This is a genomic window from Streptomyces sp. NPDC043870, from assembly GCF_056435785.1.
In genome coordinates, this window is the sequence record NZ_JBWKDT010000029.1 from 3,250 (window position 1) to 57,836 (window position 54,587).

At 71.3% G+C, this 54,587-nt stretch carries 51 protein-coding genes and 8 pseudogenes (1 of these 59 running past the window's edge); 29 read left to right on the plus strand and 30 right to left on the minus strand.

Translation table 11 applies throughout. The features are described from left to right. Positions 1 to 410 (plus strand): annotated as a pseudogene (locus tag AC0699_RS28335) (serine/threonine-protein kinase); the annotation flags it as partial. Between the two features lie 35 nt (positions 411 to 445). Here AC0699_RS28335 and AC0699_RS28340 read toward each other — a convergent pair. Further along, positions 446 to 1,045: a hypothetical protein gene (locus AC0699_RS28340; RefSeq protein WP_478665649.1), complete on the minus strand. Its 600-nt coding sequence runs from the start codon at positions 1,043 to 1,045 to the stop codon at positions 446 to 448. Between the two features lie 326 nt (positions 1,046 to 1,371). Further along, positions 1,372 to 2,361: a LacI family DNA-binding transcriptional regulator gene (locus AC0699_RS28345; RefSeq protein WP_478665859.1), complete on the minus strand. Its 990-nt coding sequence runs from the start codon at positions 2,359 to 2,361 to the stop codon at positions 1,372 to 1,374. 259 nt (positions 2,362 to 2,620) lie between these two features. Here AC0699_RS28345 and AC0699_RS28350 point away from each other — a divergent pair, with 259 nt between their 5' ends. Further along, complete coding sequence (locus AC0699_RS28350; RefSeq protein ID WP_478665650.1) at positions 2,621 to 3,580, plus strand: ROK family protein; 960 nt, start codon at positions 2,621 to 2,623, stop codon at positions 3,578 to 3,580. A 133-nt stretch (positions 3,581 to 3,713) separates the two neighbouring features. Here the strand turns inward: AC0699_RS28350 and AC0699_RS28355 are convergent, their stop codons facing one another. Together AC0699_RS28355 and AC0699_RS28360 are read right to left on the minus strand one after the other, a co-directional pair. Next, on the minus strand, positions 3,714 to 4,580 hold the full coding sequence (locus tag AC0699_RS28355; protein ID WP_478665652.1) for a DUF4394 domain-containing protein: 867 nt from the start codon (positions 4,578 to 4,580) through the stop codon (positions 3,714 to 3,716). 163 nt (positions 4,581 to 4,743) lie between these two features. Continuing rightward, a pseudogene (locus AC0699_RS28360) lies at positions 4,744 to 5,550 on the minus strand (NPCBM/NEW2 domain-containing protein); the annotation flags it as partial. Between the two features lie 439 nt (positions 5,551 to 5,989). Between AC0699_RS28360 and AC0699_RS28365 the strand changes: the two are divergent. The 4 genes from AC0699_RS28365 to AC0699_RS28380 all read left to right on the plus strand — a co-directional run bounded on the left by AC0699_RS28365 (position 5,990) and on the right by AC0699_RS28380 (position 9,635). Then, positions 5,990 to 7,282 carry an ABC transporter substrate-binding protein gene (locus AC0699_RS28365; RefSeq protein ID WP_478665655.1) on the plus strand — a complete coding sequence of 431 codons (1,293 nt, stop codon included), beginning with the start codon at positions 5,990 to 5,992 and terminating at the stop codon, positions 7,280 to 7,282. Between the two features lie 38 nt (positions 7,283 to 7,320). Then, complete coding sequence (locus AC0699_RS28370) at positions 7,321 to 8,235, plus strand: carbohydrate ABC transporter permease (RefSeq protein ID WP_478665658.1); 915 nt, start codon at positions 7,321 to 7,323, stop codon at positions 8,233 to 8,235. Further along, positions 8,232 to 9,182, plus strand: coding sequence for a carbohydrate ABC transporter permease (locus tag AC0699_RS28375; RefSeq protein WP_478665661.1), 951 nt, complete (start codon positions 8,232 to 8,234; stop codon positions 9,180 to 9,182). Before AC0699_RS28370 ends, AC0699_RS28375 begins: the two co-directional genes overlap by 4 nt. Before the next feature lie 228 nt (positions 9,183 to 9,410). Next, positions 9,411 to 9,635: a hypothetical protein gene (locus AC0699_RS28380; protein WP_478665663.1), complete on the plus strand. Its 225-nt coding sequence runs from the start codon at positions 9,411 to 9,413 to the stop codon at positions 9,633 to 9,635. Positions 9,636 to 9,999: 364 nt separating this feature from the next. Here the strand turns inward: AC0699_RS28380 and AC0699_RS28385 are convergent, their stop codons facing one another. After that, positions 10,000 to 10,620 carry an endonuclease VII domain-containing protein gene (locus AC0699_RS28385; RefSeq protein WP_478665666.1) on the minus strand — a complete coding sequence of 207 codons (621 nt, stop codon included), beginning with the start codon at positions 10,618 to 10,620 and terminating at the stop codon, positions 10,000 to 10,002. Positions 10,621 to 10,739: 119 nt separating this feature from the next. On the opposite strand from AC0699_RS28385, the gene AC0699_RS28390 reads away from it, so the two are divergent. Further along, on the plus strand, positions 10,740 to 11,675 hold the full coding sequence (locus tag AC0699_RS28390) for a peptidoglycan recognition protein family protein (protein ID WP_478665670.1): 936 nt from the start codon (positions 10,740 to 10,742) through the stop codon (positions 11,673 to 11,675). Positions 11,676 to 11,682: 7 nt separating this feature from the next. Here AC0699_RS28390 and AC0699_RS28395 read toward each other — a convergent pair whose 3' ends face one another. Further along, a complete protein-coding gene (locus AC0699_RS28395; RefSeq protein WP_453665834.1) occupies positions 11,683 to 11,856 on the minus strand; it encodes a hypothetical protein in 174 nt (57 codons plus the stop codon). Between the two features lie 148 nt (positions 11,857 to 12,004). Between AC0699_RS28395 and AC0699_RS28400 the strand changes: the two genes are divergently transcribed. Further along, positions 12,005 to 13,042, plus strand: coding sequence for an NUDIX hydrolase (locus tag AC0699_RS28400; RefSeq protein WP_478665675.1), 1,038 nt, complete (start codon positions 12,005 to 12,007; stop codon positions 13,040 to 13,042). A gap of 31 nt (positions 13,043 to 13,073) precedes the next feature. Here AC0699_RS28400 and AC0699_RS28405 read toward each other — a convergent pair whose 3' ends face one another. After that, positions 13,074 to 13,772, minus strand: coding sequence for an MBL fold metallo-hydrolase (locus tag AC0699_RS28405; RefSeq protein WP_478665677.1), 699 nt, complete (start codon positions 13,770 to 13,772; stop codon positions 13,074 to 13,076). Positions 13,773 to 13,850: 78 nt separating this feature from the next. Next, a complete protein-coding gene (locus AC0699_RS28410; RefSeq protein WP_478665680.1) occupies positions 13,851 to 15,215 on the minus strand; it encodes a M20/M25/M40 family metallo-hydrolase in 1,365 nt (454 codons plus the stop codon). Between the two features lie 139 nt (positions 15,216 to 15,354). Between AC0699_RS28410 and AC0699_RS28415 the strand changes: the two genes are divergently transcribed. Beyond that, positions 15,355 to 16,659, plus strand: coding sequence for a geranylgeranyl reductase family protein (locus tag AC0699_RS28415; RefSeq protein WP_478665684.1), 1,305 nt, complete (start codon positions 15,355 to 15,357; stop codon positions 16,657 to 16,659). 51 nt (positions 16,660 to 16,710) lie between these two features. On the opposite strand, the gene AC0699_RS28420 is transcribed toward AC0699_RS28415, so the two are convergent. Further along, positions 16,711 to 17,163, minus strand: a complete 453-nt coding sequence (locus AC0699_RS28420; RefSeq protein WP_478665686.1) for a nitroreductase family deazaflavin-dependent oxidoreductase — start codon at positions 17,161 to 17,163, stop codon at positions 16,711 to 16,713. Between the two features lie 133 nt (positions 17,164 to 17,296). Between AC0699_RS28420 and AC0699_RS28425 the strand changes: the two genes are divergently transcribed. The 3 genes and pseudogenes from AC0699_RS28425 to AC0699_RS28435 all read left to right on the plus strand — a co-directional run. Then, complete coding sequence (locus tag AC0699_RS28425; protein WP_478665690.1) at positions 17,297 to 18,067, plus strand: TetR/AcrR family transcriptional regulator; 771 nt, start codon at positions 17,297 to 17,299, stop codon at positions 18,065 to 18,067. Between the two features lie 173 nt (positions 18,068 to 18,240). After that, entirely contained in the window at positions 18,241 to 19,488 is a 1,248-nt protein-coding gene (locus tag AC0699_RS28430; RefSeq protein ID WP_478665694.1) for a sensor histidine kinase, read from the plus strand. Further along, positions 19,485 to 20,036: pseudogene (locus AC0699_RS28435) on the plus strand (response regulator); the annotation flags it as partial. The gene AC0699_RS28430 and the pseudogene AC0699_RS28435, both read left to right, overlap by 4 nt. Here AC0699_RS28435 and AC0699_RS28440 read toward each other — a convergent pair. Beyond that, positions 20,033 to 20,374, minus strand: a pseudogene (locus AC0699_RS28440) (MFS transporter); the annotation flags it as partial. The pseudogenes AC0699_RS28435 and AC0699_RS28440 overlap by 4 nt on opposite strands. An 87-nt stretch (positions 20,375 to 20,461) precedes the next feature. Here AC0699_RS28440 and AC0699_RS28445 point away from each other — a divergent pair. After that, on the plus strand, positions 20,462 to 20,863 hold the full coding sequence (locus AC0699_RS28445) for a MarR family winged helix-turn-helix transcriptional regulator (protein ID WP_478665697.1): 402 nt from the start codon (positions 20,462 to 20,464) through the stop codon (positions 20,861 to 20,863). Between the two features lie 25 nt (positions 20,864 to 20,888). Here AC0699_RS28445 and AC0699_RS28450 read toward each other — a convergent pair whose 3' ends face one another. From AC0699_RS28450 to AC0699_RS28460, 3 genes and pseudogenes are all read right to left on the minus strand, one after another. Next, positions 20,889 to 21,629 (minus strand): maleylpyruvate isomerase family mycothiol-dependent enzyme, encoded by a 741-nt coding sequence (locus AC0699_RS28450; RefSeq protein ID WP_478665699.1) that lies wholly within the window; start codon positions 21,627 to 21,629, stop codon positions 20,889 to 20,891. A gap of 61 nt (positions 21,630 to 21,690) precedes the next feature. Then, positions 21,691 to 21,822, minus strand: a pseudogene (locus AC0699_RS28455) (SCO4225 family membrane protein); the annotation flags it as partial. A gap of 12 nt (positions 21,823 to 21,834) precedes the next feature. Then, positions 21,835 to 23,079 carry an MFS transporter gene (locus AC0699_RS28460; protein ID WP_478665702.1) on the minus strand — a complete coding sequence of 415 codons (1,245 nt, stop codon included), beginning with the start codon at positions 23,077 to 23,079 and terminating at the stop codon, positions 21,835 to 21,837. Positions 23,080 to 23,282: 203 nt separating this feature from the next. Between AC0699_RS28460 and AC0699_RS28465 the strand changes: the two genes are divergently transcribed. Both AC0699_RS28465 and AC0699_RS28470 read left to right on the plus strand, forming a co-directional pair. Further along, entirely contained in the window at positions 23,283 to 24,509 is a 1,227-nt protein-coding gene (locus tag AC0699_RS28465) for an ROK family protein (protein WP_478665704.1), read from the plus strand. A gap of 279 nt (positions 24,510 to 24,788) precedes the next feature. Then, positions 24,789 to 25,571: an SAM-dependent methyltransferase gene (locus tag AC0699_RS28470; RefSeq protein ID WP_478665706.1), complete on the plus strand. Its 783-nt coding sequence runs from the start codon at positions 24,789 to 24,791 to the stop codon at positions 25,569 to 25,571. On the opposite strand, the gene AC0699_RS28475 is transcribed toward AC0699_RS28470, so the two are convergent. From AC0699_RS28475 to AC0699_RS28490, 4 genes and pseudogenes are all read right to left on the minus strand, one after another. Continuing rightward, on the minus strand, positions 25,549 to 25,842 hold the full coding sequence (locus AC0699_RS28475; protein WP_478665874.1) for a hypothetical protein: 294 nt from the start codon (positions 25,840 to 25,842) through the stop codon (positions 25,549 to 25,551). The two genes, AC0699_RS28470 and AC0699_RS28475, sit on opposite strands and share 23 nt — an antisense overlap. A gap of 8 nt (positions 25,843 to 25,850) precedes the next feature. Further along, positions 25,851 to 26,009: pseudogene (locus AC0699_RS28480) on the minus strand (phosphotriesterase family protein); the annotation flags it as partial. After that, entirely contained in the window at positions 26,003 to 26,584 is a 582-nt protein-coding gene (locus AC0699_RS28485) for a DUF4865 family protein (protein ID WP_478665708.1), read from the minus strand. The gene AC0699_RS28485 and the pseudogene AC0699_RS28480, both read right to left, overlap by 7 nt. A 13-nt stretch (positions 26,585 to 26,597) precedes the next feature. Beyond that, a pseudogene (locus tag AC0699_RS28490) lies at positions 26,598 to 26,990 on the minus strand (TetR family transcriptional regulator C-terminal domain-containing protein); the annotation flags it as partial. Between the two features lie 133 nt (positions 26,991 to 27,123). Here AC0699_RS28490 and AC0699_RS28495 point away from each other — a divergent pair. Together AC0699_RS28495 and AC0699_RS28500 are read left to right on the plus strand one after the other, a co-directional pair. Next, complete coding sequence (locus AC0699_RS28495; RefSeq protein WP_478665711.1) at positions 27,124 to 27,402, plus strand: SHOCT domain-containing protein; 279 nt, start codon at positions 27,124 to 27,126, stop codon at positions 27,400 to 27,402. Further along, positions 27,399 to 27,542: a hypothetical protein gene (locus AC0699_RS28500; protein WP_478665713.1), complete on the plus strand. Its 144-nt coding sequence runs from the start codon at positions 27,399 to 27,401 to the stop codon at positions 27,540 to 27,542. Before AC0699_RS28495 ends, AC0699_RS28500 begins: the two co-directional genes overlap by 4 nt. Before the next feature lie 21 nt (positions 27,543 to 27,563). Here the strand turns inward: AC0699_RS28500 and AC0699_RS28505 are convergent, their stop codons facing one another. Next, the gene (locus tag AC0699_RS28505) at positions 27,564 to 28,367 is read right to left on the minus strand and encodes an SDR family NAD(P)-dependent oxidoreductase (protein WP_478665714.1); all 804 of its coding nucleotides are present in this window, start codon (positions 28,365 to 28,367) and stop codon (positions 27,564 to 27,566) included. Between the two features lie 83 nt (positions 28,368 to 28,450). On the opposite strand from AC0699_RS28505, the gene AC0699_RS28510 reads away from it, so the two are divergent. Next, positions 28,451 to 29,035 carry a TetR/AcrR family transcriptional regulator gene (locus AC0699_RS28510; RefSeq protein ID WP_478665717.1) on the plus strand — a complete coding sequence of 195 codons (585 nt, stop codon included), beginning with the start codon at positions 28,451 to 28,453 and terminating at the stop codon, positions 29,033 to 29,035. A gap of 191 nt (positions 29,036 to 29,226) precedes the next feature. Here the strand turns inward: AC0699_RS28510 and AC0699_RS28515 are convergent, their stop codons facing one another. Together AC0699_RS28515 and AC0699_RS28520 are read right to left on the minus strand one after the other, a co-directional pair. Further along, complete coding sequence (locus tag AC0699_RS28515; RefSeq protein ID WP_478665719.1) at positions 29,227 to 29,751, minus strand: ATP-binding protein; 525 nt, start codon at positions 29,749 to 29,751, stop codon at positions 29,227 to 29,229. Positions 29,752 to 29,936: 185 nt separating this feature from the next. Beyond that, the gene (locus AC0699_RS28520) at positions 29,937 to 30,254 is read right to left on the minus strand and encodes a hypothetical protein (RefSeq protein ID WP_478665722.1); all 318 of its coding nucleotides are present in this window, start codon (positions 30,252 to 30,254) and stop codon (positions 29,937 to 29,939) included. Between the two features lie 185 nt (positions 30,255 to 30,439). Between AC0699_RS28520 and cds1 the strand changes: the two genes are divergently transcribed. Beyond that, on the plus strand, positions 30,440 to 31,555 hold the full coding sequence (gene cds1 / locus AC0699_RS28525) for an L-cysteine desulfhydrase Cds1 (protein WP_478665724.1): 1,116 nt from the start codon (positions 30,440 to 30,442) through the stop codon (positions 31,553 to 31,555). Between the two features lie 48 nt (positions 31,556 to 31,603). On the opposite strand, the gene AC0699_RS28530 is transcribed toward cds1, so the two are convergent. The 3 genes from AC0699_RS28530 to AC0699_RS28540 form a co-directional block, all read right to left on the minus strand. Further along, positions 31,604 to 32,098 carry an SRPBCC family protein gene (locus AC0699_RS28530; protein ID WP_478665726.1) on the minus strand — a complete coding sequence of 165 codons (495 nt, stop codon included), beginning with the start codon at positions 32,096 to 32,098 and terminating at the stop codon, positions 31,604 to 31,606. A 67-nt stretch (positions 32,099 to 32,165) separates the two neighbouring features. Further along, positions 32,166 to 32,618, minus strand: a complete 453-nt coding sequence (locus AC0699_RS28535) for an SRPBCC family protein (RefSeq protein ID WP_478665729.1) — start codon at positions 32,616 to 32,618, stop codon at positions 32,166 to 32,168. Beyond that, positions 32,615 to 33,451: a DeoR/GlpR family DNA-binding transcription regulator gene (locus AC0699_RS28540; RefSeq protein ID WP_478665731.1), complete on the minus strand. Its 837-nt coding sequence runs from the start codon at positions 33,449 to 33,451 to the stop codon at positions 32,615 to 32,617. Before AC0699_RS28540 ends, AC0699_RS28535 begins: the two co-directional genes overlap by 4 nt. A 181-nt stretch (positions 33,452 to 33,632) precedes the next feature. Between AC0699_RS28540 and AC0699_RS28545 the strand changes: the two genes are divergently transcribed. Further along, positions 33,633 to 36,014 (plus strand): hypothetical protein, encoded by a 2,382-nt coding sequence (locus AC0699_RS28545; protein WP_478665734.1) that lies wholly within the window; start codon positions 33,633 to 33,635, stop codon positions 36,012 to 36,014. Here AC0699_RS28545 and AC0699_RS28550 read toward each other — a convergent pair. From AC0699_RS28550 to AC0699_RS28565, 4 genes are all read right to left on the minus strand, one after another. Next, positions 35,984 to 38,389, minus strand: a complete 2,406-nt coding sequence (locus AC0699_RS28550) for a right-handed parallel beta-helix repeat-containing protein (protein ID WP_478665736.1) — start codon at positions 38,387 to 38,389, stop codon at positions 35,984 to 35,986. The genes AC0699_RS28545 and AC0699_RS28550 overlap by 31 nt on opposite strands. 159 nt (positions 38,390 to 38,548) lie before the next feature. Then, positions 38,549 to 39,148 carry an Rv1733c family protein gene (locus tag AC0699_RS28555; protein ID WP_478665739.1) on the minus strand — a complete coding sequence of 200 codons (600 nt, stop codon included), beginning with the start codon at positions 39,146 to 39,148 and terminating at the stop codon, positions 38,549 to 38,551. 162 nt (positions 39,149 to 39,310) lie between these two features. Then, on the minus strand, positions 39,311 to 40,135 hold the full coding sequence (locus tag AC0699_RS28560; protein WP_478665742.1) for an MOSC domain-containing protein: 825 nt from the start codon (positions 40,133 to 40,135) through the stop codon (positions 39,311 to 39,313). A gap of 83 nt (positions 40,136 to 40,218) precedes the next feature. Beyond that, the gene (locus AC0699_RS28565; RefSeq protein ID WP_478665744.1) at positions 40,219 to 40,668 is read right to left on the minus strand and encodes a DUF6643 family protein; all 450 of its coding nucleotides are present in this window, start codon (positions 40,666 to 40,668) and stop codon (positions 40,219 to 40,221) included. Positions 40,669 to 40,919: 251 nt separating this feature from the next. On the opposite strand from AC0699_RS28565, the gene AC0699_RS28570 reads away from it, so the two are divergent. Then, positions 40,920 to 42,212: a TerD family protein gene (locus tag AC0699_RS28570; protein ID WP_478665746.1), complete on the plus strand. Its 1,293-nt coding sequence runs from the start codon at positions 40,920 to 40,922 to the stop codon at positions 42,210 to 42,212. Between the two features lie 13 nt (positions 42,213 to 42,225). Here the strand turns inward: AC0699_RS28570 and AC0699_RS28575 are convergent, their stop codons facing one another. Then, positions 42,226 to 43,410 carry a glycosyltransferase gene (locus tag AC0699_RS28575; protein ID WP_478665749.1) on the minus strand — a complete coding sequence of 395 codons (1,185 nt, stop codon included), beginning with the start codon at positions 43,408 to 43,410 and terminating at the stop codon, positions 42,226 to 42,228. Between the two features lie 58 nt (positions 43,411 to 43,468). Here AC0699_RS28575 and AC0699_RS28580 point away from each other — a divergent pair, with 58 nt between their 5' ends. Beyond that, positions 43,469 to 44,272: a glutamate racemase gene (locus AC0699_RS28580; protein ID WP_478665751.1), complete on the plus strand. Its 804-nt coding sequence runs from the start codon at positions 43,469 to 43,471 to the stop codon at positions 44,270 to 44,272. Positions 44,273 to 44,407: 135 nt separating this feature from the next. Further along, entirely contained in the window at positions 44,408 to 44,974 is a 567-nt protein-coding gene (locus tag AC0699_RS28585; RefSeq protein ID WP_478665752.1) for a hypothetical protein, read from the plus strand. A gap of 76 nt (positions 44,975 to 45,050) precedes the next feature. Here the strand turns inward: AC0699_RS28585 and AC0699_RS28590 are convergent, their stop codons facing one another. Next, on the minus strand, positions 45,051 to 46,145 hold the full coding sequence (locus tag AC0699_RS28590; RefSeq protein WP_478665755.1) for an O-antigen ligase family protein: 1,095 nt from the start codon (positions 46,143 to 46,145) through the stop codon (positions 45,051 to 45,053). A gap of 422 nt (positions 46,146 to 46,567) precedes the next feature. Here AC0699_RS28590 and lnt point away from each other — a divergent pair, with 422 nt between their 5' ends. The 4 genes from lnt to AC0699_RS28610 all read left to right on the plus strand — a co-directional run bounded on the left by lnt (position 46,568) and on the right by AC0699_RS28610 (position 51,561). Further along, positions 46,568 to 48,172 carry an apolipoprotein N-acyltransferase gene (gene lnt, locus AC0699_RS28595; RefSeq protein WP_478665758.1) on the plus strand — a complete coding sequence of 535 codons (1,605 nt, stop codon included), beginning with the start codon at positions 46,568 to 46,570 and terminating at the stop codon, positions 48,170 to 48,172. A gap of 9 nt (positions 48,173 to 48,181) precedes the next feature. Further along, positions 48,182 to 48,664 carry an NUDIX hydrolase gene (locus AC0699_RS28600; RefSeq protein WP_478665760.1) on the plus strand — a complete coding sequence of 161 codons (483 nt, stop codon included), beginning with the start codon at positions 48,182 to 48,184 and terminating at the stop codon, positions 48,662 to 48,664. A gap of 55 nt (positions 48,665 to 48,719) precedes the next feature. Continuing rightward, a complete protein-coding gene (locus tag AC0699_RS28605) occupies positions 48,720 to 49,547 on the plus strand; it encodes a 3-hydroxybutyrate dehydrogenase (protein WP_478665763.1) in 828 nt (275 codons plus the stop codon). 118 nt (positions 49,548 to 49,665) lie between these two features. After that, a complete protein-coding gene (locus AC0699_RS28610) occupies positions 49,666 to 51,561 on the plus strand; it encodes a helix-turn-helix domain-containing protein (RefSeq protein ID WP_478665765.1) in 1,896 nt (631 codons plus the stop codon). A gap of 226 nt (positions 51,562 to 51,787) precedes the next feature. Here the strand turns inward: AC0699_RS28610 and AC0699_RS28615 are convergent, their stop codons facing one another. Continuing rightward, entirely contained in the window at positions 51,788 to 53,179 is a 1,392-nt protein-coding gene (locus tag AC0699_RS28615; RefSeq protein WP_478665768.1) for an MFS transporter, read from the minus strand. A 309-nt stretch (positions 53,180 to 53,488) separates the two neighbouring features. Between AC0699_RS28615 and AC0699_RS28620 the strand changes: the two are divergent. Together AC0699_RS28620 and AC0699_RS28625 are read left to right on the plus strand one after the other, a co-directional pair. Next, positions 53,489 to 53,988 (plus strand): annotated as a pseudogene (locus tag AC0699_RS28620) (DNA/RNA non-specific endonuclease). After that, positions 53,982 to 54,587, plus strand: the 5' portion of a protein-coding gene (locus AC0699_RS28625; protein WP_478665770.1) for a hypothetical protein. The gene runs 399 nt beyond the window's last position; 606 of the gene's 1,005 nt are visible here — the first part of the coding sequence; its start codon is at positions 53,982 to 53,984; its stop codon lies off the right edge, out of view. The pseudogene AC0699_RS28620 and the gene AC0699_RS28625 overlap by 7 nt, the downstream one beginning before the upstream one ends.

A 54,587-nucleotide genomic window follows, 5' to 3' on the forward strand; every position in this document is an offset into this window, starting at 1 on the left:
CGGGGGGGGGGGGGGGTGCGGGGGGGGGGGGAACGCCAACAACAACGGGAGGAAAAAAAACGAGGGGGGAAAGAAGAACAGGGGGGGCCGCCCCCGCCGTGGGGGGCGGCGGCGCCCCTGCCCCCGCACCGGTGTGCCACTCCACCGGCGGCGGCAAGTACAACTGCGAGGTCTGGCGCACCGCGAAGTCCTACAGCCGTTCCGGCAGCGAGATGGGCGTGCTCAACGCGGGCACCAACTACTTCTACTGCCAGGCCGACTTGGGCCGTCGTGAGACGTACGGCCAGTGGACGAACGTCTGGTGGGCCCGGACCGACGACGACAGCGGCAACACCGATGTCTACGTCAGCGTCGTCTACGTCAAGGGCGGCGACAACGACCAGCCCGTCCCGGGCCTGCCCGTCTGCTGACGGCGCGCGGCGGACAGGGCCCGGCGAGGTCCGGGTCAGCGGAGCCGGACGCTGGTGAGCATCTGCTGATGCATCTGGTCCACGGCCTGCTGGTCCGTGGCAGAACCCATGGTCATGAGCTGAACGGCGTGGGTGCCGGCGTCGATGATGCGAATGGACTCAACTGTTCCGCTGTTCTTGAAGACGAGATGCGCGTCGATGGCGGGGTGGCCGTCGACTGTGGTCTTCTGAGTGCTGGTGCTGGTGACAGTCTCGCCGGATTTCTCGCCGGCGGACTCGATGTAGACCTGAAGCGACTCATCGAGATTTATTCCGGTCTCGGGCAAATCGGCGATGGTGAAGCCAAGGGACAGGCCAGTGGTGTCCACGGAGTAAAAGCGACCGGGGAAGTCAGTGGGGGATTCAGTGATCTTCTCGACCGTGGCCTTCCCGGGAAGCTTGACTGTGATGCCACTGGGGGAATCTGTGGTGTCCACCCACTCCAAGCCGGCGAGGGCGGTGGCGTGCTGCCCGACACCGTAACTGTCGTGCGCGGCCGTCACGGTGCCGGCATGCGGCATCGTCGGGGCGGCGAACGCACTGGTGGGCAGCAGGACGCCGCCCGCGGCCAGGGCGGTCGAAGCGGCAAACGTCACAACGCGCTGCGTCCGGGAACGGCGAGACATAGAAATCACTTCCAGGGGAAAGCCGCGAGGGCTGTCGAACGGTCCGGTCAATTCACGGTCGCCCGGACTGTTCCGGGCGATACGGGTGGGCCACCTGATCTGCGTGAACCCATGCCTCCATTAGGCCCGGCAGATCGAATCGCGTCATGCCCCTGAATTGCGTGACGCGGGAACTCGTGACTTGACCGATAGCGGTGGACCTGATATTTGCCGGCCGTCATTCCGTAAAGACCGGGGCCGCGAGCCGCCGCGTCACCTTTCGCCGGGTCCACACCCGGCTACCGCTCCAAGGGGCCCTAAGGCCTGTCCGCCGGCGGTGGCACCTCGCCCGAGCCCCGCGCTATGAGCGTGGTCGTCAGCTCGACCCGGGCCGGCGCCTCGGCCACCCCGTCGAGCCGGCGGAACAGCCGCTCGGCCGCCGTCCGGCCGAGCGCGGCCGCGTCCTGGGCGATGACGGTGATGCCGAGCAGATCGGCGAGCTCGATGTCGTCGAAGCCGACCAGCGCGACCGGCGTCTCGCGACCGGCCAGGAACCGTACCGCCGTCACGGTCACCCGGTTGTTGCCCGCGAACACCGCGGTGACCGGGCCCGGGCCGGAGAGCATCGCCTCCGCGGCCGCCGTGACCCGCTCCGGGTCGGTGGAGCCGAGGGACACCCAGCGTTCGTCCACCGGCAGCCCGGCGTCCTCCATGGCCGCCCGGTAGCCGCGCAGCCGCTCCGTCGCGGTGTGGATGCTCGGCTGGTCGCCGATGAACCCGATCCGCCGGTGGCCGTGCGCGATCAGATGCGCGACGCCGTCCCGGGCGCCGCCGAAGCTGTCCGACAGCACCACGTCCGCGTCGATCCGCCCCGCGGGCCGGTCCACGAACACGGTCGAGATGCCCGCCCTGATCTCCGGTTCCAGATAGCGGTGGTCGTGTCCGGCCGGAATGACGATCAGCCCGTCCACCCGGCGGGCGCAGAGCGCGAGCACCAACTCCTGCTCGCGGTCCGGGTCCTCCGCGCTGGATCCGTTGATGAGCAGCGCCCCGTGCGCACGGGCGACCTCCTCCACGGCGCGGCTCAGCGGGCCGTAGAAGGGGTCCGCGAGATCCTCGAGGACCAGCCCGATCGAGGCCGTGCGGCCCTTGCGCAGCACCCGCGCGCTGTCGTTGCGGCGAAAGCCCAGCGCCTCGATGGCCTCCTGCACACGTCGCTCGGTGTCGGGGGTGACGCCCGGCTCGCCGTTGACCACCCGGGAGACCGTCTTGAGGCCGACTCCGGCGCGCGAGGCCACGTCCTTCATGGTGGGCCGGATGCCGTAGCGGTTCTCGGGGCGGCGGGCGAACTCGGCCACGGTGCGCTGTCCTGTCGTCGTCGGGTGGCCCGTGAGGGCACATTGCCATGGTCCTGCGGGCACTTGCTGTGCTGTGCAAGGCTGTGGCGTCGAGCATAGGCCCTGGACAACGTTGTCAGGGGAATGGAGACTGGTCACCGAAGCCGCAGGTCCTCCCCCTGCGCCCGGAGCGTGGGGGGACCCCCAGCCCCCGGGAGATCGCACACCAATGCATAACGACCTCGTCGCCGCGCTCGACATCGGCGGCACCAAGATCGCCGGCGCGTTGGTGGACGGCAGCGGCAGGATTCTCGTACGGGCCCAGCGGCCGACTCCGGCGCGCGAGGACGGCGAGACGGTCATGCGTGCCGTCGCAGCGGTGCTCGGTGAGCTGGCCTCCTCGCCGCTGTGGCTGCATGTCACGGCTGTCGGCATCGGCAGCGCGGGGCCGGTGGACGCGTCCGCCGGTACGGTCAGCCCGGTCAATGTGCCGGGATGGCGCGGATTTCCCCTGGTGGACCGGGTACGGGTGGCCACCGGCGGGCTCCCTGTCGAGCTGGTCGGAGACGGCGTCGCGATGACCGCGGCCGAGCACTGGCAGGGCGCTGCGCGGGGGTACGACAACGCCTTGTGCATGGTCGTCTCCACAGGCGTCGGCGGCGGGCTCGTCCTCGGCGGCAAGCTGTATCCCGGTCCGACCGGGAACGCCGGCCACATCGGCCACATCAGCGTGGACCTCGACGGCGACCTCTGCCCGTGCGGCGCGCGCGGCTGTGTGGAGCGGATCGCCAGCGGCCCCAACATCGCGCGCCGGGCGATCGAGGGCGGCTGGCGGCCCGGCCCGGACGGCGACACCTCGGCCGCCGCCGTGGCTTCCGCCGCGGCCGCCGGTGACCCGGTGGCGATCGCCTCCTTCGAGCGGGCCGCCCAGGCACTGGCGGCCGGTATCGCCGCGACCGCCACGCTCGTGGAGATCCGTATCGCCGTCATCGGCGGGGGAGTCGCCGGCGCCGGCGAGGTGCTCTTCGCACCTCTGCGCCGCGCCCTGCGCGACTACGCCACGCTCTCCTTCGTCCAGGGACTGGTCGTCGCCCCGGCCCGCACCGGCACGGACGCGGGCCTGCTGGGCGCGGCCGCCGCCGCCTCCCCCGGCCTGCGCGGCGAGACGGCGGCGAGCCTCAACGGCTGAACGCCTGCAGCCCCTGACCCGTGTCCGGCGGTCGCTCGGCCCTGTCCGGCGGCGTTGTCACGCGGACCTGCTGTGCCGGAGTGAGCACTCCGGCAGAGCGGTCGAGCCACCCAGAGGGGCGGGATCGCCTGGGTCAGCTCTGGCTCAGGGGCACGGCGATGTCGACGACCTGGTGGGTGGAACGGAAGGTTCCCGCGCTCGTGGCCGCCCCGGTCAGCAGGTCGACCTTGTAGAAGCCGGTGGAGCCGTTGGTCTGCAGGACGGCGAAGCCCTGGTTGATGCCGGACTTGGGCGAGTAGTGGATGTCGAATCCCGCCGAGGGGCCCGCGTTGACGCCCAGACTGCCGGTGGGGGCCAAGGTGCCCGCGTTCGCCGGGGACTGAATCGCGACCCGGTCGTTGGAGGTGTCGATGACGAACAGGGTTGTCGCCGTGGGCGCCTTGAGGTCGTTGTTGGTGTAGGCCGCGCCGGTCACCCCGAGGGCCGCCGAGGGCGGCGGCCCCAGGTGGGTCAGCGGGCTGTCGGCGGTGGTGGTCAGCGGCGCCGACGGATCGTCGATGTTGTGGCGGAGGTTCTGCCCGGTGTCGCTGACGACCCGCAGCCGGTTGGCCGCTGGGTTGAAGTCCACCCCGAACTGCGTCCCGGACAGGGCGATCGTGAGCTGGTGGACCTTCGTCGCCTGCGCGGTGTTCGTGTCCAGGGTGTAGATGCCGCCCTGGTTGCCGACGCCGTACAGCTTGCCGTTCTGTACCCGGTAGTCGATGCCCACCAGCGTGGTGTCCCCTATCAGCCCGCTCACCGTGCCGATCGAACGGACGTCGCCGGGGCGATTGTCGCGGAACTGCACCAGCCGTTGGTCACTGGTCAGGCCCGTGATCTTCAGCCGACCCTTGTTCTGATCGGCTCCTTTCTCCGCCGCGCCGGCTGCGTCGACGGCACCCGCCGACGTGGCCGTGGACACCGCGGCCGCAAGGACGAGAGCGATTACTGCTGCACGCATGTGATCTCCGAGATCGCTTCGGACGCCTTCATCCGATGAGGCGTCAACGCGCCGACCATAAGCATGCAGAACTCCGTATAGCGCGATGAAGCGATCCACAAGGTCTCGATCCGTGGGCCGATCGAGGGACCAGGGACACCACTCGCGCGGCCGTGGACCCGAGGACCCCGAGAGCGACCGTCCCGCGGGTGCCCTTCTCGTCGTCCAGGCCCACCTGCGCCGTCACCGCGCCGCACCGGCCTCCCGTGTAGTACTCGACCGTGCTCGCGGCATGCACGCCGAGGCCCTTGGCGAAGATCTGGCCGCCGATGGTGATAGGCCGTCCGTCGCCGGCCGCGCTCTCGCCGTTGCTCCGGTCCTTCTCGACCGGGCCCCAGCCGCCGGCCGCGCTCAGCCAGCCGAGATCGCTCAGGTACGAGGCCCCGGCGGGCGGCGGCACCACCACATGCACGCTCGCGGGTACGGCGGCGGTGAGCCGCTTCCCGGTCGGCGAGAGGTAGTTCGTCGTGAGCGTCAGTCCGTACGCACCCGGCGCGGTACCCGTCGGCACGCCGATCCGCCAGCCGGTGCTCAGCTTCTCGCCGCTGGGGAGTACCGGCGTCCGGGCCCGGGACGTGGCCTGGACCGTCCAGCCCTCGGGCCCGGTCAGCGCCACCGACACGTCCAGCGCGGGGGTACGGCCCAGATCGGTGACCGTCGTCGTCATCTCCGCGCTCGTGCCCGCCTCGGCCATCAGTCCCTCGTCGGCGGTGAGGTCGACGGCCGGCGGCAGCAGGGCCCATGCGCGGTCCGCCGACACCCGCACCAGTACGGTGCCGTGGGCGGGGACCGTCGCCGACGAGACCGTGCCCGCGGTGTTGTGGCTCGTGTGCGCCCACAGGTCGCGCAGCCGGTAGCCCGCGGCGTCCGGCAGCCCCACCGCCCGCGCGGTGGTCGAGATGCGCTGCGGGCGGCTGCTCTCGTTGAAGAGAGTCCGTCGTCAACCCTGGGGGCGACGGGGGTGACGAGTGCGGCGGGCGCGTCGGCTGCGGCGGGTGTTCCTGCGACCGCCACGGGGGTGAGCCCCGCCGTACACAGCAGGGCGGCGGTCACTGCTCCGACCACTCTTCGCCGTTTTGTGCGGATGGGAAGGTGACGCATCGTTACGTTCCTCCGTACTCACGCAGGGGCGGGTGACGTCGTGCACGTGTCGGATGGCGCGCGTTTACGGTAGGGCTTGTTGGAGTCTGTTGGAAGAGATGCGGTAACGGTTGTCCGTTCTTGCGTCAAAACCCTTGACGACACCCCTTCTTGAGGGTGAGATCCAATCCTCGCGTTGGGTTGTGTTTGGTTGCACCCCCGGAGGAGGGGACATGGCGCAGTCATCGTTCAACGGTTCAGCCACGCCAGGAGGCGTGGCTGGACATCGGATGTCCCGTCGGAATGTGCTGCGTGGAGCGGCTCTGGGTGCGGGCGCGATCACGCTGCCGTCCCTGCTCACCGCCTGTGGCGGTGGACCCGGCGGCGACGGCAGGACCGTCACCATGGGGTCCAACGCCTCGGACCCGGTGCCGCGGAAGGCGTTCGCCGAGGCGTTCGAGGCCTACGAGAAGCAGTCGAAGGAAGGCCGCAAGGTCAAGGTCAACACCGTCGACCACAACACGTTCCAGGAGAACATCAACCGCTATCTGCAGGGCAAGCCGGACGACGTGTTCATGTGGTTCGCCGGCTATCGCATGCAGTTCTTCGCCAAGAAGGGTCTGCTGCACGACATATCCGATGTCTGGGCGGACTACAAGGGCTTCACGCCGGCGCTCAAGGACCAGTCGACGGGAGAGGACGGCAAGCAGTACCTCACGCCGTACTACTACTATCCGTGGGCCGTCTTCCACCGGAAAAGCCTCTTCCAGGAGCGCGGCTACCAGGCACCGAAGACGCTCGACGAGTACATCGCGCTGGCCAAGCAGATGCAGAAGGACAAGATCGTACCGATCGCCTTCTGCGACAAGGACGGCTGGCCCGCCATGGGCACCTTCGACTACATCAACATGCGCACGAACGGCTACGAGTTCCACAAGAATCTGATGGCCGGAAAGGAAGCCTGGAACAGCAAGCAGGTCAAGGAGGTCTTCGACACCTGGCGCAGAATTCTCCCGTACTGCCAGCAGGGCGCGAACGGCCGGACCTGGCAGGAAGCCGCCACCAGCCTCCAGAAGCGCGAGGCCGGCATGGTGGTCCTCGGGCTCCCGCACCCCGGCCAGCAGTTCCCGGAAAGCGACCAGACGGACCTCGACTTCTTCCCGTTCCCGGTCATCAACCCGGAGCACGGACAGGACGCGGTCGAGGCCCCGATCGACGGCTATCTGCTCGCCAGGAAGTCGAAGAACCTGAAGAACGAGAAGAGTCTCGAAAGCGCCAAGGACCTGCTGAGGTGGCTCGGCACCGGCAAGGCCGAGGACGTCTATCTCCAGTACGACCCGAACAACATCGCCGTCAGCAGCGAGGCGGACACCTCCACGTACACCCCGCTGCAGAAGAAGGCCGTCGAGCTCGTCTCGAACGCCAAGCAGATCTCCCAGTTCCTGGACCGTGACACCCGGCCGGACTTCTCCTCCACCGTGATGATCCCGGCCATCCAGACCTTCATCAGCAACCCGAACGACGTGGACGGACTCGTCAACGACATCGAACGGCAGAAGAAGACCATCTTCGCCTCCGACTGACCGCCCCGACCCGACGCCAGCACTGGGAGATCCGATCCGTGGAGCTCAACACCGCGCGGCGCACCGGACGGCGAGGCCCGCGGAGGTTCACCTCCCGCGACCTCGTCGTCCTCGGCGTGCTGCTGGGAATACCCCTCCTGCTCGACATCGCCGTCATCTGGGGGCCGACGCTGGCCTCCGTCGTGCTCTCGTTCACCAGCTGGGACGGCATCGGTGACATCGAGTGGGTCGGCACGGAGAACTACGCGAATCTGTTCACCGGCTATCCGCAGTTCTGGCCGGCCGTACGGCACAACCTGCTGTGGCTGGCCTTCCTGGGCCTCGTCGCCACACCCTTCGGACTGCTGCTGGCCGTCCTCGTCGACCGGGGCGTCCGCTTCAGCCGCTTCTACCAGTCGACGCTGTACATGCCCGTCGTCCTGTCGCTGGCCGTCGTCGGCTTCATCGCCCAGCTGGTCTTCTCCCGCGACCAGGGCGCGCTGAACGCGGTCCTCGGGAACACCGGCAACCCCACCGACTGGCTCGGCGACCCCGACCTCAACATCTGGATGATCCTGCTGGCCGCAGCATGGCGGCACACCGGCTACGTCATGATTCTCTACCTGGCCGGTCTCAAGGCCGTCGATCCGTCCCTGAAGGAGGCCGCCGCCATCGACGGTGCGGGCGAGGCACAGACCTTCTTCCGGGTCGTCTTCCCGACGCTGCGGCCCGTCAATGTCATCGTCGGCGTCATCACGGTCATCGAGGCACTGCGCGCCTTCGACATCGTCTACGCCGTCAACAAGGGCCGCAACGGCCTGGAACTGCTCTCGGTGCTCGTCACCGACAACATCATCGGCGAGGCCAGCCGGATCGGCTTCGGCTCGGCGATCGCCGTGGTGCTGCTGACCGTGTCCCTGGGATTCGTCGTGACGTATCTCGTCCAGGAGATCCGAGGGGAGAGAACCCGTTGACTACGCTGCGCCCGCCGCGCTCCGACACCACGACCGCCGCCGCCCCCGCGCCGGCCACCGCACCCGCCGAGGCGTCCCCGGGGCGCCGGCGCCGCCTCACCCCCGGCCGGCTCGGGCTGCACGCCTTCCTGATGACGGTCTCGATGGCCTTCCTCGCACCGCTGGCCCTCGCGGTGTACGCGTCGCTCAGGCCGTACGACGAGACGTCCGAGCACGGCTACTTCTCGCTGCCCCGGAAGCTCTCCTTCGACTACTACCAGCAGGCCTTCAGCGACTCGGGCATGACGAAGTACTTCGTCAACACCCTGATCATCGCGGTGCCGGGCGTCCTGCTGGCGCTCTTTCTCGCGTCCTTCGTCGCCTTCGCCGTCGCCCGGCTGAAGCTGCGCGGCTCGATCCTGCTGCTGATGCTCTTCACCGCCGGGAATCTGCTCCCGCAGCAGGTCATCGTGACCCCGCTGTACGTCCTGTTCAACCGCATCCCGCTGCCCTACTGGATGTCGGACTCGATGACGATGTTCGACTCCTACTGGGCCGTCATCGCCGTCCAGGTCGGCTTCCAGATCGGCTTCTGCGTCTTCGTCCTCGCGAACTTCATGCGCACACTGCCGCAGGAGATCCTGGAGGCGGCGATCGTCGACGGAGCAGGAGTCTGGCCCCAGTACTGGCGGATCACCCTGCCGCTGTGCCGCCCCGCCCTCGCCGCCCTCGGCACACTCCAGTTCACCTGGATGTACAACGACTTCCTCTGGGCCCTCGTCTTCATCTCCGACGGTGACAAACTCCCCATCACCTCGGCGCTCAACAACCTCCGCGGCCAGTTTTTTACGGACTACAACCTGCTGGCGGCGGGCTCGGTGATCGTCGCGCTGCCGACGCTGCTGGTCTTCCTGCTGCTGCAGCGCCACTTCATCGCGGGACTCACCCTCGGATCCAGCAAGGGCTGACGGCTGACCTGGGGAAACGAGGCCGCCGACGACTTCTTCGCTCCCGAGCGGGGAAAGCGCTGACGGTGTCCGGTTCGAGATCGTCAGCACCAGCAGCAAGGTGCTCGCCGACAGCCCCGGCGACGGAGCACTCACAGGGCCGCGCCAGGGGGCTGGAGCTTCCGCGACATCTCGATCCGGGCAACCTCGCGGCGGCGCCGTTCCCCGCCGCGCATACTGGGCTGCACAATGACGAACCGATCCGCGCCCCGGCGCCACCTGCCCACAAGCCCCTTCAAAGCCCCCGCCGACCCCGTGCCCAAGCATTTCGCCCTCGGAGACCGCGTCTCTCACGACCAGTACGGACTTGGAAAGGTCATCGGCGTGGAGCTCGCGGGTGAGGCGCTGCTCATCGACTTCGGCTCGCGCGAGACCCGCATCGTCAGCCCATTCCGTGGGATGTACAAGCTCTGACCATGCGCGCCGCTGTCGCTGGCGCGCACTACCGTCTGGCCATCCCGTCCGCGCTTGTCGGCTGCGGCGCAACCCGGTCCCGCCCCGCCGCGGCACAGCACCCGCGCGGGGCGGCGACGCGCTCAGGGCGAGGTGTCTTGCATCTCGCTCCGGAAGGCCGCTGCAGTGCCACTTCATCGCGCGGCTCACCCTCGGATCCGGCGAAGGCTGACGGAACGTCCGGATCCGGGGTTTCCGCGGCGCCGTTCGGCGGCATGAGGATCATGAGCACGCCAGAAGGGGGAAGGATGGCCTGGTATCCGAGCGCCACCCAATACGGGCTGCAGCCCGAGTCCGACAGTCAGCCGGAGATCCGGCCGACTTCCTACGGGGCGCGATGGTTCTCCACGTAGGCGGCTGCCGCACGCAGGAGTTCAGGGCTGTCCCGGAACTTCCCGAGTCCGTGGTTGCAGCGGGTACACAGCAGCGCACGGACGCACTGCCCACAGGACTCGGCAGGGTCCGGACAGCAGGCGTGGTCATGGTCAATGGACAGTGTGCGCCCAGCGTCGTCCGTCTCCTTGCAGATGGCGCACACACCTCCCTGGCTCGCCAGCGTCTCCGCGTAACGCCCACGAGGCAGCCGGTGCAGCGTCTTACGCTGCGCGTCCCGCCCGCAGCTTCGGCAATGCCCTTGCAGACCATCCGGGGCACTGGCGAGCCGGGTGAACATGTCCGGGTGGAGCCAGACAAGACAGGTGCGGCACTGCTTCTCCCCGCGCTCGTTCCGGTCCGTCGGCTTGGCCTCTCGCCGGTCCGGGATCGCCGTCAGTTCGCGTCCCGCGTTGCGCTGCCAGTTGCGGCTCGCGCACAACCCCTTGCTGATGTACTTCCGCGTACAGCCAGGGAACTCGCACGGTCGGGCCTCCATCGCCATGCTGCCGTGCACCCGATGTGCCGCTCCAGGACCGGTGTCTCCGTGGCGCTGCCACCGCTGGTAGTGCATGGCGCACCACCCCCGGGAGCGCACGCGTACGGGGCGGTTGCATCCTTCGACAGCACAGGTGCCTTCGTCCATGTCGATGTCCCCCAGGGAAGCGTTCCGATCCGGAAGGAGGCACCCTGATGGCTTGGTGCCCATTCGCGCAGAAGTTGGAGCTTCAACCCGAGAGCGATCAACAGCCCGCCATTCGGCCAACGCAGTTCATCCTGCATAGCATCGCGGCGCCGTGGACAGCCCAACGGATCTACGAGTACTGGCAGTCTACTAATTTGGAGTCCCACTTCGGGCTCGGCTACGAGGGCGACCTCGGGCAGTACATCGGCACCGAGACCCGCGCCGACGCCAACTACAAGGCGAACCTCCGTCCCGACGGCACCGGCGCGGTCAGCATCGAGACCGCCTCCAACCTGCAGCACACCGACCCGTGGACGGCCAAGCAGGTCGAGAAGCTGATCGCGCTCGGAGCCTGGCTGCATCAGCGGCACGGCATACCGCTGCGGGTCTGCCGTTCGGCCTCCGACCCGGGCTACGGCTATCACCGGCTGCACGCCGACTGGGCGGTCTCCGGCACGGCGTGCCCGGGTGACGCCCGCGTCCGCCAGTTCAAGAACGTCGTCTTCCCCGGAATCGTCGCCCGCGCCACCGGACAGACCCCCGCCCCGCCCCAGGAGGACCCCGACATGCCGTCGATGCTGAACGAATCGAACACCGTGGATGTCTCCCTCGGCTCCGGTGTCTGGGTGGGCCTGGCCTTCAGCGACGCCGTCCTGCACTCGGGACCCCGCCGCCACTCGACCCTGGTGCACCTGCTGTTCGCCGACAACACCCACAAGGACGCCCGAATCGAGGGCCGCTTCTACCTCACCGACACCGCCGGAAAGAACCCGTCGCCGTACCTCGCGACCACCAAGAAGGGCCCGGGCGGCCATCAGTTCCTGTGCACCGCCGATGTCCCCAAGGGCCGCCATCTGCGCTTCGAGGTCCGTGCCACGACGCCGGACGGCTCGTCGGTCAGGCTGCTGCACCGGGCCGCCTCGGGGCCGTACTGGGCTTTGTGACGCGTCGTCAGAAGGATTCCGTCGCCTGCTGCGGGATCACCACGAGGAACGCGTCCGAGTCCAGGTCCATCACGACCTCCGCCGGCACGCCCTCGTCCCGTCGTGCCCGGGCGAACTCCTCGGCGGGCCAGCTGCCTCGCGGTCCCCCTGCGGGAAACTTCTCCAGCACCGTACGGCGCATCACCGCACCCCCTTGCTCACTGTGAGCTCCAACGAGGCTCCGTCCGGATGTGTTACGGCATTGACCGACGCTCCGGTCGAGCCGCTGGGACGTTTCCGTGGCAGGGTGTTGCGGGCAGTCCACAGGGGGCTACGGAGGAGGGGGAACCGTGATCGTCTGGATCAACGGTGCTTTCAGTGCGGGCAAGACGACAGCCGCTCGCGAACTGATCGATCTGATCCCGAACAGCACTTTGTACGACCCCGAACTGACCGGCGACGCAATGCGGAGCCTGCTGCCGCAGAAGCGCCTCGACGAAGTGACCGACTACCAGGACCTGCCGATCTGGCGCCGGCTCGTCGTGGACACCGCGGCCGCCCTGCTCGCCGAGGTCGGCGGAGTCCTGGTGGTGCCGATGACCCTGCTCAGGCAGGAGTACCGCGACGAGATCTTCGGAGGGCTCGCCGCCCGGCGCATACCGGTGCGGCACGTGCTGCTCCGCCCGGAGGAAACGATCCTGCGGACGCGGATCGCCGAACGCGAGGAGCCGGACATCCCGGATCTGGAACAGCGCGTACGGCAATGGGCGTACGACCACATCGAGCCCTACCGCACCGCCCTCGGATGGCTCACCGCCGACGCCCATGTCGTCGACACGTCGTGTCTCACCCCGCGCGAGACCGCGGAGGCCGTGGCCGAGGCCGTGGGCAACGGGGCAGCCGCGGTCTGCGAGATCGTGCAGACGCCCGAGCCGACCTCCGAGACCCTCGCCGCGGGGGTGCTCCTCTTCGACGAGCAGGACCGGGTACTTCTCGTCGACCCCACCTACAAGCCCGGCTGGGAGTTCCCCGGCGGTGTGGTCGAGTCGGGCGAGGCGCCGGCACGCGCGGGCATGCGTGAGGTCGCCGAGGAGATCGGGATCCGTCTCGACGCCGTACCACGGCTGCTGGTCGTCGACTGGGAGCCGCCGCGGCCACCGGGCTACGGCGGGCTGCGGCTCCTCTTCGACGGTGGGCGGCTCACCGGCGACGAGGCGGCCGTCCGGGTGCTGCTGCCCGGCTCGGAGCTGCGGGGGTGGCGGTTCGCCTCCGAGGAGGAGGCCGCGGGGATGCTGCCCCCGGTCCGCTACGAGCGGCTGCGCTGGGCCCTGCGGGCCCGCGAGCGCGGAACGGTGCTCAATCTGGAGGCCGGTGTCCCGGTGGGATGAGCCCGGTGTCCCGGCCGGACGAGCAGCGGGCTCATGACGTCCATGAGGCGGCGCCGGCAGCCGCGCTGAGCACCGCCGCCGCGTCGACCGTGACCGGGTCGCCGTGCCCGAAGCAGAGCGTGGACGGCGCGAGCGAGGCCAGCCGGTGCATCGACTCCACGGCCTGCTTCCGGTCCACGTTGAAGACACCCAGCATCACCTGACCCACGCCCGCGACCGCGTCCCCGGTGAACAGCACGCCGTGGCGCGGGAGATGGACCGCGATCGAGCCGTCGGTGTGGCCCGGGACATGCACCACCCGGGCCCCGCCGCCGAATTCGAGTTCCTCTCCGTCCTCCAGGACACGGTCCACCCGGGTCGGCGGCGCCTCCGGCACCGTGAGCCCGTGCTCGTAGAGCGGGATCTCCCAGTCGAGCAGGACCGGGTCGGGGACCGGCGCCTCGCCGCGGATCACCGGGGCGTCCAGCCGGTGCGCCAGCACCTCCGCCCCGTACCGGTCCGCCAGCTCCTGAGCCGCGCCGACATGGTCGCGGTGGCAGTGGGTGAGCACGATCCGGCGGATGCCCGCGGGGTCGGCGCCGAGCCCGCGCACCGCGTCCTCGATTTCGGCGGCGGCGTGGACGTTCCCGGCATCGACCAGGGTGAGTTCCGCGCCCTCACGCCACAGGTACGCCTGGCCGATCGGGAAGCGGAACATGTGCAGCTGGGGAAGTACCTCGATGACGTCCATGCGGCGAACGTAAGCGAACGCCCACGCCCGACGCCCGGATCTACGCTCTCGGCGAGCTTCGCCGAGAGCGTATGAACCCTAACCCTGCTTCGAGCGCGCGTAGTTCACGAGGAAGTGCGCCTCCGCGACCGACAGGCGCTCCAGCTCCTCGGGCGAGACACTCTCGTTCACCGCGTGAATCTGCGCCTCCGGCTCGCTCAGCCCGATCAGCAGGATCTCCGCCTCCGGGTAGAGCGCGGCGAGCGTGTTGCACAGCGGAATCGAGCCGCCCATGCCCGACGTCTGCATCTCCTCGCCCGGGTAGGCGATCCGCATCGCCTCCGCCATCGAGGCGTACGCCGGGCTGTTCACGTCCGCGCTGAACGGCTGGCCCTGGCCGACCTGCTCCAACGACACGCGCGCGTTCCACGGCGTGTGCTTCTCGATGTGCGCGTACAGCAGCTCGGTCGCCTTGGCCGCGTCCTGGCCGGGCGGAACCCGCAGGCTGATCTGCGCGCGGGCACTCGCCGGCACGGACGGCGTCGCGCCGGCCACCGGCGGGCAGTCGATTCCGATCACGGTCACGGCCGGGCGGGCCCAGATGCGGTCGGCGACCGTCCCCTGCCCGATCAGATCGACGCCGTCGAGCACCTTCGCGTCCTTGCGGAAGTCTTCCTCCGGGTACTGCAGACCCTCCCAGGCCGCGTCCGACACCAGACCGTCGACGACCGTCGAGCCGTCGTCGGCGCGCAGGGAGTCAAGGACCCTGATCAGCGCCGCCAGCGCGTCGGGCGCGGCGCCGCCGAACTGCCCGGAGTGCAGATTGCCCTCGAGCGTGTCGATCCGGACGCGGATCATGGTCATTCCGCGCAGCGTCGCCGTCACCGTCGGCAGGCCGACCCGGAAATTGCCGGTGTCCCCGATCACGATCGCGTCGGCCGCGAGCAGCTCCGGGTGTGCCTCCGCGTACCGCTCGAGGCCGCCGGTGCCCTGCTCCTCCGAGCCCTCGACGATGACCTTGACGGAGACGGGTATGCCGCCGTTCGCCTTCAGGGCGCGCAGGGCGAGCAGGTGCATGATGAAGCCGCCCTTGCAGTCGGCGGCGCCGCGCCCGTACCAGCGGCCGTTCCGCTCGGTCAGCTCGAAGGGAGGCGTCACCCACGCCGACTCGTCGAGCATCGGCTGCACGTCGTAGTGGGCGTAGAGCAGCACGGTCGGCGCGCCCTCGGGGCCGGGCAGAAGACCGTAGACCGACTGGGAACCGTCAGGGGTGTCGAGCAGCGCGACATCCTGGAAGCCCTCGGCGCGCAGCGCACCCGCCACCCACTCCGCGGCGGCCTCGCACTCGCTCCTGGGGGCGACGGCCGGGTCCGCCACCGAATGGAACGCCACCAGCTCCGTGAGCTCCGCCTTCGCGCGGGGCATCAGTGCTGCGACGGTCTCGGCGATCGGATTCGCGGTCATGGGCACGCTCCTTGTGGGTGCGACGTTGTGTGTACTGCGAAGGTACGGCCGATCCTCCCACAGGGGGTCGGCACGGGCCGCGCCGTAGGATGCCGTCGAGAGCCCCAGCCATGGGTCGGATCGGGAGCAGAAGCACATCGTGAGCAGCGAGAACGCAGATGCCGTGGGCGGACACAACGAGCCGGTGTGGGACGTCGTCGTGGTCGGCGCGGGACCCGCGGGAGCGTCGGCGGCCTATGCGGCCGCCGTCGCGGACCGCAGGGTCCTGCTTCTGGAGAAGGCCGAGCTGCCCCGCTACAAGACCTGTGGCGGAGGGATCATCGGGCCTTCGCGGGACGCCCTGCCGCCCGGCTTCGAGCTCCCCCTCCAGGACCGGGTGCACGCGGTCACGTTCTCGCTGAACGGCAGACTGTCCCGCACCCGCCGCTCGCGGCGGATGCTCTTCGGGCTCATCAACCGGCCTGAGTTCGACGCGGGGTTGGTGGAGCAGGCGCAGAAGGCGGGCGCGGTGCTGCGCACCGGAGCGACCGTCTCCCGGGTCGAGCAGCACGGACCGGCGGTGCCGGACCGCCGCACCGTCGCGGTCGTCCTCGCCGACGGCGAGACCGTGCTCGCACGCGCCGTCGTCGGTGCGGACGGCAGTGCCAGCCGGATAGGAGCCCATGTCGGGGTGAAGCTCGACCAGGTGGACCTGGGCCTGGAGGCCGAGATCCCGGTGCCGGAGACGGTCGCCGAGGACTGGGCGGGGCGGGTGCTCATCGACTGGGGCCCGATGCCCGGGAGTTACGGCTGGGTCTTCCCCAAGGGGAACGTGCTGACCGTCGGGGTGATCTCGGCGCGCGGCGAAGGGGCCGCCACGAAGCGCTACCTGGAGGACTTCGTCGCACGGCTGGGCCTGGCCGGTTTCGAGCAGGTCATCTCGACGGGGCATCTGACGCGCTGCCGTGCCGACGACTCGCCGCTGTCCCGCGGCCGGGTGCTCGTCTGCGGGGACGCGGCGGGACTGCTGGAGCCGTGGACGCGTGAGGGCATCTCCTTCGCGCTGCGCTCCGGGCGCCTCGCGGGGGAGTGGGCGGTACGGATCGCGGAGGCCGTCGACGCCGTGGACGCCCGCCGTCAGGCGCTGAACTACGCCTTCGCCATCAAGGCCGGACTTGGTGTGGAGATGAGCGTCGGCCGGCGCATGCTCGCGATCTTCGAGCGGCGCCCCGGCCTGCTCCATGCCGCGATCACCGGATTCCGGCCGGCCTGGAAGGCCTTCGCGGACATCACCCGCGGCTCGACGTCGCTGGCGGGCATCGTGCGCACCCACCCGCTCGCGCGGCGCGCCCTTGAGGCCATGGACCGCACCCGTCCGCCCGCCGGGGCGGGAGGCGCTGCCGCGGCCGGGGAGCCGGGCGCGGCCGGCGAGCCCGAGACCGACGGGGCGCGCATCACCTCGTAACAGGGCGCGCATTGCTCCGTAGTGGTCGGGAGGAGCCCGGAGGGACCGCTGTCACTTGGTGACGGTGATCCGGAACACCGGGTGGTCCGGGGCGGCCGCCAGGATCTCCGCGTCGGAGGACTTGGCGGTGACGCCCTTGAAGAACCGGTCGACCTCCCAGCCCCAGCGCTCGAGGTAGCCGCGGAGGACCGGGAGCCTCTCGCTGTCCGGGATCTCCACCGCGGTGAACGTGCGCACCTTGCGGCCGACGCGCAGCTCGCCGCCGCCCGCAGCGCGCATGTTGCGCACCCACTGGGAGTGGCCGCGGGCCGAGACAAGGTACTGCGCCCCGGCCTGGGTGAACGGATTGACGGGGATGCGCTGCATGGCGCCGCTCTTGCGGCCGCGCACGGAGAGCTCGGCGGAGCCGAGGAGACTCACTCCGCGGCGGGCGAGCCAGCCCACGACTCCGTTCATCCGCATCTCGAACGCGTTGGCCTTCACGTAGTGGCGCGACGACGACATGGCGATCTCCATCGTTGATCCGTGGGAGAGCACTGCTCTCGAATAAGAGCAGTGTGCATTGGATCGGTGATTCAAAGCAAGAGCAGTGCTCTCGTTATTGGTCGGTGCTCCGAAACGTGACAGACTGTTCCGCATGAGCACCAGCAGCAGAACCGTGCGAGGAGCCAGAGAACGGGCCCGCGGCGAGATCACCGCCGCCATCAAGGACGAGGCACGCCGGCAGCTCGCCGCCGAGGGAGCCGCCAAGCTCTCCCTGCGCGCGGTCGCCCGCGAGCTCGGCATGGTGTCATCTGCGCTCTACCGGTACTTCCCGAGCCGCGACGAGCTGCTCACCGCCCTCATCGTCGATGCGTACGACGCGATCGGCGCCGCCGCCGAGCGGGCCCTCGCCGAGTCCGGCCCCGACGGCGGACCAGGGTCAGGACGGGAGCCCGGACGGGAGCCAGGACGGGAGCCCGACCCCGTGGTCCGCTGGACCGCCGTCTGTTCCGGCGTACGTGCCTGGGCGCTCGCCCACCCCCACGAGTACGCCCTGATCTTCGGCTCTCCCATCCCCGGCTACGCCGCCCCGCAGGACACGATCGAGCCCGCCTCCCGGGTCGGCCTCGCCCTCATCTCCATCGCCCGCGACGCCTATCGGGGCCGGGGGGTCACCCCGCCCCCGCTCGCCGCGGAACTGCGCCCCGAGGCCCTCAGAATGGCCGACGACTTCGCCGCCGACCTGCCGCCGGACCTGGTCGTCGCCCTCGTCGCCGCCTGGTCCCAGGTGTTCGGGCTGATCTCCTTCGAGGTGTTCGGGCAGTTCAACCGTGTCGTGGAGGACCGGGACACGTTCTTCGCGCACTCCGTGGCCCGCCTCGCCCGCGACGCCGGTCTCGTCCCGTCACCCACCGCCGGGCGTTGACCCCTCCCGGCCGCATCGACGAGGCTCCCGGCGCGGGCGGGCGCGGGCGGCGCCGGCGGCGCCGGCGGCGTCGACGTGGCTCCCGGCCCCGGCCGCGTACTGCACAGGGAGTACGTGTGATCACCGCGCACGGCTGACGCCGACGCGGACCGGCCAGGTCTAGCGTGACCGGTATGGACGAGCAGCGCACCCGCCCTCACAGCGGTCCGCCTTGGATGCACGGCGGACCGCCGTGGGGGGACAGCGGTCCGCCGTGGTGGCGGCACGGCCCGGACCGGTGGGCGGAGCACCGGGTGCCCTGGCGCTCCACCCTGATGCTCGCCGTCTTCGTGATGATCGGCAGTGGGTTCGCGGCGAAGAGCCAGGACCGGGAGCCGCTCGACGCGTTCGCGCGGGTGCTGCTGCTCGCCGGGCCCGCCTTTCTGCTGACGCGCCGCAAGCACCCGGTCGTCGCGCTCTCCGGGGCAGCGGCGACCGCGCTGGTCTACCTCGGCGCGGGATATCCGTACGGGCCGGTCCTGCTCACCGTCGCCGTCGGAGTGTTCTCGGCCGTCGTCGCCGGGCACCGGCACGCGGCATGGGTGGCCGTCGGCCTGTTCTGGGTCGGCCATCTCCTCCTCGGCCACTGGCTCTACCCGTATCTCCCACCGCGCGGCGACGGACCGGCGCCCTGGGGCGAGGAACTGGTCAGCGGCGCCGTGCTCGTCGCCGTCCTCGCCCTCGCCGAGCTGGCCCGGGTACGCAAAGAGCAGTGGGTCCGCGAACGCGCCGAACGCGCGGCGGCGGAGCGGCGCCGCGCCGACGAGGAGCGGCTCCGAATCGCCCGCGAACTCCACGACGTGCTCGCCCACTCCATCTCCGTCATCAATGTGCAGGCCGGGGTGGGCCTCGCGTTGCTGGACTCCGACCCCGAACAGGCCCGGACCGCCCTCACCACCATCAAGGCGGCCAGCAAGGAGGCGCTCGGCGAGGTACGGCAGGTCCTGGACACCCTCCGGACCCCGGGTGACGCGCCTCGCGCCCCCGCGCCCGGACTCGACCGGCTCCCCGAACTCGTCGAGCAGGCCGCAGGTGCCGGACTCACCGTGGAGGTCACCACCGAGGGCACCAGGACCCCGCTCCCGCCCGGTGCCGATCTCGCCGCCTTCCGGATCGTGCAGGAGGCGTTGACCAATGTGGTGCGGCACTCGGGGTCCCGTACGGCACGGGTCAGGATCGGTTACGCGCGCGGCCGGCTCGATCTGCGGATCGACGACGACGGGCCCGCCACCGGCGACGATCAGGGCGGCAGCGGTCGTGGACTCATCGGGATGCGGGAGCGGGCCGCCGCGCTCGGTGGCACGATCGAGGCGGGCGCGCGCCCGGACGGCGGGTTCCGCGTGCACGCCGGCCTGCCGATCGAGCCGAAGGAGACACCGTGATCCGGGTACTGCTCGCCGACGACCAGTCGCTGGTGCGGGCCGGCTTCCGGGCGCTGCTCGACGCCCAGCCGGACATCGAGGTCGTGGGGGAGGCCGCGGACGGCGAGGAGGCGCTGCTCCGGGTTCGCGAACTGAAGCCCGACGTGGTCCTGATGGACATCCGTATGCCCCGGCTCGACGGGCTCGCCGCCACCCGGCGGATCACCGGTGACGAGTCGCTGGACGGCGTGAAGATCGTCATGCTGACCACCTTCGAGCTGGACGAGTACGTCTTCGAGGCGATCCGGGCCGGAGCCGGCGGGTTCCTGGTGAAGGACACCGAGCCGGAGGAACTGCTGCGCGCGGTACGGGCGGTGGTCGAGGGCGACGCGCTGCTGTCGCCGGGGGTGACGCGCCGGCTCATCGCCGAGTTCGCCGCCCGCTCCAAGGGGCCCGCCGAGGCCGAGGGACTCGCCGGACTCACCGACCGGGAACGGGAGGTGATGGCCCTGGTCGGCATCGGCCTGTCCAACGAGGAGATCGCCCGCCGGCTCGTGGTCAGCCCGCTCGCGATGAGCAGTGGTCCGGAGTCGACGAGCCCGCCCAGCAGGGAGGCCAGCGCGAACACGGCGAGGGCGACCAGGAAGACCCGGCGCCTGCCCAGCAGGTCGGCCGCGCGGCCGCCGAGCAGCAGCAGCCCGCCGTAGCCGAGGATGTAGCCGCTGACGATCCACTGCAGGGTCGAGGTGGACAGGCCGAGGTCGGTGGCGATGGACGGCAGGGCGACGCCGACCATCGACACGTCGAGGGCGTCGAGGAACATCGCTGCGCAGAGCACCAGGAGGGTGCCCCAAAGCCGCGGTGTCCAGCGCTCCTGTGATGCGGGGACATTGAGCGGAGAGGTCATGGGCAGCACGCTACATGCGCATGCATTGAATGCAAACGCATTTAATGCCGGTGCAACAATGTGGGCCTTTTCTGCTAACGTGCGGTCATGGCGGCGAAGAAGTCCGAGCGCGCGCTCGTGGAGGAATGGCGGGGCGTCCTCGCGCTGCACGCGCGCACGATGTGCGAGCTGGACCGGGAGCTCCATCAGCACGGGCTGGGTGCGAGCGACTTCGAGGTTCTTGATGTGCTCGCCGAGTGCACCGCGGAGGACGACGGCTCGTCCTGCCGCGTGCAGGAGCTGGCATCCCGGGTGCATCTGAGTCAGAGCGCGCTCTCGCGCCTCGTGGCGCGGCTGGAGAAGGACGGTCTGGTGACCCGCGTGATGTGCAGCGAGGACCGGCGCGGGGTGCGGGTGGAGCTCACGGCCAAGGGACGCGAGCGCCATGCGGAGGTGCAGCCGCTGCAGCGGGCGGTGCTCTCCCGGATGCTGGCGAACCCCGCCGGCTGACTGCCCCGGCCGGGTTGGACGCGGCTCAGGACCAGGTGATCGCGGAGTTCTCGCGCCACAGCCGTGCGAGTTCCGCGTCGCCCGTGACGGTCACGGCATCGAGCGGCAGCCGGTTCCACAGCGCGAGGTGGAGCCGCCCGGCGGGGCCGCTCAGCTCGCAGTCCGCCGGCCCTGCTCCCGTGCGCTGGGTGCGCGGCGGCTCCTGGGACAGCCGTACGGTCCAGACGTCGTCCGTGTCCGTGGCCCGTACCCGCAGGGTCCGCGGCGAGTCCGTCCGGACACGGCTCCTGGAGCGGGCGTGGAAGGCGCACAGCAGCTCGTCGATGCCGTCCGCCGCGAGCCGGGTGGGTACGGGGCCGGGCTCGCCGAGCGCGGACTCGGCGTCCACGCGGTGCACGGCGGTCTCCTGCGTCTGGCGCCGCGCCCAGAAGGCCAGCGGCGAGGGCGCGGGCAGGAAGCTCCAGCAGTCGAGATCGTCAGGGGCCTCGGTCAGCGCCCCGACCAGCAGCCCGTGGCCGTCCCGGAACCACTCCAGCAGCTCGTCCCCGTCCAGGTCCGGCTCGCCCGAGTCCGGGTGGTACGTCGTGTGCCCCTCGGCCACGAACGCCGTCGCCCAGCGGTGCACCATGCCGGTGTGCCGCAGGAGGTCCCTGATCTGCCATCCCGGGCAGGTGGGCACAGGTGCGTCCGGGCCCGCCTCGTCGGCGGCGGCGGCCAGCAACTGGCCCTCCTGGACGAGACACTTGATCAGCTCGGCGGTCTCCATGCGGGCATTGTGCCAGCGCAGTCAGGTGCCGTGGGGGGTGTGCGGAGTGCCGTTTGCCGCGCAGCGTGCGCACGAACCAGCCGAGTACGAACGCCTGGATCAGCACCGACAGGGCCGGCGCCGTCCAGAAGAACCACGAGGAGTCGGCCACGGTGTCGCCGAGCAGTCGGCCGGACAGAAGAGTCGAACGCACGCCTGAGTACGGCTACTCGTCCCGTGGCTGCGCGTCCGGTGCCGCCGCCGGGCTCCGCCGGGCCGAGTAGCCGATCAGGGCGGCCGCGGCGGCCAGCGCCGCCACCGTCGTCAGGGCCAAGGGCAGGGAGAACCAGTCGGCGAGGAAGCCGATGGCGGGCGGTCCGACGAGCATCCCGCCGTAGCCCAGTGTGGACGCGGCGGCCACGCCCCCCGGCCCGGCCAGGGAGCCCGCGCGGGCCACGGCCACCGGGAAGATGTTCGCCAGCCCGAGACCGGTCACGGCGAAGCCGAGCAGTGCGAGCCATACCGTCGGTGCCAGCGCGCCGAGCAGCATGCCCGCCGAGGCGGTTGCGCCGCCCGCGACCAGCGTCCGCGTCTGGCCGAGCCGTTCCAGCAAGGTCGTGCCCGAGAGCCGGCCCACCGTCATGAAGAGCGCGAAGAGCGAGTACCCGGCGGCCGCGATGCCCGGGTGCGCGTCCAGGTCCTGTTCCAGGTGCAGCGCCCCCCAGTCGGCCAGTGCCCCCTCGCCGTACGCCGTGCACAGCGCGATCACGCCGAAGAGGGTGACGAGCCGGCGGGTACGTCCGGTCGGGCGGGCCGGCCGGGCCGTCGACGCGCCGGTCCGCTCGGGAGCCGCGGGTGAGGGGTGACGCAGCAGTTCAGGGCCGGCCGCGGCGGTCAGCAGCAGCCCGACGCAGGTGAGTGCGAAGAGATGCGTGGCGGGGGAGAGGCCCGCGGCGACCAGTCCGCCGAGACCGGCGCCGATCATGCCACCGAGGCTGAACGCGGCGTGGAAGCTCGGCATGACCGGCCGCCGCAGTGCCGCGACCAGATCCACGGCGGCGCTGTTCATGGCCACGTTGATCCCGCCGTACGCGACGCCGAACACCAGCAGTACGAGGCCGAGTGCGAGCGCCGAATGGGTCTGTGCGGGGAGTGCGATGCCCAGCGACATCAGGGCCCCGGCGGCGACGGTCACGGGATGGCTCCCGAAGCGCCGGCACAGCCGCCCTGTGAGGGTCATCGTCACGACCGCGCCGGCCGACACCCCCAGGAGCGCGAGTCCCAGATCACCGGCCGAGGCGCCGGTCTGCTGCTTGATGGCGGGGATGCGGACCACCCAGCCGGCGAAGAGAAACCCGTCGAGCGCGAAGAAGACGGTCAGCGCGATGCGGAGGCGGGTCAGGGAGCGGGTGGCGGGTTCTCCGCCGTGGCCCCCCGTAGCGGCCGTCCGTAGTTTGTTTAGTAGCGGCACAAAGTCAGCATAGGGCCCCGGTGCCCACCGGTACAACCGCGCGGGACAACACCACGAGCGCCCTCACGCACCCTCCGGGCCCGTCACCGTGACTCGCCCTCCGCGGGTACGTACGCACGCGCCGGGCCTGCTGGGCGCGTGCGAATCGGTCACCCGCCACCGGACCGCCCGCTCACCTCCGGGATCATGGGAGACTCGCCCCCATGAACGGCAAGGAGACGAGCACCCGGACGAGGCTGGAGAGAGGCCGCGGCGCACTCGGGCCCGCACTGGAACTGGTACACACGGGCCGGGCGCCCACCCGGGCCGTACTCACCGCCGAGCTGGGCGTCACACGCGCCACCGCGGGCGCCGTCGCCGCCGAACTCGAAGCGCTCGGTCTGATCCGCGTCGACTCCCGGCCGGGCGCCGCCGCCGGTTCCCAGGGCCGCCCCTCGCACCGGCTCGCCGTGGACGACACCGGCCCCGTCGTGCTCGCCGCCCAGGTGCACGCCGACGGATTCCGGGCCGCGCTCGTCGGGCTCGGCGGCACGATCGCCGCGACCGCCCCCGGCTGTGTGACGGTCTCCGCCGACCCGGCCCAGGTCCTCGGCGAGGTCGTCGAGGCCGGTGCGGCGCTGCTGCGCGCCGGCGGGAGGCGGTGCGTCGGCGCCGGGCTCGCCGTCCCCTCCGCCGTGGCCGAGCCCGAGGGCACCGCGCTGAACCCGCTGCATCTGGCGTGGCCCGCGGGCGCCCCCGTCCGCGACATCTTCGCCGAACGCGTCCGCGCCGCAGGCATCACGGGACCTGCTTTCACCGGCAACGATGTCAATCTCGCCGCCCTCGCCGAACACCGGCACGGCGCCGGCCGCGGCGCCCAGCACCTGCTCTGCGTCGCCACCGGACACCGCGGCGTCGGCGGCGCGCTCGTCCTCGACGGCCGGCTGCACACGGGCAGCTCCGGCCTCGCCCTGGAAGTCGGCCATCTCACCGTCAATCCCGAGGGCCGCCCCTGCTACTGCGGCAGCCGCGGCTGCCTCGACGTCGAGGCCGACCCCCTGGCCTTCCTCACCGCCGCCGGCCGCGACCCGGGCCCCGAGGTGTCCCTGCTCCAGCAGTCCCGCGACCTGCTCCGTACGGAGTACGACGACCCATCGGTACGGGCGGCGGCCGAGGAACTCGTCGACCGCCTCGGCCTCGGCCTCGCGGGTCTGGTGAACATCCTCAACCCGGACCGCATCATCCTCGGCGGCCTCCACCGCGAACTCCTCGACGCGGACCCGGAACGACTGCGCGCGGTGGTCGCCGACCGCAGCCTCTGGGGCCGCAGCGGCGGCGTCCCGATCCTGCCGTGCACCCTCGACCACAACAGCCTCGTGGGCGCGGCGGAGCTGGCATGGCAGCCGGTGCTGGACGATCCGCTGAGCGTGCTGCCCCGGCGAGTGTCCTGAACGCACGCGAATACCGGACACGTCGACGACCGGCGAGGCCGGCTTCGGAGCGCGCCCGATCAACCATCGGGCCGGCCTGCCGGGTTCGCGACGGGTCCCGCCAGGAGTCCGTCCGGGCAACGGCAGCCGAGGCAGGGAGCGGGCACTGAGGCAGCGAAGGGGCACTGAGGCAGGGAACGGGCAGCCGAGGCAGGGAAGGGGCACCGAGGCAATGAACGGGGCAGCCGAAGCACGGAATCCGGGTGTGCGAACGGCACGCCTGACGTAACGTTCCTGGCCATGGCTGACACCGATCTTCCGCCCCGGCTCACCCGCCTCACCTTCCACGGGCCTCTCTCCGAGGCCCGGGCCGCACAGCTTGTCGCGCGGCTCGTCCGTCAGGAACCGGCCACGGTCCTCGACATCGGCTGCGGCTGGGGCGAGTTGATGCTGCGGGTGCTCGAGGCGGCGCCGGGCGCGAAGGGCGTGGGGATCGATCTCAACGGCGAGGATCTCGCGCGTGGACGCCGGGGCGCTGCCGCGCGTGGGCTCGGCGGGCGCGTCGAGTTCGTCGAGGAGTCCGCCACCGGCACCAGCCGCGGGCCGGCCGACGTCGTCCTGTGCGTGGGTTCCGGGCAGGCACTGCTCGACCCGGAGGCCGCAGTCGGGGGCGGGACCCTGACCGTCACCACCTCCGCGCTCAAGGCACTGCGCTCACTGGTCACCCCGGGCGGACGGGTGCTCTTCGGCGAGGGCTTCTGGCAGCGCACCCCCACCCCGGAGGAACTCGCCGCCATGTGGCCGGACGCCCGTGCCGACGAGCACCTTCCCCTCGCCGACCTCACCGAGGCGGCCACGGCCGCCGGATTCCGTATCGAGTGGATCGAGACGGCGACCGAGGAGGAGTGGGAGCACTTCGAGTCCGGCTACCTCGCCGGCCTGGAGGAGTGGCTCGCCACGCACGACGGCCACCCGTCGGCCGCCGAGACCCGGGACCGTGTGGACCGTCACCGGGCCAGCTGGCTGCGCGGCTACCGAGGAGTGCTGGGCCTCGTCTACCTCACTCTGATCCCGGTCGGCTGAGGCCGGGTCCGGGTGCCCCGGCGGCCGGCGGTCCGCAGTCACGGGTCGCCGGCGGCGCGGGGTCCTTGGGCGCCGGGCAGCCGAACGCGCGAGCCGCGTTCACCATGAGGATCCGCTCCACGAACGCGCCGCCCAGGGTGAGTTCGAGCCTCGGCGGCAGCCGGCGCAGCAGATGCGGCATGCCCGGCGTGGACCGGACGACCGTGTCGCCGCCCAGCAGCAACTGATCGCCGAACCCGGCATCGGCGAGTGCGGCCAGCGATTCCGGCAACTGACCAGGGCGGCGCAGGCGGCCAACTCGCCCGCGGCGGCCTCCGGATCGTCGGGTTCCCGCCCCGGCAGCTGCGGGCTGCGCAGGAAGAGATGGTCGTGGGCGTCGCAGATGCCCAGCTGCTCGGACGCCACGTCGCCGAGGACCGTGCGGACCGCACTCACCACCGTCCGCCGCGGGTGAGCGCGGCGCGGTGCGGCGCGGACACATGGAGCACCTGGAAGGGCTCGCCGTGTCCCACCGGGGAACCGTCCGCCCAGGGCGTGAAGTGGACCAGCTCCCAGTGCCCGGGATCGATGGCCACCGCGGCCGCCACCACGCCCTCGGTGTCCACGAGTTCGTGGTGTGCTTCCAGTGCTCGCTCCACCGCTCCGGCGGGCTGCTCGTCGTCCCCGAGGCGCACCCTGTGGCGCGTGGCGGTTCGTGGGGCGGCCGCGGCGGCCGAGCCCTCTCCGTATGCGAGACCCGCCCAGTGCCGCACCTGCGGCCGCCCGAAGTCGTTCACGACTCCCTGGAAACCGGGCCCCCGGAGGAAGGAGTTCATCCCCTCGGGCGTCGTCCACAGGTAGAACGGTGCGTACTGGTTCACCGCCGAGCCGTCGGCGTGCTCGCGCATCAGATACGCCTTGAGGCCGAGGCCGGGAAAGTCGTCGAGGAGATGTCCCTTCGTGGCGACGCGCCTGCGGATGATCTCCATGTCGTAGTCGGCGGGCAGAGTGATCGCGTAGTGCATGGCATGCACGGGCCTGACTCCTTTACCGGTCGGACGAGTTGCCGGGCGCGAGCAGGGCGAGCAGGCCCCGCACACCCGTATCGAAGGCGGCCGTCGAACCGGACGCCCGCGCGAGCACATAGCCGCCCTGCACCGTCGCGACGATCAGCGCCGCGATCTCGCCCGGGACCAGCGAGGTGCTGAACTCGCCCCGCTCCTGGCCCTCTTCGACGATTCCCTCGAGCCGCTCCCGCAGCCAGTCGAGCGTCTCGTCGACCGGCGCGCGCAACTCGTCACTGGCGATGACGTCCGGGTCCATCGTCAGCCGCCCGACAGGACAGCCACGCAGGACATCGCGCTCGCGCAGCAGGTAAGCCGAGATGCGCTCGTACGCCGGTGCGGGGCCGCCGAGCGGCACCTCGGCGGCGGCGCGCATCGGAAGCAGGCGCGAAGGCGCCGCGTACTCCCCGGGTGGTATCCGCAGTGCCGCTGGCCGTACGACGACCCGGACCCCCTCTCGGCGCGACTCTCGAATCGCACGAGACGTCACCACAGAGGAGCTGACCGAGATGAACACCCTGGCCTACGACGGACCCGGTCCATGGGTCCTGTTCTTTCCGCTGATCTGGGCAGCCGTGATCTTCGGCGGCATCACCCTCCTGCGCCGCAACGGGCGGCTCGGTCGGCCCGGTCCCTGGCAGCATCGCGCCCTGCATGGTGAGCCGTCACCGATCGCCGTGCTCGGCCGACGGTTCGCCGCCGGTGAGATCGACGAGGACGAGTACTGGCGCCGACTGTCCGTCCTGGACGAGCAGTTCGGACCGCAATCCAAGGGCGGTGCGGTGTGACGAAGGCGACCGCGGCCGCCGCCATCTCCCCCCGCACCGCCGCCCGCGTCGTGGACGCCGTCGAGGTCTACGGCGTGGGCGACACCGAAGTCAGGTCGGCCTGCCGGCCGGATCCCGACAGCGGCCTTCGCCACCCATGACGGTGGCTTTCCCGCCCGTCGTCATGCCCCCTCGGCGGTGAGCCGGCCGATGACCCGGATGACCTGCCGTCGGGTGGCCAGGCGGCGGGCGAGAGAGGCCATCGCCCGGTTCATGCGTCCTGCGATGACGCTGGGCGGGGGGTTCCTGCGGTCCAGGGCGGCCAGCGCCGTGCGGACGACATCGACGGGCGAGGCGAGCCTGGTCCCTCCGGCGGCCTGCGTGGTGCCCACGACGTCGAAGAACTCGGTCCGGGTGGCGCCGGGAGACAGGGCCAGCACCCGCAGGCCGGTGCCGCGCGACTCCTCCCACAGCGCCTCGGTGAGGCTCAGCACGAACGCCTTGGTCGCCCCGTAGAGCGCCATGCGCGGGTTGGGCTGGTAGGCGGCCATGCTCGCCACGTTGATCAGTACCCCACGCCCCGCCGCCCGCAGCTGCTCGACGAAGGCGCGGCTGATGTCGGCCACCGCGGTCACGTCGACGGCGATCTCCCGGCGCATCCGTGCCGGATCCGCCTGGTGGAAGGGGCCGAAGGTGGCGAACCCGGCGTTGTTGATCACGCTGGTGACGTGCAGGCCGAGCCGTTCCACCTGCGCGGCCAGCGCCTGCCCGGGGCTGTCCGCGGCCAGGTCCATCGGGACCACGTGGGCCTGGATCCGGTGGTGTGCACGCAGCTCGGCGGCCAGCTCCTCCAGGCGTTCCTTGCGGCGGGCCACCAGCACCAGGTGGGAGCCGCGGGCAGCGAGCTGGCGGGCGAACTCGGCGCCGAGGCCTGCGCTGGCGCCGGTGATCAGTGTGGTCTGTCCGCGGTAGTCGACGGCTGTCATGGCTGTCCTTCTTTCAGTCGCTGCCTTTCTGGCAGTTAATGCCATCTAGGCGGTCGCTGTCCAGAGGGGGTAGCCTGAGGTCCATGACGACTTTGTGGGACCGTTCGCGGCAGGTGGCCGCCCAGGCGATCCTGGATACGGCGGTTCGACTGTTCGCCGAGCAGGGTTACGAGCAGACGACGATCGCGCAGATCGCGCGAGAGGCGGGGATCTCGCAGCGCTCCCTGTTCCGCTACTTCGGCACCAAGGAAGACCTGGTCTGCGGGGACCAGGAGGCGCTGGGCGAACTGCTCAAGCAGACCGTCGAGCAGCAGCCGGCCGAGGCGTCCGCCTGGGATGCCCTGCGCGCCGGATTCGAGGTCATCCTGACCGCCAACCACACTCCTGAGCGGGTGCTGGAGCTGTCCCGCCTCATTTTCGACACCCCCTCGCTGCACGCCCGCTACATCGAAAAGCGACTGCGCTGGCAGGCCGAACTCGTCCCGGTCATCCAGGCGCGGCTGGGCACCGGCCCCAGCCCGGCCCCCGACCCCCGCGCCAAGGCGATCGTCGCGACGGTCTTCGCCTGCGTCGACACGGCAACCGAGCTCTGGGCCGGACACGACGGGCGACTCGATCTGTCGGACCTCTACGACCAGTGCCTCGCAGCGGTGCGGGGACGCAGCTGAGGCGCTGATCCCGGCACTGCGCAGGCCCCGCGCAAGGTGAAGCCACAAGGCGCAAGGTTCACCTGAGCAGGACCGTCTTCAACTGCGTGAGGTTCACCAGGCGTTGAATCGGGACGAGGACATCTACGGGACGTTCACGCTCGACGCGCCGGCGGCGCCCCGCCGTTGTCCGGCACCCTCCTGTCGACCGGTCAGGTCGCCAGGGCCGACCGGACCGTGGCATGCTCGCGCGGCTCGGCCCCGACGACCGCGAAGGGTTCGTCCGCCGCTGCCGCCCCGCACACCGAAGCGACCGAGTACGGCGGCGGGGCTGCCACCGGTAGCGACGCCGGGAGCGAGAACCAGACGACCTTGCCCGCGTCGCCCTTGGGCAGGACGCCCCAGCTCTCGCACACCGCGTCGATCATTGCGAGTCCGCGCCCGGTGGTCTCCAGCGGTCCGGCCGTGCCGAGCGTCGGAATCCGTGGATCGTGGTCGTGCACCTTGACGGTGAGCCGGTCGAGGAGCAGCTCGATCTCGACGGTGCACAGCTTGTCCGGCTGAGCGTGCCGGTGGACATTGGTCAGCAATTCCGTGACGCCGAGCGCTGCCTGGTCGATCAAGGGATCGAGATGCCAGTAGCGCAGCTGCGCCGACACGATTCTGCGGACCTGACCGATCCGCGACGGCAAAGCCTGGAGCTCCACCGTGCAATGCCTGCTTGCCTCGCTGATCACGGCTGCGACTCCCCGAATAGGTCCGGAAGAAGACGAAGGATCGGATCCAGCAGTTGGCTGCCTGCTGTCTGTGCCGGCGGGCTGGGTCACAGTGTCACCGCCGGTCAACCCTGAGTGATGTAGTCAAGCGTGAACCAGGAGTGACGACTTCGCAACTCCGCGCACAGGCGCCCCTCGCGGCACCATCAGCCGTGGCCGGCGCCGGCCCTGCGCAGTGCCTCCAGGAACCGGCCCGTCAGCGCACTGCGCTCCGGCCCGTGGTCCGGCCCGCCCATGTGCAGCCGGTAGCGCGTGCCGTTGACCGTCGCCACCGTGCTGTCACCGCCCGCGAACCAGGGCCTGCCGGCCCGTACCGCCCGCACGGGCGCGCTGTCGATCACCCGCCCATAGCTCGTCAGCAGCGCGAGCCTGCCGTCCTCGATGACGACCTGACCGGCCTTGGTGAGCGAGCGGGGCCACCGCTCGATCCGCACACCCATGGCGTTGAACTCCGGCTCTGACATGGCCGCCGCCCCCTTCGCACGTGCTCCTGCACCTCAGTCTGCCCATGCAACCGCACGGACACCAGGGCGCATGCCCGAACGCTCCCACAAGGCAGCCCTATGGAACCCCAAAGTCAACGTTTGTGCAGGTGAGGGGCTTATTGTTGGCAGTGGGGAGAGGTTTCCCAGAGTGAGGAGCGGGGCGCATGAGCACCTACGAAGCGTTGGCCACTGTTGATGTGGACCGCAGCGATCCGGCGTACCGGGCCTGGCTGAAAGAGGCCGTACGCAAGGTGCACGCCGACGCGAACCGCTCGGCCGACACCCACCTGCTGCGCTTCCCCCTGCCCGAGCAGTGGGGGATCGACCTCTACCTCAAGGACGAGTCCACGCATCCCACCGGCAGCCTCAAGCACCGCCTGGCGCGTTCGCTGTTCCTCTACGGGCTCTGCAACGGCTGGATCAGGCCGGGCAAGCCCGTCATCGAGGCCTCCAGCGGCTCGACCGCCGTCTCCGAGGCGTACTTCGCCAAGCTCATCGGAGTGCCGTTCATCGCCGTGATGCCGCGCACCACCAGTGCCGAGAAGTGCCGGCTGATCGAATTCCACGGCGGACAGTGCCACTTCGTGGACGACTCGCGGAAGATGTACGAGGAGTCCGCCGCCCTCGCCGCGCAGACCGGCGGCCACTACATGGACCAGTTCACCTACGCCGAGCGGGCCACCGACTGGCGCGGCAACAACAACATCGCGGAATCGATCTACCAGCAGCTGAAGTTGGAGCGCTACCCGGAACCCGCGTGGATCGTCGCCACCGCGGGTACCGGCGGCACGTCGGCGACCATCGCCCGCTACGTCCACTACATGCAGTACGACACCAGGATCTGTGTCCCCGACCCGGAGAACTCCTGTTTCTTCGACGGCTGGACCCAGGGCGATCCGCTCGCCACCAGCGACTGCGGCTCGCGCATAGAAGGCATCGGCCGGCCGCGCATGGAGCCGAGCTTCGTGCCCGGGGCCATCGACCGGATGATGAAGGTGCCGGACGCGGCGACCGTCGCCGCCGTACGCGCCCTGGAGCTGGCCATCGGCCGCAAGGCGGGCGGCTCCACCGGCACGGGGCTGTGGAGCGCCCTGAAAATCGTAGCGGAGATGGTGGCAGCGGGGGAGAAGGGCAGCGTGGTCACGCTGATCTGCGACCCGGGCGACCGCTATCTGGACAAGTACTACTCGGACGACTGGCTGGCCGGACAGGGCCTTGACATCGCCCCGTACGCCGCGGCGATCGAGCGGTTCCTCGCCACCGGCGTGTGGCCGGACTGACTCGGGCCGACGCCGCCACCAGGTCGTGTCCGGCCGGTCTTGCCTGGCTCACTGATCCGGCCCGGCCGACCGGACAGGACCGAGCCGCCGGTCGAGATTGCGTACGGCGTCCCGGAACGCGCGGCCGACACCGGGGCGCCCCAGACGCAGGGCCAGCCGGAACGGGGCGGCCCCGGCCGCCGCCATGGTCCACTGCACCCGGGTCCCGGACAGGGTCGGCGTGAGCCGCCACTCCTCCAGCATCGCCCGCACGCCCGGCGCGTTGGTCTCGTCGACGCGGTACGCGTACCGCGAGCCCGGCTCCGCGCTCATGATCGTCTCCTGGAAGCGCGTGCCACCGCGCAACCGGACCTCCCGGCCCGCGCCCCCGCCGGTCGGCCGCGCCGAGGTCACCGCCGTGAACCAGGCGGGCCAGCCCTCGACATCCTCGGCGAGCGCGCGGTACACGGCCGACGGCTCGGCACGCAGTTCGGCCGCGAAGACGAGGCGCAGCGGTGCGGAATCGACGAAGTCGAGTTCCACGGGCCTCAATCGGTGAACCATGAACCGTAACCTCCGGGCAGCAGGGCAGGGGCCCGCACACGATAGCTGGCGGGCCGTCAGATGGGCACTATCGTGCGGATCCCGGTGCCCCGGCCAGCAGACCGTCCACGGCCCGGCCGAAAACATGCCGGCCCGCCATGGCCAGTACCGGGTCGAACACTCCCGGCACCCCCCGCACCCGCAGGTCCTCAACCCACGTCACGCGCGTCCCGCCAGGCGTCTGCCGCACACCGATCTCGGCCCAGCCCAGGACGGTCCGGCCGTGCTTCTCCAGTCGGCAGTGCCCCGGCCGCCCGTACTCCGGCGGCTCCCAGCACACGACCTCCATCGGATCGTCGAAGCCCACGGGCCCCACACCCGTATGCGCGACGAGCAGGGTGCCCTCGGCCGTGGGGCCCGGAGTCAGCACCGAGATCCGGGTCAGAGGCACCTGCGCGGCGTGGGCGGGCCAGTCGGTGAGCCGCAGCCAGGCCTCCCCGGCCGGCAGCGGCGTCGTACGGCCGATCCGGAAGGCGGTCACTCCGCAGGCTCGGCCGGTTCGCCCGCCACCACCAGATGCGGCAGATGCTCCGCGATCTCCTCGCGTGCCTCCGGCGGCAGCCCCGCGTCCGTCACCAGCGTGTCGACGTCCTCCAGCCGCGCGAACGAACTCAGCCCCACCGTCCCCCACTTGGTGTGGTCGGCCACGACCACCACCCGGCGCGCCGAGCGCATGAACCGGCGGTTGGTCTCCGCCTCCGCCAGGTTCGGCGTGGACAGTCCCGCCTCGACCGAGATGCCGTGCACCCCGAGGAACAGCACATCGAAGTGGAGGGAGCGGATCGCCTGATCCGCGACCGGCCCGACGAGCGAGTCCGACGGCGTCCGCACACCACCGGTGAGGACCACCGTCGCCGCCGCGGTCCGCTGGCCGCTCGCCGCGCCCGCCTGCTGCGCCGCGTGGAACACATCGGCGACCCGGACCGAGTTCGTCACCACCGTCAGGTCGGGGACGTCGACGAGGTGCTGCGCCAGAGCGTAGGTCGTGGTGCCGCCCGAAAGAGCGATCGCGCTGCCGGGCATCGCCATCACCGCGGCCGCCCGCGCGATGTCCTCCTTCGCACTCAGCTCCAGTGAGGACTTGGCTTCGAAGCCCGGCTCGTGGGTACTCGCGTCGGCCACCGGCACCGCACCGCCGTGCACCTTCTCGATCACGCCCTGCCGGGCGAGGGCGTCCAGATCCCGGCGCACGGTCATGTCGGAGACGTTCAGCCTGCGGGTCAGCTCATTGACCCGTACGCCGCCGCGCCGCCGTACCTCGTCGAGGATCAGGGCTCGCCGCTGCTCCGCGAGGAGGTTCTGATTGTCGCTCACCGCCGGGGTCGGTCCTTTCGTCGTGCCGTCGCGTCACCGCTGTTCACCAAGGTTTCTCATCCTGCCACGGTCCGTTCGCACCGGGCGCGGGGAGATTCCGTGAGAGCCCTGCGGCAGACGCCGTGATCCGGGATTCTGGTCCAGCGCCGTAGATCCTCCCACCAGAGAGCGAGTCACAGAAGTGTCCCCTGCCTCACCGGATCCGGTCCCGCAGAGCGGCGGCGGCGCCGCGCTGGAGCTGTTGGTCCATGGCGTCGGCGGGGCCACCCCGCAGGACATGCTCGGCGACCCGCGTACGGTCCGGATCACCGGTGACGGGACCGCCGCCGTGTACCGGCGCAGCGACGACGCCGAAGCCGAGCAGCACCCCGAACGCCACCAGGACGGACCGGTCCCGGAGGCCTACTGCTGGTCCAACCTCACCTCCGGCAACGGTGCGAGGGCGCTCTGGCTGCTGCTCCTGCCCTTCATGGTCGTCAACCTGGCCCACTGGATGCGGCCGACGACCAAGGGCCCGGCGAGGACGGTGCGCCTGTACGGGATGCTGGTCCGGCTCGTCGCGCTGAGCCTCACCGTCCTGCTCACCGCCACCGCCTGCGAGGTCGCCCTCGACCTCACGGCCTGGCAGTGCGCCGGCTCGGCACGCTGCTCGGCGGACAGCTCCTGGATCGGCTTCCTGTCCGCCGCGGGCGACGGCTGGTGGTCCCAGCCCGGCCGCCGTCTCTCCGTGGCGGCCCTTCTCCCAGCCGCGCTGGTGGGCCTGCTCTGGTACCTGTCCAACCGCACCTGGAACGCGTACGAGGCCCAGCGACCGCCGGGCACCACGACGGCCGGGCAGCCCGAGGCCGCTCACGCGACGCCGCAGCCGGACGAGGAGCCGGCCCGGCCCGCGCTCGGACGGCCCGGATTCTGGTACGGGCGGCGGCTCGTCGCACGGCTGCGGGCCGCGCACACCGCCGCGGGCTTTCTCGTCATCGCGGCCGCCGTCGCCGGCGCGGCCGCGCGGCACGACCGCGGAGCGGACGTCCCGGCGCTCGAAGTCATGGGCTGGGCCCTGGAGTCGGTGCTCGCCGTCACGGGCATCTTCGTCGTCGCGGTCGTCTTCCGCCGCGGACGCAGCGAGAACGTCCTCGACAATCGCGTCGACCGCGCCGTCGTCAGCTGGCTGCCCGGCGCCTCCCTCGTACTGCTCGCCCTGTCGATGCTGTATGCCTCGTGGTCGCGGCCCGGCTGGCTCTCCCGCGGCACCCTCCCGGGCGACACCGCCTTCCGTGTCATCACCCTGGCCCAGGGAGCCCTCGTGGTCGCCCTCGCGATCGCCGCGCACGTCCTGTTCCGCCGTGTCCGGCACGCCCGCACCGCCATGTACGGACTGGGCGGCCCGGCCGTCGCCCTGCTCGCCTGTGCGCTGGGGGGCGTCATGACCGGCGGAGTCGCCCAGAGCGTCGCCGACTGGCTGGACGGCCCCGGCACTCCCGGAACGGGGCAGGGACCGATCACCGGTCCCCCGGTGCTGCTCAGCTGGCAGTCGTCCGTCATCCCCGTCCTGCTGCTCCTGCTGCTCGTCCCGCTCGCGGTCCTCGGCGTACGGACCTGGCGCGCCGCGCGGTTCCTCGCCCGCCGGGTCGAGGAGGACTACCCGCAGGAGCGGCCCGACAGCGTCCGTACCCGCCGGATCGCCGGCACCCGGGCGCGGGCTGCACTGACCGACGCGGCCCCCACCGTCATCGGCATCATCTGCGCGGCGACCCTGCTGCTCGGCGCGGGTGCGGTCGCCGGTGCCTGGGTGAGCGGCGAGGTGCCGGCCGAAGCCTTCGACCGGGCCCACCCGGCGGTGGAGGCCGCGGCGGACGTCGCCCAGACCCTCGGCTCCTGGCTGATCGGGCTCGGCTTCCTGCTCTTCGTCACCTGGGGCCGGCGCGCGTACCGGGACGCCTCGGCCCGCCGCACCATCGGCATTCTCTGGGACGTCGGTACGTTCTGGCCGCGCGCGGCCCACCCGTTCGCCCCGCCCTGCTACGCCGAGCGGGCCGTCCCCGACCTCACCTGGCGGATGGCGTCCTGGACCGCCGGCACCGGCGGACGGCTCGTCATCTCCGGTCACTCGCAGGGCAGTGTGCTGGCGGCCGCAGCGGTCTGGCAGCTTCCCGTCGCCACCCGCCGCCGGGTCGCCCTGCTCACGTACGGCTCACCGCTGGAGCGGCTCTACGGCCGCTGGTTTCCCGCCTACTTCGGACCCGTTCCGCTGCGCGCGCTCCACCAGGAGCTGCACTGCTGGCGCAATCTGTGGCGGCACACCGACCCGATCGGCGGTCCGGTGGGGCTCCCCGCCGAGGCCGGAAAGCCCCAGGTGGACCGGGACGCGCTCAAGGACCCCGTGGTGTACGGGCGTACGGACACGCATCCGCTGCCGGAGCCGATCCTCGGACACTCCGACTACCAGGCCGATCCGGCCTTCGCGGAGGAGCGAGAGGAACTGCTCGACCGGCTGCCGCCTCCGCTGCCCCGCCAGCGGTCCGAAGCCGTCCGTACTCAGGGCAGTTCGGGCAGATCCTCCGGATAGAGCAGCGTCAGGTCGTCCGTGCTCGCCTCGGCGAGCACGGCGACCCGGCTCGCGTGCCGCTCCACCATCGACTCGAACGTCTGGCGCGCGGTCCGGCCGTTGCCGAACGCGGGCCCCTTGGGCAGCGCCGTGAAGTACTTTCGCAGCGCCTCGGCCGTCCCCTCGCCCAGCCGGTACTCGTGCTCCTCGGCCTGCTGCTCCACGATCCGCAGCAGTTCGTCCGGCACGTAGTCGCTGAAGGTGATGGTCCGTGAGAAACGGGACGCCACACCGGGATTGACGGACAGGAACCGCTCCATCTCCGCCGTGTAACCGGCGACGATCACCACCACCGCGTCCCGGTGGTCCTCCATCAGCTTCACCAGGGTGTCGATGGCCTCGCGGCCGAAGTCCCGCCCCGAGTCCTCGGGGGAGAGGGCATACGCCTCGTCGATGAACAGCACCCCGCCGCGCGCCCGGTCGAACGCCTCCTGCGTACGGATGGCGGTGGAGCCGATGTGCTCGCCGACCAGGTCCACCCGGGAGACCTCGACGAGATGCCCGCGCTCCAGCACCCCGAGCGAGGCCAGGATCTCGCCGTACAGCCGGGCCACCGTCGTCTTGCCCGTGCCGGGGGAGCCGGTGAAGACCAGATGCCGGCGGACCGACGCCGCCTTGAGGCCCGCCTCCTGGCGTCGTCTGCCGACCTCGATCATGTTGGTGAGCGTACGGACCTCGCGCTTGACGCTCTCCAGGCCCACCAGCCCGTCCAGTTCACCGAGGAGCGCGTCCGAGGTCCGCGTGGGTGGCACCGCGGGGCCGGGTACGGTGGCGGGCTCGCCGGCGCGCTGCCCGGGGATCATGGCGAGGAGCCCGGGCGACTGAGTGGCGGTGACCACCGCCGGGGTCTGCGCGGGCACGGCACGCACAGCGCTCTCGTCGCTCGTGCACTCCTCCACGACGGTGCCGTCCCCGGGGAACTCGTAACCCCCGCGGGCGCATCGCTCGGTGCGGCAGCGCGTCAGCGTCGTACGGCAGCCGTCCATCACATGGAAGCCGTAGCCGCCGCTGCCCGTGACCCGGCAGCCGTGGAACGTGCCGCGGCCCTCGGCCGACACGTAGAACCCGGCCTCCGCGGGCGATGTCACCGTGCACCGCTCGATCGTCGGGTCGGCGCCCTTGGTCACGATGACGCCCGTCTGCACCCCGTCGACGGTGCAGTTGTTGAGCGTGCCCCCGCTGCCGTGGTCGCGGAACCAGGCGCCCGTGGACGCCTCCCGGATACGGCAGTCGTCGAGCTGGGCGGTCGCGCCGTCGCTGACCGACACCGCCGTGTTGCGCACCTGGGACAGATCGCTGTCGACCACGTCGGCGCGCGAACCGCGGTCGAGGACGAACAGGGCGTCCGGGACGTCGTGCACCCGGCAGGAGTCGAGAACGGCGGTCGCGCCGTCGCTGACCCAGACCGCCGGGTAGTCACCTGTGCTGTCGTGGATCTCGCACTGGTTGGCGTCCACACGAGTGCCCGGATCCCACACCGACAGACCGTTGCGGCCGAACCGCCGCACGGTCGACCGGGTGAGCGTGAGCACCGAACGGGACCGCAGATCCACCGCGTTCTCGGGAACGTCGTGGATGTCGCAGTCGGAGAGGGTGAGCACCGCGTCCGTGTCGAGCGTGATGCCGTCCGACGAGGTGCGGTGCACCTGCGAGTCCGTCAGATGCGCCGACGCGCGCGAGGCGATCTGCACACCCGTGCCCTTGATCTCGTACACCTCGCAGCCGAGCGCCTCCAGCGCACTGGCCTCGCCGGTGACGCTCAGCCCGGAGCCCGAGGCATGGTGCACCCGGCAGCGCTCGAGACGCGGATGCGCCCCACCGCGCACCGAAACCCCGGCCTGTCCCGCCGCGACGACCTCGCACTCCTCGAACACGCCGCCCGCGCCGTCCAGTACGGCGATACCCACCCCGGCCGGATTGTCGACGGTGCAGCGCCGCATCGTCGGCCGGGCCGCACCGCGCACCTCGATTCCCGCTGCCGAGCGGGTCACGATCCGGAGATCCGTGAGCTCCGGTGTGCCGTCCTCGACGAGCAGCGCGGGCGCCGCCGCGTCCTGCCCCTCGACATGCAGGTCCTGCACGGTCGCCGCGGCCCGCACCGTCAGCGGCACCCCCTCGGTCGGGGCGATCCGCACCGAGCCGACCGAGCCCTCGGGTCCGCGCAGCGTCACCGCGCGCTGCACCACGAGGTTCTCCCGGTAGGTCCCGGGCGCGACGGTGAGGATGTCACCGTCGCCTGCGGCCTCCAGGGCTGCGGCGAGGGAGGCGTACTCGCCTGTGCGGCGCCGCCACCGCGATGTGCCGGTGTGCGTCACCTGGACCGTGCCCTGTGCCATGGTGCTGCTCTGCCCCCACCTCGTGCGTCGTTTGCGTGCTGTGCTGCGTGCTCTGCCGGTGATCTGCGCAGCGGTGTGCCGGCCGGGAGCGATGCCCGCCGCCCCCGTGGGACGGGGTCCGCACCACCGTAGCGCGCGCGGCGAGCGGGAGTTGACCGGTCAGCTGCCCGTGCCCGTGAGACCCCAGTCGGGACCGGCCTTCGCCCACGCACGGTCGAGCTGCGCGTACCGCCGGTGCATCAGCCGCCGTACGACCAGCCGTCTGCTTCCTTCGACGAGCCCCGCGGCCACGGCGGCCGCCCCGAGGCCCGCGACCACGGCGTGCGCCCGTGCGGTGTCCCGGTTCATGGGACGGCTGACGGCCTGCCCGCGGTCGTCCGTCCAGAGGAGGAACGTGTCCCCGGGATCGGAGGTCCGCGGGGTGGTGGCGACCGTACCGCTGTGCCGGCTGCCGTCGGCGCCCGTCCACTCGGCGACCACCATCCGGCGTATCCGGTGCTCCATGGCCGCCTCCGGGTCGGCGGCGGAGCGCTGCGACGGCGTCGCGGCCCGCACCACCCGGGCCGTCGTGCTGTGTCTCTCCTCGTGCTGGACGCGCACGGACCGCTCGAGGGCGCCGTCGGTCAGACTGCCGCAGATCCAGCCGGTGGCCGGCACTCCCAGGGTCAGCAGCAGCACGGCGGCCAGCGCCACCCATGCCTCGACCAGATCGGTTGTGCGGCGCACGGGGTTGTGCCGCCAGCGCCAGAGTCCCGCCATCGCCCGCACCGTCCCGCCCCCCTTCTGCGTCCGTCATAGCCCCGTACGCAACGGCGTACGCGCGGATGGAACGAAGAGAGAGCCATCTCACCCGTGCTCGGCCCGTGCGACTGTCCCAACGCGCGCGCCGCCGCCCCGGGTTCCCGCCGGACGGGTGATCCCTCAGCCGAGGACGCGGACCGGATCCCCGACGCGGACGGTGCCCGTGTGCTCGGGCACCAGGTTCTGTCCGAAGACCAGCTGGTCCCCGATGCGGCGGTGGCGCGCGAGGGTGCGCAGCGGCTCCTTGCCACGCTCCGCGGTCGTCTGGTCGGTGGTGGTGATGACACAGCGGCCGCACGGCTTGGCCACCCGGAAGGTCACCTCGCCGACGGCGATGCGCTTCCACTCGTCCTCGGCCCACGGCGCCGTGCCGTCCACGACGAGATTGGGCCGGAAGCGGTTCATCGGCAGCGGACCCTCGTCGGGGTGGTCGCCCTGGGCGATGAGTGAGTTGAGCGCGTCGAGCGAGGCGACGGACGTGACGAGCAGGGGACAGCCGTCGGCGAAGGACACGGTCTCGCCCGGCAGCGCGTACCGGGGATCGACAGGACGCCGGTGCGCCGGATCGTCGAGATGCATCAGACGGACCGGTGCGCCCAGGTACGCGCTGAACCATGCGTCGGAGGCGGCGCCGGCGGGCACCGCCTCCAGCTTCTCCCCGAAAAGCTCCACCGCGGTCGTGCCCACCGGCCCGGGCACCGTGACGCTCAGCGGCGCCCGCCCGGGTGCGGACAGCCGGATTCCGGCGCCCGGCAGGGTTGTGGCGGCTGCCAACGCCAGCCGCGGCTGCTGGCGTTGCGTGACGGCTCTGCCGACGGCGTCGACCAGCATCCACCGCCGGTCCCCGGCGAGCCCCCACGGTTCCACGACGGCCTCATCGATCGCGTAGCCCGCGACCGATTTGACCGGATGGATGTGGACGGAACGGAGCAGTGGAGTGGCCATACAGCCATCCTGCCAGCCGCTCCGGACCTCCCGTCCGGACACCTGAGGATGACCCGTCGGACTGTCGGCGGGTCACCTCCTGGTCAGTACCCGCCGCCCTGGTAGGGGCGGTTGTACGGATCGTCGTACGGCGCCTGGGCGGGCACCGGGCGGGGCGCCGCGGGGCGCATCGCCTCGTACCCGGTCGCGACCGGGCGGGGCATGGGCTGCGGCTGGGCGCCCGGGTAGCCGCGCGGGCCGGCGGGCTGCTGGGGGATGTACGGCGCGGGCGCCTGCTGCAGCGGAACGGGCTGCGGCATCGGCTGCGGGTATCCGTAGGAAGGCGTGGGGTGAGAAGGGGCCGCCGGGAGGGCGGGCAGGGCCGCGGGCAGCGCCGGCAGATAGCTGTGGCCGGTGTCGTACGCGGAAGGCACTCGGATCGGTGCGATCTGAGGCGTGCCCCGCTCAGCGACGAGGGAGTCGTAGATCGGGGTGTCGGGGAAAGACGGCGCGGAGTAGTAACCGCCACCGTAGGTGGAGCGGGGGGAGGTCATGGCACATAAGTTAAGCCCACGATGTGCTGGTTGGGGAGCCCGATAAGAGGGTTGTTTGACGTGTAACGAGTGAACACGTATCCCCAATGCGAGCGAACCTGGGAAAAACGGTCGCCGCGAGTCGTCTAGATCCTGTAAAGGGCAAGCTGAGAAGGGGTTACCCACGGGTCGCCCCGGGTCTTCCGGCGGTGCTCCGGCTAGGTTGGCGGCACACAGAACATGGGGTACGAGGACCCGCGATGGGGGCGAGGATGTCCATGCTCAAAGGAGCCAATGTTCCGGTACCCGCGCTGAACGTCCATGTCGAACTGGGCTGGCGTTCCGGAAACGGGGTGCCGGACGTCGACGCGTCGGCGCTGCTGCTCGACTCGGGGTCGGGAAAGGTCCGCTCCGACGCGGACTTCGTCTTCTACAACCAGCCCGAGCACGCCTCGGGCGCGGTCCGTCACCAGGGCAAGCGCGCCACCGGCGACGGGACGGCCGACCACCTCGTGGTCGATCTCGGGCGCGTCGAGCCCGCCATCGAGCGGATCGTGCTGGCCGCCTCGGCGGACGGTGGAAGCTTCGGACAGGTGCCGGGACTGTACGTACGGGTCCTGGACGCCGCCGCGGGCACGGAGATCGCGCGCTACGAAAGCCAGGACGCGACGGTCGAGACGGCCTTCATCCTCGGCGAGCTCTACCGGCGCCAGGGAGCGTGGAAGTTCCGCGCCGTGGGACAGGGATACGGGACCGGCCTCCAGGGCCTCGCGACCGATTTCGGCATCACGGTCGACGAGCCCCAGCACGCCGCGCCCCCGGCACAGGCGGCACCGGTCGTCACCCCGGCGCCCATGACCCCGGCGCCCGCGGCACCCGGGTTCGCGCCGGCGCCCGCGGCGCCGCCCGCGCCGGCGAACGCTCCCGTGCGCCTCACCAAGGTCACGCTCACCAAGGAGTCCCCGACCGTCTCGCTCAGCAAGCAGGGCGGCACCTCCGGCGCCATGCGCGTCAATCTCAACTGGGAGGTGCGCAAGCAGTTCACGGGGTGGGGCGCCAAGCTCGGCCGGGCCGTCGCCATGCACAGCGACCTCGACCTCGACCTGTGCGCCCTCTACGAACTCACCGACGGCCGCAAGGGCGTCGTCCAGGCCCTCGGCAACGCCTACGGCGCGCTGCACCAGCCCCCGTACATCCATCTCGACGGCGACGACCGCACCGGCGCCTCGGCCACCGGCGAGAACCTCACCATCAACCTCGACCACAAGGACAAGCTCCGCCGCGTCGTCATCTTCGTCACCGTTTACGAAGGCGCCCGCAGCTTCGCCGACCTGCACGCCACCGTCACCCTCCAGCCGCAGCACGGCGCGCCCGTCGACTTCTCCCTCGACGACTGCACCGTGCCCTCCACCGTCTGTGCCCTTGCCCTCCTCACCAACGTGGGCGGCGACCTCGTGGTGCAGCGGGAGGCGCGCTACCTCGTACCCGAACGAGGCGTGAGCCCGCAGCGCACCATCGATTACGCCTATGGATGGGGAATGAACTGGACACCCGGCAGGAAGTGACCTACGCCCGTCGTCAGCGTTCGGGTGCGGCTTCGGGACGGGCGTACGTACGCCCCTTCCAGGCCGCGCCCCGCCCCCGGTAGTGCTGCACCGCCGAATCGACCGTCATCAGCAGATAGAGGAGTGCGGTGAACGGCAGTACCGGAGCGAGCCACAGCGTCTGCCGGTAGTAGCGCAGCATCGGGATGTACGTGCCGGCCATGACCGCCCACGCCAGGAACCCCGCCCAGCCGGCCACCCCGTCCCGGGAGGCGTCCGTGCCGCACAGTACGGAGAACACGGCGACGGGCGGCGCGAGGTAGACGACCGCGAGCCCCGCCACCGTCCCGGCCAGCAGCAGCGGATTGTGCCGCAGCTGGGCGTACGCGCTCCGGGACACCATCCGCCACAGATCCGCGAGCCGGGGATACGGACGGATGCTGTCCACCCGCTCGGCCAGCCCCAGCCAGACCCGCCCGCCGGCCCGCCGCACCGCCCGCGCCACCGCCACGTCGTCGATCACCGCCTGACGCACCGACTCCGGGATGCCCGCCCGCTCGGCCGTGTCCGTACGCAGCAGCACACAACCGCCCGCAGCGGCCGTCGCCCTCGCACGCTCCTTGTTGATCCAGCGGAACGGGTAGAGCTGCGCGAAGAAGTAGACGAAGGCAGGCACCACCAGCTGCTCCCAGCCCGTGGCCACCCGCAGCCGGGCCATCTGCGAGACCAGGTCGAGGCTGTTCGTCTTCGCAGCCGCGACCAGTTCGGACAGGCTGTCCGGCTCATGAGCGATATCGGCGTCGGTGAGCAGCAGATACTCCGGGCGGCGTTTGCGCGCGAGCGCGATGCCGTGCCGCAGCGCCCAGAGCTTGCCCGTCCAGCCCGCTTCCGGTTCGCCCGGTGAGGCCACGGTCAGCGGCAGCCCGTCGTACTGCTCCGACAGCTTGCGGGCCAGTTCGCCCGTACCGTCCGTGCTGCCGTCGTCGACGAGGATCACCTCGGCCTCGCCCGGATACGACTGCCGCAGCAGCGACGGCAGGCTCTCCGGCAGCACACCGGCCTCGTCCCTGGCCGGTACGACGATCACGACGGACGGCCAGGTCCCCGGCGCCGTACGCCGCGGCAGCCGCTGATCCGTACGCCAGAAGAAGCCTTGCCCCAGCAGCAGCCACAGCCAGGCGGCCAGGGATCCCACGGCGATCCACGCAATGGTGCTCATTCGCCGCAGTGTGCCCCACTACGCGGGGACCGCAAGGGCCGTCGGCTAGGGTAACCGGGTGAAGATCGCGCTCATGGACTCCGGAATCGGCCTCCTCGCGGCGGCCGCCGTGGTGCGCCGGCTGCGGCCGGACGCCGATCTGGTTCTCTCCTCCGACCCCGACGGGATGCCGTGGGGCCCGCGTACCCCCGACGACGTCACCGAGCACGCGCTCGCCGTGGCCCGGGCAGCGGCCGCACACCGCCCCGACGCCCTGATCGTCGCCTGCAACACCGCCTCCGTGCACGCCCTGCCTGCGCTGCGCGCGGAACTGGAGCCGGGCCTGCCCGTCATCGGTACCGTCCCCGCGATCAAGCCCGCGGCGGCGGGCGGCGGCCGGGTCGCCATCTGGGCCACCCCCGCCACCACCGGAAGCGCCTACCAGCGCGGGCTCATCCGGGACTTCGCCAACGGCGCCGACGTCACCGAGGTGCCGTGCCCCGGACTCGCCGACGCCGTCGAACAGGCCGACGAGGCCGCCATCGCCCGTGCCGTCGCGGCAGCGGCCGCACTCACTCCGATGGACGTACGTGCCCTCGTCCTGGGCTGCACCCACTACGAACTGGTCGCCGAGCACATCCGTGCCGCCGTCAGCGCGGGCCGTTCCGACGCCCTGCCGCCGGTCGTCCTGCACGGCTCGGCCGGGGCCGTCGCCGCCCAGGCGCTGCGCCGGATCGACGCCGGTCCCGCGCCCGAGGCCACCCCGAGCAGCCTGCTGACGGTGCTGCTCAGCGGGCGTGAGTCGCAGCTTCCGGAGCGGGCGCTGGGGTACGCCGAAGGCAGGCTGCTGGGCGCGGTGCAGCCGGTCACGCCCGCGCACTGAGGAGCGCCGCGGCGCGACCGGTCCCGTACCTCGCCCGGCCTGCGGTTCCGTGGATGTGCCGAGGGGTTTTGGGGTGGCTTTCCCGTTCTGTGTGAACCGGTGCCCGCCGTGCCCAACGTGAGTACGCTGCGAAGCATGACGGACCACCCCCGTGACGAGGGGCAGGTCGCAGAGCGACTGCCCGCGATCTGGACCGGCCGTGCCACCAACCGCCTCCAGTGGGTGCTCGCGGCCGCAGGTGCGGCCTGTATGGCACTGGGCATCGAGCTGGCCGTCGATTCGCCGTGGACGTCGGGCATCATCCCGCTGCTGATGTCGGTGATCGGCTGTGTCCTGGCCGGGCTGCTGATGCTCTTCGGGACGCTCGCCTTCGTCCATGTGGCGGTCAGGGTCGACCGCGACGCCATGGAGGTCCGCTGCGGCCATATGGGAGTACCCCGCAGGAGGATCCCGTTCTCGCAGGTCGTCGGCGCCGAATTCGCGCCGAGGGTCACCCCGCGTCACTGGGGTGGCTGGGGCTGTCGCTGGCGCCCGGAGAAGGGCACGGCCGTGATCGTCCGCCGCGGCGAGGGGATCGTCCTCACACTCGGCGACGGCCGTACCTTCACGGTCACCGTGGACGATGCCGAGGCGGCGGTGCGGGTGATCCGGGACCTTCTGCGGCCGGGCGCATCGGCGGGCACGACGACGGCCGAGGCCTGACGCGTCCGCGCCCGTGCCGGGCGGTGCCGGCACCGCCTGGTGCGTCGGCTGAAGACGCACTCTCCGGACAGAACACCTAGGCCGGGTGACGTGTGCCGGGGGCCGTGTCCGTCGGACACGAGGCGGCCGGTGCGGAGAGCGGAAGCGGTTCCGGTGCCGGGCGAGCCGTGGCCAGTCCCGCGAGGAGGCCCGCACCCGCCGTGACGGGGGTGAAACTCAACGGATTGCCGACACTCGCGAGGGCGGCCAGCGCGGTCAGCGCGGCACCCGCACTCAGCACCACGGGTGTGGAGCGCGGCGAACGCCACAGCCCGTACAGCAGCCAGCAGTACAGCGAGCCCAGTAGCAGCACACCCACGGCGCCCTGTTCAGCCGCCTGTTGCAGTGCCGCGGAATGCGGCTTGCCGTCGGAGCCGGGCGACTGCTGCACGGTCGGGCTCAGCTCGCCGAACCGGTCCGGACCCGCGCCCAGCACCGGATGTGTCTCGGCGAGATCGACCGCGTCCCGCCACAGCTGCACCCGGTGCGGGGTGAGCCGGTCCTCCAGTGACACGGTGACTCCGGGCGGCAGCGCGTCATCCGCCACTGCCCAGGAACCTCCCGTCACCAGCGCCGTGGCCAGCGCGAACCCGGCCAGAACCAGTACCCGGCGGCGCATACGGGCGACCGCCAGTGAACACAGCAAGACGCCCATCGCCGCGGTGTACCCCGCGCCCGACCCCAGCGCGAGAGCCGTACCGACAGCGGCGAGGGCCAGGAGCCACAGCGGAACGCGGGCCGGGACCCGCCGGGCCGCCGACGCGGCGCAGCACGCTCCGCCGGCGGCCAGGACCAGCAGCGCCGCGGACGCTCCGGTATGGCCGGGCGGCGTTGTAGCGGCTGCCGTACCGGGCAGGCCGTGGGGCGAGACGATCGCCAGCCCGAGCGCCCCGAGGGAGGCCGCCGCCGGGCCACCGACCGGCAGCAGGGTGCCGCAGATCCGGCCGCAGGCGTATCCGGCGGCGACGGCCAGCACTGCGAGAAGCACGCCCTCCGGCCGCGCGTCCCGCCCGGCCGCGCTGATCAGCGCCCATGCCGCGCAGCAGCCCAGTACGACGACGCCGACGGCGTCGGGCGTGCTGCCGCGTTCCTCACCGTTCTGTACGGCCGACCGGCCTGCTGCTGGTGCCATCCCGTCGACCCCCCGAATGTGACGGGCCCTGATTTCCGGATGCCGGACCGGGCAGCGGGACAGGACTGGCGACACGGTAACGGCAGAAGCGGTGGTTTGTGGATGGATTGCGCAGGACTTGTGCACGTCGGAACTGCGCGCTCGGTGCGTCGCCTGGGATCCACGCCGGGGGGCATCCGCGCCGGGGCAGGCCGTGCGTGGGGCTGGGGGGCGGGGAATCCGCGCCGACACCCAGTCGCCTCGACGGCGGCCCGGTGCGTCGCCGGAGACGAGACCGGCCCGCCGACGGGGGACGCAGGCGCCCGGGTCCGGGTTCGGCCTGGCACGGGACGGGCCCGCCGGTGACCGGCCCGCGGGCTGCCAGGGCCCCAGGCCCGGTCCGCCCTGCCGTGATTCCGCTTCGCCGCCGTAGACTCCGGCAGGTGAGCGCCACCATCACCTCCGCCGGTACCCAGCAGTCCGTTGCCGCCCCACGCGACCGAGCCCGCCGACTGCTGCGGCGGTTCGTGCGCCCCGGTGCGGCCGTGCTGTCCGGGGTGCTGCTCTATCTGAGCTTTCCGCCGCGCCCCCTGTGGTGGCTGACGCTGCCCGGATTCGCATTGCTCGCCTGGTGCCTCCATGGGCGCCGGCCGCGCGCGGCGCTCGGGCTCGGCTACCTCTCCGGTCTGGGCTTCCTGCTTCCGCTGCTCGTCTGGACGGGCGAGGAGGTCGGGGCGGTCCCGTGGATAGCCCTCGCCGCTGTCGAAGCCCTCTTCGTCGCGGTCACCTGCGTGGGCATCGCGCTCGTGATCCGGCTGCCGCTGTGGCCGGTGTGGGGCGCGGCCGTATGGATCCTCGGCGAGGCGGCCCGCGCGCGGGCGCCGTTCGGCGGATTCCCCTGGGGCAAGATCGCCTTCGGTCAGGCGGACGGCTTCTTCCTGCCGCTCGCCGCGGTGGGCGGCACGCCTGTCCTCGGCTTCGCCATCGCCCTCTGCGGCTTCGGACTGTACGAGTCCGCGCGCCGGCTCCGTACGTACCGGAAGACGCGCGAACTGCCGCGCGGGCCTCTCGCGGCTGCACTGCTCGCCGTCTTCGTTCCCGTCACCGGCGCGCTCGCCGCGCTGCCGCTCGTCGACGACTCCGCCGAGGACGGCACCGCGACCGTCGCGGCGATCCAGGGCAATGTGCCCCGCCTGGGCCTGGACTTCAACGCGCAGCGCCGCGCGGTCCTCGACAACCACGCGCACCGCACCGAGCAACTCGCCGAGGATGTCGCGGCCGGCAAGGTGGCCAAGCCGGACTTCGTGCTGTGGCCGGAGAACTCCTCGGACCTCGACCCGTATCGCAACGGCGACGCGCGACTCGTGATCGACCAGGCCGTCAAGGCGATCGGCGCACCCACCGTGGTCGGAGCCGTCGTCACCCCGGAGACGGGCCCGCTGCGCAACACACTGATCAAGTGGGACCCGGAGCGCGGTCCGGTCGCCACCTACGACAAGCGGCACATCCAGCCGTTCGGCGAGTACATCCCGATGCGCCCCTTCGTCCGCCTGTTCAGCAAGGACGTCGACCGGGTCCGCCGCGACTTCGGCCCCGGCAACAAGGTGGGCGTCTTCGACCTCGCCGGTACCAAGGTCGGCCTCGCGACCTGCTACGAGGCCGCTTTCGACTGGGCGGTGCGGGACACCGTCACCGATGGTGCCCAGCTGATCTCCGTGCCCAGCAACAACGCGACCTTCGGGCGCAGCGAGATGACGTACCAGCAGCTGGCGATGTCGCGGGTACGGGCCGTCGAGCACAGCCGCGCCGTCGTCGTCCCCGTCACCAGCGGCGTCAGCGCGATCATCCGGCCCGACGGGAAGATCGTCCAGCAGACGAAGATGTTCACCCCCGACGCCCTGGTCGACGAGATTCCGCTGCGCTCCTCGCTGACCCCGGCGACGCGTATGGGCACGCTGCCCGAGGGCGTCCTCGTGGCGCTCGCCGCCGGGGCTCTCGGGTGGGTCGGCTACGCACGCGCACGTGAGCGACGCGGCCGCGCCGGTTAGGGTCGGAGGATGGGTATCCCCGACTTCATCCGAGAGATCCGCGCCACCGCAGGCCACCAGCTGCTCTTTCTGCCGGGTGTCAGCGCCGTCGTCTTCGACGACGACGGACGGGTGCTCCTGGGCAGACGGGCCGACACCGGCAAGTGGTCGATCATCGGCGGAATCCCGGAGCCGGGGGAGCAGCCGGCGACGGCGGCGGTGCGGGAGGTGTACGAGGAGACGGCCGTGCGCTGTGTCGCCGAGCGGATCGTGCTCGTGCAGACGCTGTCGAAGCCGGTGACGTACCCCAACGGCGACCAGTGCCAGTTCATGGACGTCTGCCTGCGGTGCCGGGCGGTCGGCGGCGAGGCGCGCGTCAATGACGAGGAGTCGCTGGAGGTGGGCTGGTTCTCCGTGGACGCGCTGCCCGAGCTTCAGGAGTTTGCACTGTTCCGGATTAAGCAGGCGCTCGCCGATGGACCGACGTGGTTCGACTCCACGGTGACCGGGTGAACTGTGGGCGCTGACCACATCGGTCGGCGCCTGCGCTGTACCTAGGGTGCGGAACATGACCATGAGCCCGGGTCCCGCCCCCCACTCCGCTTCCTCCGTCGCCGTGCAGTCCGTCGCTCTCGACCTGGGGGGCCGGACCGCCCTCGTGACGGGGGCTGCGAGCGGCATAGGCCGGGCCTGCGCACTGCGACTCGCGGCCGCAGGAGCCAAGGTCAGGGCCGTCGACCGGGATGCGGCAGGACTCGACGCGCTCGTCGAGCAGTCCCTCGGCCGGGGCCTCGCGGGCGCCGTCGAACCGCACGTCCTCGATCTGACGGACCTCGACGCGGCGGAGGAGGCGGCAGCCGGAACCGATGTTCTGGTGAACAACGCGGGGCTGCAGCTCGTCCGGCCCATCGAGGAGTTCCCGCCGGACGTGTTCCACACCGTCCTCACCGTGATGCTCGAAGCTCCGTTCCGGCTGATGCGGGGCGCGCTTCCGCAGATGTACGCGCAGGGGTGGGGCCGGATCGTCAATCTCTCCTCCGTGCATGGGCTGCGCGCATCGGCCTTCAAGTCCGCCTATGTGGCCGCCAAACACGGTCTGGAGGGACTCTCCAAGACCGCCGCGCTGGAGGGCGCCCCGCACGGGGTCACCTCCAACTGCGTCAACCCGGGCTATGTGCGAACCCCACTGGTCGAGAAGCAGATCGCGGACCAGGCAGCCGCGCACGGCATCCCGGAAGAGCGGGTGCTCGCGGACGTCCTGCTCAAGGACTCGGCCCTCAAGCGCCTCATCGAGCCGGAGGAGGTCGCCGAGGCGGTCGTGTACCTCTGTGCGCCGCAGGCGTCCTTCGTCACCGGTACGTCACTGGCGATGGACGGCGGCTGGACCGCCCACTGAGCCGCCCGGGGTGGTGACCCGTGGCGGTCGCCGGGGCCGGGTGACGGAGTTGTCCACAGGGGCCGCGCCGTCCACAGGGGCTGGCGAGACCCCCCGTACGGCAGGTATCCCTGTGTTCATGTCCCACGATCAGGCCTCCTACCTGGAGCTCCTCGCACGCGGCGCCGCCGCCGAGGCGTACGACCGGCCCGTGCTGCTCGCCCGTGCGAGCGGCGCGGGTGCCGAGACGCTGTCCGGTCTGGAGCACGCCAAGCAGCTCGCGCTGCGCGTGCGCGCCGAGCTGGAGGGCAGACGGCGCCGCGAGGCGGAGCTGTCCGCGCTGTTCGAGACCGCGCACGATCTCTCCGGTCTGCGCGACCTCGACGCGGTGCTCCGGGCGATCGTGCAGCGCGCCCGGTCGCTGCTCGGCACGGAGGTCGCGTATCTCAGCCTCAACGACCCCGCGGCCGGTGACACGTACATGCGCGTCACCGAGGGTTCGGTGTCGGCGCGATTCCAGCAGCTGCGGCTCGGCATGGGGGAGGGGCTGGGTGGACTCGTCGCCCAGACCGCACGGCCGTATGTGACCGAGAGCTATTTCGACGACGAGCGCTTCCAGCACACCGGCGCCATCGACTCGGGCGTCCGGGACGAAGGCCTCGTCGCGATCCTCGGCGTCCCGCTGATGCTCGGCAGCCAGGTCATCGGCGTGCTCTTCGCCGCCGACAGACGAGCCCGGGTCTTCGAGCGTGAACAGGTCGCCCTGCTGGGATCCTTCGCCGCCCACGCCGCGGTCGCCATCGACACCGCCAACCTGCTGGCCGAGACCCGTACCGCGCTCACCGAGCTGGAGCGGGCCAACGAGATCATCCGTGATCACAGCGCCGTCATCGAGCGGGCCTCGGACGTCCACGACCGGCTCACCGAACTGGTCCTGCACGGCGGCGGGGTCCATGACGTCGCGAGCGCCGTGTCCGAAGTCCTCGACGGCACCGTCGAGTTCGCCGACCCCGGCGCCCCGTCGCTCACCACCATCGAACTCACCGGCACCGACGGACATGCGATACGGCACGGGGACGACTGGGTCGCGGCGGTGTCCGCCGGGGGCGAACTGCTGGGCGCACTCGTGCTGCACGGCCACCCGTCCCTCGACCCCGTCGACCGGCGCACCCTGGAGCGGGCCGCGATGGTCACGTCCCTCCTGCTGCTGGCCCGCCGCTCCGCGGGCGAGGCCGAGCAGCGGGTGCGCGGCGAACTGCTCGACGACCTGCTGGACGCCCCCGACCGCGACCCCCGCCTGCTGCGCGAGCGAGCTGCCCGGCTCCGCGCCGACCTGGACGCACCGCATGTGGTGCTCGCCGCCCGCATCGACGCCCACCCGGGCGCCGGAGGTACGGAGCGGGCCACCGCGGACCGCCAGCGTCTCTGGTCGGCAGCCTCGCACCTCGCGGCCACCCGGCACGGCCTGGCCGCGGCCCGCGACGGCGGCACGGTTCTGCTGCTCCCGCTCGGCCCCGGAGACAACGCCGGCGACCTCGCCCGCCAGACCGCGAGGCACCTCGGCGGCACGCTCCGCGAGCCGGTCACGGTCGGCGCGTCGGCCCCGGTCGAGGCCCCCGTCGCCGCCCCGGGCTCGATAGAGGGGGCCTACGTGGAGGCACGGCGCTGCGTAGAGGCCCTGCGGTCGCTGCGACGCTCAGGAGAGGGCGCGGCCGCGCAGGATCTTGGCTTCCTCGGGCTGCTGCTCGCCGACACCCGTGACATCGAGGGCTTCGTCCGGCGAACCATCGGCACGGTCGCCGACTACGACAAGCGACGTGGCACGGACCTGGTGCGCACACTCGACGCGTACTTCGCGAGCGGCATGAGCCCGGCCCGTACGAAGGACGAGCTGCACGTCCATGTCAACACGGTGGCCCAGCGGCTGGAGCGCATAGGCCGGCTTCTCGGCCAGGACTGGCAGTCGCCGGCCCGTGCCCTGGAGATCCAGCTCGCCCTCCGACTGCACGCGATATCCGCGGCCGTCGCCCGCTGACTTCCCGTCACCCGCGACTCTCACCGTGGCTGGCTTCCCGTCACCCGCGGCCCTCGCTGCCCGCTGACTGCCCGTCACCCGCCGACCCTCACCGCCCGCTGACTCGCCGTCACCCGCCAACCTCTGTCGCCTGCTGAACCCTGTCGCCCGTCGGCGCCGACGGCACGAAGCGGGCCGTGTGCACCGCTTCGAGCGGTGTACACGGCCCAGGGATCGTTCGACTCTGTCAGGCGGACGTCGGAGCCTCCGCGGCAGTCACCGCATCCTGCGTGTCCCGGCTGTCCGGCCCTGCCGAGACATCGGCGAGATCACGGTCGCGGGTCTCCCGGGCGCAGCCGATGGCGACCACCGTCAGCAGCGCGGCGGCGATGACGTAGAGGGCGATCGGCGTCGAACTGTGGTAGTCGGCGAGCAGCGCCGTCGCGATCAGCGGGGCCGGCGCCCCGGCCGCAACCGACGAGAACTGGGCTCCGATCGACGCACCCGAGTAGCGCATGCGCGTCGCGAACATCTCCGAGAAGAACGCGGCCTGCGGCGCGTACATCGCCCCGTGCAGCACCAGGCCGACCGTGACGGCGAGCAGGAGGCCGCCGAACGACTCGCTGTCGATGAGAGCGAAGAACGGGAACATCCACAGCCCCACGCCCACCGCACCGATCAGATACACCGGCCGGCGCCCGATCCGGTCGGACAGCGCACCCCACGCCGGAATCACCGCGAAGTGCACGGCGGACGCGATGAGCACGGCATTGAGCGCGGTCTGCTTGCTCAGCCCGGCCGAGGTGGTCGCGTAGACGAGGATGAAGGCGGTGATCACGTAGTAGCTGATGTTCTCGGCCATCCGCGCGCCCATCGCGATCAGTACATCGCGCCAGTGGTGCCGCAGCACGGCCACGAGCGGCATCTTCTCGACCTGGCCGACGGCCGCCTTCCGCTCCTCGGCCTGCGCCAGCGCGGCCTTGAACACGGGCGATTCATCGACAGAGAGACGAATCCACAGACCGACGATCACCAGCACCCCGGACAGCAGGAACGGTATGCGCCAGCCCCACGACAGGAACGCCGCATCCGACAACAGCGCTGTCAGCGCCGACAGCACCCCGGTCGCCAGCAGCTGCCCGGCCGGCGCGCCGGTCTGCGGCCACGACGCCCAGAACCCGCGGCGCCGGGCGTCCCCGTGCTCCGACACCAGCAGCACGGCTCCACCCCACTCGCCACCGAGTGCGAAGCCCTGCACCAGCCGGAGAACGGTCAGCAGCACGGGAGCAGCCGTCCCGACCGTCGCATGCGTCGGCAGCAACCCGATGGCGAACGTTGCCCCGCCCATCAGCAGCAGGCTCAGCACCAGCAGCTTCTTGCGCCCGAGCCGGTCCCCGTAGTGCCCGAACACGAGCGCCCCGAGCGGCCGCGCGGCGAACCCGACGGCGTAGGTCAGGAAGGACAGGAGGGTCCCGACCAGCGGATCGGACTCCGGAAAGAACAGTTTGTTGAAGACCAGAGCCGCGGCCGACCCGTACAGAAAGAAGTCGTACCACTCGATGGTGGTGCCGATGAGGCTCGCGGCGACGATGCGCTTGAGGTTGGACGGAGCTGGTGGAGCGGTCGCGGGGGAGGACATCGGCACCACTTCCTGGCGATTGACGGGGACGTTTGCGTGTCGCCACACCGTAGGAAAGCGCAGGTCAGAGGCGTATGTGGTGGGACACCATAGTTCTGGGCGCTGGGGTGCGCGCGACCACCATGGGGGCGGTGTCGGGGGCGCTGTGGCGGCCTCGACGAGGCCGCGAAGGAGACTGTCCGAATTGCACCGTTGGGGAACGTTTTGGAGGTGGCGTGCTGGCTCCCGTGCTGGTTTGGTGCTGACTAAAAGCAACGAACTGTATGAGGCCAACCGGTCGACCGCGGACACATCGCCCGCCGCGCCGACCTGCTCTGGGGCCGTCCGGCCGAGGCCAAGCAAGCCAACCTGGACTCGTTCTTCTACACCAACATCACCCGCAGATGGACGACTTCAACCAGAGCAGCAAGGGCGGACTGTGGGGACAGCTCGAGGACGCCGTCTTCGCCGACGTCGACGTCGACGACCTGAAAGTGAGTGCGTTCGGCGGTCCGGTCTTCCAGGAAGACGACCGCCTCTTCCGCGACGTCCAGCTCCCCAGCGAGTACGGGAAAGTCATCGCGTTCTCCGAGAACGGTGAACTCAAGGCCAAGGCCTTCCTGCTCACGCAGAACCTCAACCAGCTCGAAGCCCTCGAACTCGACGAGTTCCGCGTCTTTCAGGTCAACCTGAGCGAGATCGAAGAACGCGGCCGCCTCCGCTTCCTCGCCGCCTCGAGGGCCGTGGTCATCTCGAACCCGCAGAGGGTCTCTACCGTGCTGCCCGCGACGCCGGTGCGGAGGGCGGTTCCGGGCTTGCTGTTGTGCTAGCCGCCCAGGGCAGGGATGACGAGGCCGAGGCGGAGTTCCGCGCGGCCATCGCCTCGGGCCGGCGGGAGCTCTGGTCCGATCTCGCCGACCTGCTGGAGTGGCAGGGCCGCATCGACGAGGCCGTTCGGTCCAGGCGTGAGGCGATCGCCTCGGGAGACCCGGACGGGCGGCGGGCACTCTCCGACATGCTCCATGCCCATGGGCGGGACACCGAGGCAGAGAGCGTGTGGCAGGACGCCATCGAGGCAGGCCACGCGGAAGCCCGCTGCGGGCTGGCCGATCTCCTGGAACTGCGCGGCGACGCTCAAGGCGCCGAGGAGGCTTGGCGAACGGCGGTCGAAGCTGGCGCCCCAGGCGCCCGAATCGGGCTGGCCGACTTCCTTGGCCACCAGCAGCGCACTGCGGAACAGGCCGAGCTGTTGCAGCTGGCGATCGCCGCCGGCGATCCCGATGCCGCGAGCGCTCGCGCGCGTTCGCTCGCGCACACCGGCCACCTGCAAGTCGGCGAGTGGAGCACCGCATGGAGCACAGCCTTGGAATCCGGCGGCTACGTGAGCATCAGAGAATGGACCCAACTGATGCAGGCGTCCACGAAGCTC

What these genes read in the sequence shown, in the direction of transcription:
- AC0699_RS28345 (WP_478665859.1), bottom strand. Translation starts at nt 2,361, where the DNA reads ATGAAGGACGTGGCCTCGCGCGCCGGAGTCGGCCTCAAGACGGTCTCC.
- AC0699_RS28350 (WP_478665650.1), top strand. Translation starts at nt 2,621, where the DNA reads ATGCATAACGACCTCGTCGCCGCGCTCGACATCGGCGGCACCAAGATC.
- AC0699_RS28355 (WP_478665652.1), bottom strand. Translation starts at nt 4,580, where the DNA reads ATGCGTGCAGCAGTAATCGCTCTCGTCCTTGCGGCCGCGGTGTCCACG.
- AC0699_RS28365 (WP_478665655.1), top strand. Translation starts at nt 5,990, where the DNA reads ATGTCCCGTCGGAATGTGCTGCGTGGAGCGGCTCTGGGTGCGGGCGCG.
- AC0699_RS28380 (WP_478665663.1), top strand. Translation starts at nt 9,411, where the DNA reads ATGACGAACCGATCCGCGCCCCGGCGCCACCTGCCCACAAGCCCCTTC.
- AC0699_RS28385 (WP_478665666.1), bottom strand. Translation starts at nt 10,620, where the DNA reads ATGCACTACCAGCGGTGGCAGCGCCACGGAGACACCGGTCCTGGAGCG.
- AC0699_RS28390 (WP_478665670.1), top strand. Translation starts at nt 10,740, where the DNA reads ATGGCTTGGTGCCCATTCGCGCAGAAGTTGGAGCTTCAACCCGAGAGC.
- AC0699_RS28395 (WP_453665834.1), bottom strand. Translation starts at nt 11,856, where the DNA reads ATGCGCCGTACGGTGCTGGAGAAGTTTCCCGCAGGGGGACCGCGAGGC.
- AC0699_RS28405 (WP_478665677.1), bottom strand. Translation starts at nt 13,772, where the DNA reads ATGGACGTCATCGAGGTACTTCCCCAGCTGCACATGTTCCGCTTCCCG.
- AC0699_RS28410 (WP_478665680.1), bottom strand. Translation starts at nt 15,215, where the DNA reads ATGACCGCGAATCCGATCGCCGAGACCGTCGCAGCACTGATGCCCCGC.
- AC0699_RS28420 (WP_478665686.1), bottom strand. Translation starts at nt 17,163, where the DNA reads ATGTCGTCGTCGCGCCACTACGTGAAGGCCAACGCGTTCGAGATGCGG.
- AC0699_RS28425 (WP_478665690.1), top strand. Translation starts at nt 17,297, where the DNA reads ATGAGCACCAGCAGCAGAACCGTGCGAGGAGCCAGAGAACGGGCCCGC.
- AC0699_RS28430 (WP_478665694.1), top strand. Translation starts at nt 18,241, where the DNA reads ATGGACGAGCAGCGCACCCGCCCTCACAGCGGTCCGCCTTGGATGCAC.
- AC0699_RS28445 (WP_478665697.1), top strand. Translation starts at nt 20,462, where the DNA reads ATGGCGGCGAAGAAGTCCGAGCGCGCGCTCGTGGAGGAATGGCGGGGC.
- AC0699_RS28450 (WP_478665699.1), bottom strand. Translation starts at nt 21,629, where the DNA reads ATGGAGACCGCCGAGCTGATCAAGTGTCTCGTCCAGGAGGGCCAGTTG.
- AC0699_RS28465 (WP_478665704.1), top strand. Translation starts at nt 23,283, where the DNA reads ATGAACGGCAAGGAGACGAGCACCCGGACGAGGCTGGAGAGAGGCCGC.
- AC0699_RS28470 (WP_478665706.1), top strand. Translation starts at nt 24,789, where the DNA reads ATGGCTGACACCGATCTTCCGCCCCGGCTCACCCGCCTCACCTTCCAC.
- AC0699_RS28495 (WP_478665711.1), top strand. Translation starts at nt 27,124, where the DNA reads ATGAACACCCTGGCCTACGACGGACCCGGTCCATGGGTCCTGTTCTTT.
- AC0699_RS28505 (WP_478665714.1), bottom strand. Translation starts at nt 28,367, where the DNA reads ATGACAGCCGTCGACTACCGCGGACAGACCACACTGATCACCGGCGCC.
- AC0699_RS28510 (WP_478665717.1), top strand. Translation starts at nt 28,451, where the DNA reads ATGACGACTTTGTGGGACCGTTCGCGGCAGGTGGCCGCCCAGGCGATC.
- AC0699_RS28520 (WP_478665722.1), bottom strand. Translation starts at nt 30,254, where the DNA reads ATGTCAGAGCCGGAGTTCAACGCCATGGGTGTGCGGATCGAGCGGTGG.
- cds1 (WP_478665724.1), top strand. Translation starts at nt 30,440, where the DNA reads ATGAGCACCTACGAAGCGTTGGCCACTGTTGATGTGGACCGCAGCGAT.
- AC0699_RS28530 (WP_478665726.1), bottom strand. Translation starts at nt 32,098, where the DNA reads ATGGTTCACCGATTGAGGCCCGTGGAACTCGACTTCGTCGATTCCGCA.
- AC0699_RS28550 (WP_478665736.1), bottom strand. Translation starts at nt 38,389, where the DNA reads ATGGCACAGGGCACGGTCCAGGTGACGCACACCGGCACATCGCGGTGG.
- AC0699_RS28555 (WP_478665739.1), bottom strand. Translation starts at nt 39,148, where the DNA reads ATGGCGGGACTCTGGCGCTGGCGGCACAACCCCGTGCGCCGCACAACC.
- AC0699_RS28560 (WP_478665742.1), bottom strand. Translation starts at nt 40,135, where the DNA reads ATGGCCACTCCACTGCTCCGTTCCGTCCACATCCATCCGGTCAAATCG.
- AC0699_RS28565 (WP_478665744.1), bottom strand. Translation starts at nt 40,668, where the DNA reads ATGACCTCCCCCCGCTCCACCTACGGTGGCGGTTACTACTCCGCGCCG.
- AC0699_RS28570 (WP_478665746.1), top strand. Translation starts at nt 40,920, where the DNA reads ATGTCCATGCTCAAAGGAGCCAATGTTCCGGTACCCGCGCTGAACGTC.
- AC0699_RS28575 (WP_478665749.1), bottom strand. Translation starts at nt 43,410, where the DNA reads ATGAGCACCATTGCGTGGATCGCCGTGGGATCCCTGGCCGCCTGGCTG.
- AC0699_RS28585 (WP_478665752.1), top strand. Translation starts at nt 44,408, where the DNA reads ATGACGGACCACCCCCGTGACGAGGGGCAGGTCGCAGAGCGACTGCCC.
- AC0699_RS28590 (WP_478665755.1), bottom strand. Translation starts at nt 46,145, where the DNA reads ATGGCACCAGCAGCAGGCCGGTCGGCCGTACAGAACGGTGAGGAACGC.
- AC0699_RS28600 (WP_478665760.1), top strand. Translation starts at nt 48,182, where the DNA reads ATGGGTATCCCCGACTTCATCCGAGAGATCCGCGCCACCGCAGGCCAC.
- AC0699_RS28605 (WP_478665763.1), top strand. Translation starts at nt 48,720, where the DNA reads ATGACCATGAGCCCGGGTCCCGCCCCCCACTCCGCTTCCTCCGTCGCC.
- AC0699_RS28610 (WP_478665765.1), top strand. Translation starts at nt 49,666, where the DNA reads ATGTCCCACGATCAGGCCTCCTACCTGGAGCTCCTCGCACGCGGCGCC.
- AC0699_RS28615 (WP_478665768.1), bottom strand. Translation starts at nt 53,179, where the DNA reads ATGTCCTCCCCCGCGACCGCTCCACCAGCTCCGTCCAACCTCAAGCGC.